The organism is Arthrobacter celericrescens (genome assembly GCF_003614925.1).
Lineage (GTDB): Bacteria > Actinomycetota > Actinomycetes > Actinomycetales > Micrococcaceae > Arthrobacter > Arthrobacter celericrescens.
The window spans coordinates 1-54,825 of the sequence record NZ_QYLP01000034.1 but is presented as its reverse complement, the minus strand read 5'-3'; the positions used below and the strand labels follow the sequence as shown (position 1 = coordinate 54,825).

Here is a 54,825-nt window from a genome sequence, read left to right as displayed (position 1 = left end):
GTTCCCGCCCGTCCCCGAAAAAACCATCGACGCCGGCTACCAGGACTTCGCCGACCGCTGGAACCCCATCCTGGACGTCTTCGACGACAACGGCATCCGCTTCGCCCACGAAGTCCACCCCTCCGAAATCGCCTACGACTACTGGACCACCGTCCGCACCCTCGAAGCCATCGGGCACCGCGAAGCGTTCGGCCTGAACTGGGACCCATCCCACATGATGTGGCAAGGCATCGACCCCGTCTCCTTCATCTGGGACTTCAAAGACCGCATCTACCACGTCGACTGCAAGGACACCAAGGTCCGCCAGACCGGCCGCAACACCGTCCTGGGCTCCCACCTGCCCTGGGGCGACCCCCGCCGCGGCTGGGACTTCGTCTCCGCCGGACGCGGCGACGTGCCCTGGGAAGCATCCTTCCGCGCCCTCACCGCCATCGGCTACACCGGCCCCATCAGCATCGAATGGGAAGACGCCGGCATGGACCGCCTCCACGGCGCCCCCGAAGCCCTCGCCGCACTCAAGAAGTTTGACTTCCCCGCCTCACAAACCAGCTTCGACGCCGCCTTCAGCACCCAGGACTAGGGCGTGACTGACGCACAAACGGCTGACGCACAAACGCCCGACGGCGGCGACGGTTTCGTCCCGCTGTTCGATGGCTCCTCCTTGGCCGGCTGGTACTCCGTGCCCCGTGTTTACGGCACGGAGTACCCCGGTGGCCCGGCCCTCCTGGAACGGTTCGACGCCCTGGGCCTGACCCCGCCCGTGGAACCCGAGAAGCACCCTGCGCACTGGTTCGTGGAGGACGGTGTCCTGGTGGGCGAACAGGACTCCCCCGGCAGCGGCTACGGCGGCTACCTCGTGAGCGAACAGGCTTTCGGCGACTTCGAACTGGTTCTCGAGATGCGCCCGGACTGGCCGGCGGACACCGGCGTGATGCTGCGGCGCCGGCCGGACAGATGGGAGGGCTTCCAGGTCCTGGTGGACCACCGGCCCTCCGGCGGCATCGGCGGCTTCTTCGGCAACGGCCTCGCCAGTTTCTCGGCGGTTCCCTTCGCTGTTGACGTTGCGCTCGACGCCGAGGGCCAGCCCACCGGGCTGGTCGCGGATGACCCGGCCACCTCGGTGGAACCCGTCACGGAAGAAAAGCGTGCCCGCCTGGGCTACGCGGCCGACGTCGACGATTTCCTCAACGTGTGGCGCTGGGACGATTGGAACGAGCTGCGGATCCGCTGCGTCGGGGCACTGCCGGTCATCACCACCTGGGTCAACGGGCTCAAAATCGCCGAACTGGACACCGCCACCCTCGACTCACCCAACTACGATCCCGAACGGGTCCTGGCCGTGCTCGGCGAGCGCGGCCACATCGCGCTGGAAGTCCACGACAACGACTCGATGTTCGGGGAGGCCCGCTGGGGCAAGGGCGCGCAGTGCCGCTGGCGGAACATCCGCATCAAGGACCTCGACGGGGTCGCTCAGTGAACCGTACCCTCCGGACCGGGCAGCGCAGCGAGGTGTGGATCGCGTCGGTGACCGGCGAGTCGACGCTGCTCTACAGCACGGACCGCATCCTGCTTGAGGCACCTAACTGGACCCTGGACGGCTCGGCGCTGGTGCTCAACGGGGACGGGAGGCTCTGGCGTTTGGACGTCTCCACGCGCGAGCTCACGGAAGTCCCGCTCACCGGCATCCCGGACTTGAACAACGACCACGTCCTGGCGCCCGACGGCGAAACCATCTTCCTGTCAGCCAACGACGGCCACATCTACCGGGCCCCGTTCTCTGGCGGGACGGCCGAACGCATCACCAAGGAGGACGGTTCCTTCCACTTCCTCCACGGCGTCAGCCCTGACGGGAAGGAACTGGCGTACGTGGGGATCGACGGCGGGGACTTCACGCGGCCCGGCCGCCTGATGACCATAGCGTCCGACGGCGGTGCTGCCGCCGCCGTCGACGTCGGGCAGGTTGATGTTGGCCCGGGCCACTGCGACGGCCCGGAGTATTCGCCGGACGGCGAGTGGCTGTACCTGAACACCGAATCGTTCAGCACGGACCCGGGGCATGCCCAGCTGGCCCGGATCCGCGTTGACGGGACCGGCTTCGAACGGCTCCTCGAAAGCGGCACGGTGGACTGGTTCCCGCACCTCTCCCCCGACGGCCGCCTGGCCAGCTACATCCGGTTCCCCGGCGGAACCCAGGGCCACCCCGCGGACTTGCCGGTCGCCGTCGTACTCGTCTCCACGGGTGACTGGAAAACCCCGCTGCACACATGGCCGCTGTTCGGCGGCCAAGGTACGCTCAACGTCAACAGCTGGTCGCCGGATTCGGAGCGCTTCGCGTTCGTGGCCTACCCGCCCGCTACCCAAACAGAGGACTGAACACGTGTCACTTTCCGATGGAAGAATCCGCTGGGGAATCCTTGGAACCGGCTTCATCGCGGGCCTGCAAACCCAGGACCTCCTCGAGAACGGCTTCACGGTGCAGGCCGCGGGCTCGCGCTCCTTGGACTCGAGCAAGGCGTTCGCCGGGCAGCACGGCATCCCAACAGCCCACGGCAGCTACGAGGAGCTCGTCGCTGACCCGGACGTTGATGTCATTTACATCGCCACTCCGCACCCCATGCACCACGCGAATGCCCTGCTGGCGTTGAACGCGGGAAAGCACGTGCTGGTGGAGAAGTCGTTCACGATGAACGCCCGCGAGGCGCAGGAGATCTTTGACCTCGCCGCGTCCAAGGGGCTGGTGGCGCTGGAGGCCATGTGGACCCGGTTCCTGCCGCACATGGTCCGGCTCCGCGACATCATTGCTGCCGGGACCATCGGAGAGGTCCGGAAAGTGGTGGCCAGCCACAACCAGAGCCTGCCGAGGGACCCGGCCCACCGGCTGAACGACCCTGCGCTGGGCGGCGGCGCGCTGCTGGACCTGGGCATCTACCCCGTTTCCTTCGCGTTCGACATCCTTGGCGCCCCGTCCCGTATCCACGCGAGCGCTTCGATGACGGCCACCGGCGTGGACCGGCAGACTGCCGCAATTTTTGAGTACGACGGCGGTGCGCAGGCTTTGGTGGACTGCGAACTGGATGCGGCCAGCGCCAACCGGGCACTGGTGATCGGGACGGACGGCTGGATCGACGTCGAGCACACCTGGTACAACCCCGTGCCGTTCACCGTGTTTGCCGCGGACGGCAGCGTGGTGGAACGCTTCGAGCAGCCCGTGACCAGCCGCGGCATGCAGTTCCAGGCGGCCGAGCTGGAGCGGCTGGTTGCGGCCGGCGAAACGGCGGGCACCATCCTGCCGCCGGACGAAACGGTAGCGATCATGGCCGCCATGGATGAGGTCCGCCGCCAGATCGGGCTCAGCTACGAGGCGGACCGGGCATGAGCGACTCGCTGCGACTCGCCGAGCTCCGGGCCCAGGAAGAGGAACTGGTCTTTGCGAGCTTCGACAATTACGACGCGTGGCGGCTCGGCTCGCTCATCGCCGAGCACGCGGTCTCTTCGGGTTTCGGGGTGGCCATCGATATCCGCCGGCACAACCTCGTGTTGTTCCGCTGCGTCCTTCCCGGCGCCACGGCCGACCAGGAGGAATGGATCCGCCGGAAGTCCGCCTCGGTGCTGCGCTTTGAACACAGCACCGCATTCCTGACCGAACAGTTCAGCGGCTACGACCCCCTGGGTGGCGGCTGGCTCGCACCCGAGGACTACACCCTGGCCGGCGGGTCGTTTCCGATCCGCGTCCGCGGTGCAGGCGTGATCGGCGCGATCACCGTGTCCGGGCTCGCCTCCGACGAGGACCACCAGCTGGTGGTTGACAGCATCCGGCGCTACCTCGCCGCGGCCGGCGGGCAGGAGGACATGTGACCGGGACGATCCGCACCGCGACAGCGCTCGACGACGGCGCGCTGGCCGAGCTTGCCGCCGTCACCTTTCCGCTCGCCTGCCCGCCGGGGTCCTCACCAGAGGACGTCGCAGCCCGCCTCCGCGACACCCTCAGTGCCGGAAAGTTCGCCCAGTACCTCGCCGATCCGGACATCACCATCCTTGTGATCGACGGCGGGGACGGCCTGCACGGCTACAGCATGCTGGTGAACCGCACGGCACAGCATCCGGACGTGGCCGCAGCGCTGACCCTCCTACCCTCCGCGGAGCTTAGCAAGGTCTACGTACACCCGGACCATCACGGCCTGGGCGCTGCGGGCAGGCTCATGGCAAGCACGGTTGAGCGGGCGGCCGCCCTGGGCGTGGCAGGCGTGTGGCTGGGGGTTAACGACCAAAACACGAAGGCCATCCGCTTCTATGAGAAGAGCGGATTCCGGAAGGTGGGCACCAAATCATTCCGGCTGGGTACCACTGTTGAGCACGACTTAGTCATGGAGCTTGGACTCCGGTAGTTCAGATCCACTTGTTGCGCTTGAACGTCCAGTAAAGGACCAGGCCCATGCCCACCATCAGGCCCAACGCCATGGGGTAGCCGAACACCCACTCGAGTTCGGGCATGACGCTGAAGTTCATGCCGTAGATGGTGCCCACCAGGGTGGGGGCGAAGAGGATCGCCGCCCAGGACGAGATGCGCTTGACCTGCTCGCTCTGGGCGAAGCTGGATTCGGTGAGGCGGCGCATCTCGTCGTTCTGGCGCTGGGCCACCACGGTGGCGCTGACCATCAGGGCATTCTGCAGCAGCGCCCGGAAGGAGTTGATCCGTTCGGCCAGGCGCAGGGCGTGGTCCAGCACGTCCCGGAGCGGATCCACGAGCTCCGGCGCGAGGGAGTGGTCCGGGGTGCCCGCGGCGAGGGTCTGCAGGATCCCGGTGAGCGGGCCCGTGGCGCGCTGGAACATGATCACCTGGCGCGACAGCTCGTAGATCCGCCGGGACACCTCGGGATCGCCGCCGAACAGGCCGTCCTCGATTTCGTCGATGTCGTTCTCCAGCCCCGCCGCCACGGGTTCGTACTCGTCCACCACCTGGTCCAGGATGGCGTACAGCACGGCATCGGGGCCCAGTGCGAGGAACTCCGGCTGTGACTCCATGCGCTGGCGCACTTTGTGGAGGTCCGGCGATTCCGCGTGGCGCACCGTGATCACGAAGTCCGGGCCGATGCAGATGTGGATTTCGCCGAAATCCACCTTCTCTTCGGCGTCGAGGTAGCGGGCGGGCCGCAGCACCACGAAGAGGATCTCACCGTAGTAGTCCAGTTTCGCCCGCTGATGGCCGGTGAGGGCGTCTTCGACGGCGAGCGCGCTGAGGCCGAATTCGCCGGCCACCGAACGGAGTTCCTCGGCGTCCGGCCGGTACAGGCCGATCCACGCCATGCCTTCGCGCTGGCGCAGCAGGAAGTAGGTCTCGTCGAGTCCTTCCGGATCCGCCGTCCGGCGGCCGTCCACATAGACGGCGTTGTCGACAATCGTCACGGCCGGGCCTCCTTCATTGGGTGGGCGCCTGTTGGCTGTGACGCTATCCCCTCCCGCTCGCGCTGCCAACAGGCCGCGCTGTGCGTGAGGCGGTGCGTGTGGTGCTGTGTGTGAGGCGCTGTGAGCAAGCCGACTCCTTCGGGCGGAATGCCGTGGAGGCCGCGGCGGTTACCGCCTTCATGAAGATTGAGATCTGGTCCGATGTCGCATGCCCGTGGTGCTACATCGGCAAGCGCCGATTTGAGTCCGCCCTCGCCGGGTTCCCGCACCGCGATTCCGTGGAGGTGCAGTGGCGCAGCTACCAGCTGGACCCCGGTATCCCCGAGCATTACGACGGCACCGAACTGGACTACCTCAGCAAGCGCAAAGGCCTGGCCCCGGAACAAGTCAGCCGGATGTTCGAGCACGTGGCCGAGCAGGCCAAGGGCGAGGGCCTGAACTACCGGTTCGACGCCGTCGTGGTGGCCAACAGCTTCGCCGCCCACCGCCTCATCCACCTCGCCGCCGCGCACGGAAAGCAGGACGCTGCCAAGGAACGCCTGCTCAGCGACCACTTCGAGCATGGCAAGGACATCGGCAACAAGGAGTACCTCACCGGCCTGGGCCTGGAGCTGGGCCTGCCCGCGGATGGCATCGCCGAACTCTTCGAAGGCGACAAGTACGCCGAGGACGTCCGCCGCGACATCGCCGAGGCCCGCGCCATCGGCGTCACGGGCGTACCGTTCTTCGTGATCGACCGCAAGTACGGCCTCTCCGGCGCCCAGCCGGCCGAGGTCTTCACCCAGGCACTGGCCCAGGCGTGGCAGGAGGCCAACCCGCTGGTCGCCGTCGGCAGCTCCGACGCCGAGGCCTGCGGCCCGGACGGCTGCGCCATCTAAGCCAACCACCTAGCGCGAACTGGCGCGGAGGCAAAGCGGGGGTTTGCTGACAGATCCCTGTAAAGTGTCTCTATGCCCAGGATCACCGCCGCAAGCAACGCGGCACAGCGCGCCGAGACCCAACGCCGGATCCTGACGGGATTCGGGGAACTCCTCTTCACGCACGGCCTGCCCGGGCTGACCATGACCGACGTCGCCCGGCACGCCGGGGTGGGGCGTACCGCCGTCTACAACTACTACGCGGACATGGAGCAGCTCCTGATCGCGTACGCCCTGGACGAGACCGAGCGCTTCCTCGGGGACCTGCGCTCCTCGCTTGCGGAGCTGGACAATCCGGTGGACCGGCTGGCGCTCTACGTCCGCGCCCAGGTGGAGGACCTCAGCCGCCGGCACCTGCCGCCCGGGCCTGCCATGGCCGCCGTCCTCTCCCCCGGCTCGTTCGCCAAGCTCGCCCACCACGTCAGCGAACTGAACCTGCTGTTGGAGGACATCCTGCGCGACGGCGTCGCGGCCGGCTACCTGCCCGAGGCCGACGTTCCGCAGCTCGCCCGGCTCATCCACGGCACGCTCTCCTCCAGCGCGGCGCGCGGCAACGCCGCGGACAGCGGTTTCGAAGATCACCTCGGGCAGACGGTCCGGTTCATCCAGCTCGGCGCGGGCGCCAGGTTCGACGACGGCGGCACGCCGCTGCGTTTCAAGAAGTACTGCGGCTGAAGCAGCCGGAGTGAGCCCGCCCGGCTGAAGCAGCCCTAGGGTGCCGCGGACTGCGGCACCGGCTGGGGGGCGTCGTCGGCGATCCGGCGGGTCTCCCGCGGGCAGCTGAGCTTGCCCGGCGTCTGGTCAACGAGGCCGGGCTTCACGAGTTCCTTGAACCCGGGAGCGAGCACCAGGTCCACCGAGGCGTCCGTGCGGTCGTCCCGGTAGTAGTCGGTTCCCGCGACGTTGCGCTGGATGTTGAACGCGGCGGCCTGGCCGGCGGACCCCGAGATGACCTGCGCTGAACCGCCGCTGTAGCGGGTATGCGCGTTGTCCACCTTGCCCACCTTGTACCCGCGGGCCTTCAGCTGGTCGGCGATGCTCTTGGCCAGTCCGGTCCGGCCGGTGGCGTTGTAGACGTGGACGGTCACCTTGCTGTTCGGGAGGTAGCGGTAGCTCGTGGTGGGGCAAGTGGCCTGCGGCGTCTTGCTGGCCACCGCGTCGGGGAGCTTCACCACCCCGCTCATCACCGCCCAGGCGCCGACGACGGCGGCAATGATCAGCCCGAGCAGCAGGGTGAGGATGACCCCGTGGAACAGCCGGCGGCGGAAGCGTGCCGGGTGTCCGGGGTCCTGCTCTTCGGAGAACGTGGCGCGCAGTTCCGGACCGGTCACCACGTGGTGGCCGTGCAGGCGGGTGGGGTCCTTCGGTTTCCTAGGCATCTATGACCAGTACCCGGGCGTGGATGGCGGTGCGCTGGTGCAGGGCCGTGCGGACGGCCCGGTGGAGCCCGTCCTCGAGGTACATGACCCCCTGGTACTGCACCACGTGCGGGAACAGGTCGCCGAAGAAGGTCGAGTCTTCGGCCAGCAGGGCCTCAAGATCCAGCGTCCGTTTGGTGGTGACCAGTTCGTCGAGCCGCACCGGCCGCGGCGGCAGCGAGGCCCAGTCCTTGGGCGTCGAAAAACCATGGTCCGGGTACGGGCGTCCCTCGCCCACGGCTTTGAAGATCACGTTGCAAGCCTAAATAACGACGGCGGCCAAAGAAACTTTCGCCTCCCCGCGCCCGCCGCTTTGTGGCCAAACGGTGACCAACGCCGTCGCGGTCCCGTCACACCGCCGCATCCGGGGCGCGGCTGCGACAAAATAGTGCCATGACTGCTCCGAACTCCGGCACCGCCCACCCCGCAACCCCGGCCCTAGCGCTGCTTCTCGACGTCGACGGCCCGGTGGCCAGCCCCGTCACCCGTGAGGTGAAGCCGGACATCATCGCCGACCTGGTGGCACTGGCCGCGGCAGGCATTCCCGTCATCTTCAACACCGGCCGTTCCGATGCCTTCATCCGCGAACAGGTCATGGCGCCGATGATCGCGGCCGGGATGCCCGCCGACACCGTGGTCCACGCGATCTGCGAAAAGGGCGCCGTGTGGTTCAGCTACACGTCCGCAGGCGCCGGCCCTGTGCACGTCGACCACGAGCTCGCCGTGCCGAAGGCCTACGGGGACGATATCCGCCGCATGGTGGCCGAGGACTACTCGGCCCACATGTTCTTCGACGAGACCAAGCGGGCCATGGTGTCCGTGGAGCAGCACGTGGACGTCCCCAGCGAGGACTACCTGGCCGAGCAGAAGCTGTTCGATGCCGACGCCCTGGAACTCCTGGGCCGGCACGGCCTGTCCGCCGCAATCCTGGACCACCACTCGCCGCAGTCCGACGACACCGGCGACTACCGCCTGGACCCCACCATCATCTCCACGGACATCGAATCCGTCCGCCTCGGCAAGGACCTCGGCGCCAGCCGCGCCGTCGAGCTGCTGGCAGCGCAGGGCATCACGCCGCAGGCCTGGCGCACTGTGGGCGATTCCCGCACCGACTACGCCATGGCCGACTGGCTCCACCACAACGACCACGAAGTCCAACACCTGGACGTCCGCCCGGCGGACGGCGTTCCCGCCAAGCCGTACGATGTTCTTACTGCGGCCAATCTGGGGCTTGGCGAGGATGTCATCCACGACGACGCCGGCGGAGCCTTCCTGCGGACCTGGCGGCAGGAGCATGCCGGCTGAGCCCGGAGGCCACTGATTTCCCACCAACCGACGCTCGGAGGACCCCATCACGGAGATCAACCAGCACGTCAGCTATTTCGGCAGTCCCGCCGCGGAGGACGAGGCAGTTGTTCCCGAGCCCACCTCCCCGGCGCTCGTCGCCCGCCTGAAGAACCGGCCCGACGTCGTCCGCCACCGCGGGCGGTACGCCCTGCTGAACCATGACACGACGCCGCAGCAGGCCATGGTGGAAGATCTCTTGTTTGTCCGTGCGGTGCTGGACTCCGCCGGCCTGGATTTCATCCTGGTCCGCGGCAACGACCACCGGCCCGTGATCGCCGTCGACTGGAGGGAACGCAAGAAGCTCCGCGGCGCGCTGGCCGAGGCCTGCCGGAACGAGCCGTTCTACGCCATGACGGTCGATGCCCGCAAGAAGTCCACCCTGCTGGTAGCCGACGGCGAGCTCTCCACGAACCGCAAGGCCCGGATTTTCCGGCTCTTCCGGCCGCGCGTGGTGGCCGAAAGCGGGCTCAGTTACGGACCATCGTTCGGGGTCCAGCTGGAACTTTGGGAGTTCGACGGGGGCCAACTGATCCTCCCCGTGGAGAACTCGCTGACCCGCCGCACCATGCTGCGCCAGGACGCCGTGCGGGGCACCGTGGAGCGTCACGGGCTGAGCTGGCCGACCATCGAGAACATGTTCGCAGACCATGCGTCGGACATCGATTTCGACATCGACATCGTCTTTTCCTGGGTGGACGGCAACGACCCGGAGTACGTGGCGGCGCGCCGCGCCCAGATGAAAGGTGCCGTCCTGGGTGAAGGGGACGCGCACGAGGCCCGTTTCCGGCAGATCAACGAACTCAAGTACGCCCTGCGCTCGGTGTACATGTACGCGCCGTGGATCCGGCGGATTTTCATTGCCACTGATTCCCCGGTCCCCGCGTGGCTCGCGGATCACCCGCGGGTGAGGATCGTGCGCAGCGAGGAGTTCTTCAGCGACCCCTCGGTGCTGCCCACGTACAACTCCCAGGCTGTCGAATGCCAGCTGCACCACATCGAGGGCCTCTCGGAGCATTTCCTGTACTCCAATGACGACATGTTCTTCGGCAGGCCCGTAGGCCCGGACATGTTCTTCACCCCGGGCGGAATCACCAAGTTCATCGAGGCCGAGACCCGGATCGGGCTGGGTGAGAACGATGCCGAACGCAGCGGGTTCGAAAACGCCGCGCGGATGAACCGGAAGCTGCTGTGGGAGCGCTTCGGCAGGGTCACCACCCGCCACCTGGAGCACACCGCGGCACCGCTGCGGCGCAGCGTCGCGGCCCGGATGGAGCAGGAGTTCCCCGCCGAATTCGCCAAGACCGCCGCAAGCACTTTCCGTGCCGCGGACAACATCTCGGTGACCAACTCCTTCTACCACTACTACTCGCTGCTTACCGGGCGCGCGGTGACGCAGACGGCGGCGAAGGTCAAGTACGTGGACACCACCATGTGGTCCGGACTCCACTACCTGCCCACCCTGCTTGCCAAGCGGAACATGGATTTCTTCTGCCTCAATGACGGCAGCTTCCCGGAGGTGGCCGCGGAAAAACGGGCCAAGCTGGTGACGGACTTCCTGGAGGACTACTTCCCCATCAAGGCGCCCTGGGAGAAGTGACGCTGGGAGCGGTTCGCCGCTTCGGTGCCCGGGCGCTCCGGGATCCAGATCCCGGCCGCCGCCAGCCGCCGTCGGGTTTCCTCGGGGCTGACGTACTCGCCCACCGTGCGGAAACTGCCGAGCGGGACCACCGAGTGCACAATCGTGTCCTGGTAGACGTGGACCAGGTTGAAGCCCTGCGCCCCGTCCTGGCCGCGCGTGCCACCCTGGGCAACGTTGAGGTCCTGGGTGTAGCAGGTGGCCGAAGCGACCGAGACCGGGATGCCGGCGAACATCGCGCTGCTTGAATAGTGCAGATGCCCGCCCAGGATGGTGCGGACATCCGTATTGCGGACGACGGCGGCCAGCTCGCTTTGGCCGCGCAGCTCCACCAGGACCGCCAGGTCCAGCACGCTGGGCACCGGAGGGTGGTGCAGGGCGAGGATCGTGCCGTCCGGGGCCGGCGTGGCCAGCTCCCGGGCGAGCCAGTCGAGTTGCCGGGCGCTGAGCTCGCCGTGGTGGAAACCGGGCACCGTGGTGTCCAGGGTGATGATCCGCAGTCCGTTGACGAAGTAGCTGTGATCCACCGGCGCTTCGTTCGCGTCCTGGTCGAAGAGGCCGGCGCGGAAGTTGGCGCGGTCGTCGTGGTTGCCCATGGCCCAGATGACCCGGGCTCCCATCTCCTGGCAGGCGGGCTCCACGATTCCGCGGAGCTTGGCGTAAGCGAGGGGTTCGCCCTGGTCCGCGAGGTCCCCGGTGAAGATCACAGCGTCGGGACGGATTCCCGAGGCCCGGACCTCGGAGAAAGCCTGCCGAAGCCGGGATTCGCTGTCAACCGCTCCGTATAAGGGTCCCGGGCCGCCCAGCAGATGGGGATCGCTCAGGTGCAGAAGGACGTGTCCCGGCCGAGGATGTTCGGCCTCGATGAACTCCATGGCTGCCTTCGGTCCATGAGGAGGCGGCGCCTCCAGTGTCATCCCCCCATATAAAGCAATGAAAGCAGAAATCCGGGGAACAAAGGATGACCTACAGGGGGAATGTTGGAAAATTATCGGGGCTCGGTGGACCTTAGAGGTCCAGCACCAGCCTTTCGCCGCGGCAGCGTGAAACGCAGATCATCATGGTGTCGTTCGCCTCGCGCTCTTCCTCGCTGAGGATGCCGTCCCTGTGCTCCGGGATTCCGTCCAGGACGGGGGTTTCACAGGTGCCGCATGTCCCCTTCCGGCACGAGTTCAGGGCGGGGACGCCGGCCCGGTGCAGGGCATCGAGGATGCTCTCGGCCGCCGAGACTTCCACCTCGGTGCCGTCCGCGGTTTCCACGACGAATGGCGCGTTTTCCGCTTCTCCCCGGGCACCGCCGTCGGGCGTTTCCCCCGGAAGCGGTGAACCGCCGAAGTCCTCGAACACCAGCCCGGCCACGGTGCCCGCGGCATGCGCCGCCCGAAGTTCGTCGAGGAGCCTCGCCGGTCCGCACGCGTACACGGCAGCGCCGGTGGCGTCCGCAAGATAGGCGGGTAGCGCCAGGGCCCCGGACTCATCCTTGGCGTGGATCCGGAGGCGGCTGCCGTCCGGGTCGAGTGCGGCGAGTTCGTCGAGGAACGCCATGGACCGGAGGCTGCGCCCCAGGTACAGGAGCCGCCACGGCCTGCCGGCGGATTCAGTGGCGCGGATCATCGGCAGCAGCGGGGTGATCCCGATCCCGCCGGCGATGTACAGCGCCACCCCCTGGGCCGGCGTGCTGCCCTGGAAATTGTGTTTCGGCCCGCGGACCTCGACCACGTCGCCCGGACGAAGGCTGTCGTGGATGTAGGTGGAGCCGCCGCGGCCGTCGGCTTCGCGGAGCACCGCAAACCGCCAGCCCGTGTTGTCGGCCGGGTCCGAACACAGCGAGTACTGCCGGAGCAACCCGTTCGGCAGTAGCACGTCGATGTGGGCGCCGGGCTCCCAGTCCGGCAGGGCGCCGCCGTCGGGATCCTCCAGCAGGACGGAGACGACGCCGTCCGCTTCCTCGCGCACGCTGCCCACCGTCAGGCGGGTGAAGCCTTTCGCTGCTGCCGCGGCTTCGGCCGCCTGTAGCGTCATTGTCCGGCCCCGATCGCGGTGTTGACTGCCCGGATGACGGCGCCGGAATGGACCAGTTCGGTGGCCTTGCGCAGGCGCGGGTACAGCACCACGTCCTGGGTGATGTGGTCGATGGGACGGCCGTCGTCGGAGGCAGAGGAGCGCAGGAAGGCGAGCGCGGCGAGGCTGGCCGGGCCGGGCTTGGCACCCGCAGTGGCAGGAAGGCCGATCCGCAGTTCCAGGGCCTGGGCCGCCATGAGCAGTTCCACGGCCACCACGGTTTCGATGTTGGCCACGATCTGCCGGGTGTGCCGGCCCGCGTTGTTGGCCATGGAGACGTGGTCCTCCTGGTTGGCGCAGGTGGGGATGGAGTCCACGCTGTCCGGGTGGGCCAGGGTCTTGCAGTCGGATACCAGGGCCGCGGCGAGGTACTGGGGCAGCATGTAGCCGCAGTCCATGCCGATTTGTTCGCTGGCCACCAGCATGTCCGGCAGGCCGCGGTTCAGGGTGCCGTCGTCCAGCCGGAAGAGGCGGCGTTCGGTGATGTTGCCGATCTCGGTGACCACGATCGAGATGAAATCGGCGGCGAAGGCCACGTATTCGGCATGGAAGTTGCCGCCCGAGACGGCCTTCAGGCTGCGGCTGGACGGCAGGGACGGGAAGATCAGCGGGTTGTCCGTGGCGGCGTTGATTTCGTTGCCGATGATGCCTGCGGCAAAGTCCAGGGTGTCCTTGACCGGGCCGAACACCTGCGGGATGCAGCGCAGCGAGTAGGCGTCCTGCGGGGGCTGGCGGATGGGGTCCGTGCCGGCGCCGCCGTCCACCAGTCCGCTGCCGGACAGCAGTTCGCGCAGCCGTGCCGCCACCTCGATCTGTCCGCGCTGGCCGCGGGCCTGGTGCAGTTCGTCGATGAAGGCGTCGCCGAAGCCCATGAGGGCCTCGATGCTCATGGCCGCGGTGACCTGCGCGGTTTCCAGGAGGTTCTGCGCGTCGTACAGGGCAAGGGCAGCCTGGGCGCAGGAGAAGGAGGTGCCGTTGAGCAGGGCCAGGCCGTCCTTGGCGCCGAGCGGAAGCCTTTCGAGGCCCGCGTGCTTCATGGCGGAGAGGCCCGACACCACGGCGCCGTCCACGAAGGCCTCGCCCGAATCCAGCTCCAGATCCTCGCCCTGGTGGGAGCGGGACATCACGATCGCGATGTGCGCCAGCGGGATCAGGTCACCGGAAGCACCGAGGGAACCGAATTCCGGGATGACCGGGTGCACGCCGCGGTTGAGCATCTCCGCCAGGGTCTTCACGATGTCCGCCCGCACCCCGGAGTAGCCCTGGGTCAGGCTGACGATCCGGATGAACATGGTTGCCCGGACCACTTCCTCATCCACGTAGCGGCCCACGCCGGCTGCGTTGGAGATGACCAGGCGGCGGGAGAGCTCGGCGGCGTCCGAGGGTTCGTCGAAGGCCTTGCGTCCGGCGAGGGAGCCGAAGCCGGTGTTGATGCTGTAGATCGGGGCGGTGTCTTCGCCCGCTTCCATGCGTTCCATGACGCCGCCAAGCCATTCCTCGCTCGGCTTCATCCGCGCGAGCGCGGCTTCGTCCACCACCACCGGCCGGCGGTGGCGCGCCACCTGCACCAGTTCCTCCAGGGTGGCCCGGGCGGCGCCCAGGACCACCGGTCCGGTCTCGACTTCAAGCAGAGTGTGCGGCGTCATCGCCTGCCTCCTGTGTTGTGTATCGGCGTGTTGTTCCTTGGCCCGCGAGGGTTCCCAGCGACGCCGCCAGGTTCTCCGCTGCCTCATTCATGGTCTTCAGGGTGTTGTTCAGCCAGGTGCGCGAGCCGCAGCGGCTCTCCGGCCCGGCAACGTTAAGCGCGCAGACGGCCTCGCCGTCGAACATCACCGGAACCGCCACGGACACGGCGCCGGGGTCGAGTTCCCCGCGGGAGACCACCCAGCCGGAGGTGCGGATCTGCGCGAGGCTGGACTGCAGCTGTTCCGCGGTGGGTGTGTTGTCCGTGAAGCGCGGCAGTCCGCCGTCGAGCACCTGGCGCACGACGTCGGCAGGCGCCCAGGCGAGCAGCGCCCGCGGGCCTGCTCCCGCACTGAGCGGCAGGAGTTCGTTGACGGCGAAGGTGTACTTGATGGCCTTGTCCGGTTCGACCCGGCGCAGGCACATGGCGCGGGTGCCCACCCGGATCACCATGACGGCGGTTTCGCCCACGGTGTCCACGATGTCCTTGAGCACAGCCGTGCCCACCTCGGCCAGGTGGCTTTGCGTCAGGTGCCGTCCGGAGAGGGACAGCAGAGCCCGGCCCGGTCGGTACAGCCCGGCGTCCTCTTGGACGAAGCCGAGCTCGCGCAGCTGCCGGAAGTAGCGGTAGGTGCTGCTGACCGGGATGCCCAGTTTGGCGGCGACGGCTTCAACGGTGGTGTCTCCGGCGTCGGCGACGGCGGAGAGGATCCTGAGGCCGCGCTCGAATGATGCCTGTCCTGCCACTGCCCGTCCTTCCGTTCCGCCGTGGGCCGTTACGCAGTAGATCGTGCGGGGCATTCAGGCGCTTGGACAAACTGTATTCCCGCAGAATGAGAATCGCTGTTATCACCGTCCGTCCGCGGCGGATACCGTGAGGCCACACATCCGCTGCCCCGCAGCGACGAAGCGACTGGAATGAGGCACCGATGTCACAGACGACTCCCCCGCAGGCCCTTCCCGTCTTCACGGACGACCCCTACACGGATGGGAACCTGGCCGATCCGTACCCGCTGTTCGACCGGATGCGCGCGGCCGGTCCCGCGGTGTGGCTGGAGAAGTACGGGGTTCCCGCCTTCGCCGGTTTCGCAGAGTGCCGCGAAATCCTTGAGGACTACCGCACCTTCATCTCCGGCGCCGGCGTGGGGCCTAAGAACCTGCACAAGGAGCCCGCGTGGCGCCCGCAAGGCATCCTCGAGTCCGACCCGCCTGTCCACGGCCCGATGCGTGCGGCGATGGCCGGGGTGATCTCGCCGCGCGGCGTGCGCTCCCTGCGGGCCGGGTTCGAGGTCTTCGCCAAGGAGCTGGTGGACCGGCTGATCGAACAAGGGACGTTCGACGGCGTCACGGAGCTTGCGGAGCTGTTCCCCCTCCGGGTGTTCGGCGACGCCGTCGGGATCCCCCGGGAGGGCCGCGAGGAGAACTTGCTGCCGCACGGCGCCATGAACTTCAGCGCCTTCGGGCCCGACGACGAGCGCTCCCGCTCATTTTTCGAGAAGGGCGCCGGCACCCACGAATGGGTCATGGCCAACTGCGCCCGGGAAAGCCTTGCTCCGGACGGCATGGGCGCGCAAATCTGGGCTGCGGCTGACCGCGGCGAAATCACCGCGGACCAGGCCGCGCTGCTGGTGCGCGCCATGCTCTCGGCCGGGCTGGACACCACGGTGTTCTCGATCGGGAACACTGTGCAGGCGCTGGCCGCCCACCCGGAACAGTGGGCGGCGCTGCATGCCAATCCGCGGCTGGCAAAGTTCGCCATCGACGAGGCACTGCGCTTCGAATCGCCCTTCCAATCCTTCTTCCGGACCGTGTCCACCGACACGGTGTTCTGCGGCGTTCCGCTGGCGGCCGGGTCGAAGGTGCTGCTGTTCGTGGGTTCGGCGAACCGCGACGCCCGCCAGTGGGGGGACACCGCGGACGAATTCCGGATCGACCGCAATGCCGGCGGACACCTGGCGTTCGGCATGGGCATCCATCAATGCGTAGGGCAGCCGATCTCCCGCCTCGAAATGGACGTGCTGTTCACCGAGATGGCAGCCCGGATCAGGAGCATCGAACCGGCCGGGGACCCGGTGCCGTACCTGCACAACACCCTGCGCGGCTGGCGCTCGCTCCCGTTGAAGATCACCGCAGCCTAGAAGGGCCTAGAAAAGCCCGTTGCCGTGCGGAACCGACTCCGGGATCTCCGCCACGACGTCCCAGTGTTCCACGATCTTCCCGCCGTCCACCCGGAAAAGGTCGTAGAACGCCGTCGGATTACCGCCCAGCAGCCCTTCCGACTGGGTCAGGACAAACTCGCCTTCGGCCACTGAACGGTGCACCGTGGTGTACTGCACGGTGATGCCCTGCTCGGCCCAGGCCTTGAGGGCGGCGCCGAGTCCGTCCAATCCGTCCGGCACGGACGGATTGTGTTGAAGGTACCGCTCGGAGCTGATGAACTCGCCGATCCGTTCGGCCTGCCCGTCCCTGAGCACTGCCTCGACAAAGCCCAGCACGAGGGCGCGGTTCGCCTCGGTCTGCTCGGGTGCGGTGACCGCCGTCGGGCCGTCCACCTGGCTGCGGCCGCTTGCCGTCTCCTCCACTACTGGCTGCAGCGCATCCCAGTGTTCGGCAAGTTTCCCGTCGGCGATCCGGAAAATATCGAAGGCGACCAGCGGCACCGGACCGAAGCCGTGGTAGGTGCTGTGCACGGCGACGAGATCGCCGTCGGCGAGTATGCGTACAGGCTCGAAACGGAAGTCCCCGGGGACATTCGCCACAAGTTCGCGCAGCGCCCCGGGGCCATCTCCGGCCATGGCGCTGTGCTGGCGGTAATCGGCTGCCCACCAGCGGTCGATTGCGCTGGGGTCCCGGTCAATGAAAAGTTCCTTGCCGGCCTTCTGCACCAGATCCTTGTTGTCCATCGCCTGCATCCTCCTTGGGTTCCGAGCGCGCGGCCGCCCGCGCGGTCATGCCCAGTGTGTTCCCGGGAGGGGCCGATGTCGAGACTGTGCGGCGGGGTGCCCCGAGGTCAGGCGAGGGCTTCTTCGAGCGCGCCGATCAGCTCTGCGGAATCGGGCTCGACGGCGGACGGGAAGCGGGCGAGCAACTCACCGTCGCGGCTGACCAGGAACTTCTCGAAGTTCCATTTCACCTTCTGCCGTTCGGCGCCGTCCGCGGGCCGGGTGAGCTCGGTGTAGAGCGGGTGCTGCTGCTTGCCGAGCACGTTGCTCTTGCTCATCAGCGGGAACGTGACGCCGAAGTTGCGCTGGCAGAACTCGGCGATTTCGGCGTCGCTGCCCTGCTCTTGGCCGCCGAACTGGTTGCACGGCACACCCAGGATCTCGAGGCCCTGCCCACGGTACTTGCCATACAGCTCCTCCAGTCCCGCGTACTGCTTGGTGTAGCCGCAGGCGGAAGCCACGTTGACCACCAGCACGGCCTTGCCGGCGAAGCGCCCGAAGTCCCCTTCAGAGCCGTCGTTGAAGGTGAGCGGGATGGAGTGGAGAGGAGACATGGGTCCGAGTCTAATGCGGGGGAAGGACGCAGCCGAAAACGGCGTCGCTGCGGGAACCTGTCGGGGAGCCGCTCAAGGGGTCGGAGCCGTTGATTCCGGAAGCGTCTCCGACGGAGACGGACTCACCTCGAGCGTGGTCGTACTAGGCAGCGGGCTCGTGGGCACGGGGGTTTCGGTCAGCGTGGGGGTCTCGGTCAGCGTGGGGACGGGGGTTTCGGTCAGCGTGGGGACCGGCGTCTCGGTCACGGTCGGGGCGGGTGCTGTCGGGGCCGGTGCGGGAAGCGTGCTCTGCGTTGGGGTGGCGGTCGGTGTCGGCGTCGCAGTCTCTGTGGGCGTCGGCGTTTCTGTTGGCGTCGGGGTTTCTGTGGGCGTCGGCGTCGGCGTTGCTGTGTGAGTTTGGGTCTGAGTCGGCGTCGGCGTAGCAGTACTGGTTGCCGTCGGACTCGGAGTAGCCGTAGCCGTAGGACTTGCCGTTGGCGTCGCCGTGACGCGGGCCTCCTGCTCACCGCCGATGACTTCCCGCTCAGGGGCCGCCTCCACTGGAACCGCCCAGGCCGGCGCTTCGGCCTCCGTGGTTCCCGACCCCGGGGCGAAGCTGACCATCGGGAGGTTGTCGAGCGGGTCGGACTGCCTGATCGGGATGAGGGTCCAAGCGGCGGGATCAGTGTGCGTGCCGTTGACGATGGTCTCGAAATGCAAGTGGCACCCGGTCGAGGATCCTGTGGTGCCGACCTTGGCGATGACCTGCCCCACCTTGACCGACTGGCCCTTCGTGACCCCGATCGCCTGCAGGTGGTTGTAAGTGGTGATGAGACCGTTGCCGTGGTCGATTTCCACCCGGTTTCCGCCGCCCCACAAGTGCCAGCCGACGGCGCGGACCACACCGGCGTCGGCGGCGTAGACCCGGGCACCGCAGGCGGCCGCGAAGTCCCGGCCCCAGTGGAACTCGCCGGGCTTTCCGCTCAGCGGGTCAATGCGAAGGCCGAAAGGGGACGTGGGAACCAGATCCTCGAGGGGAGCGTAGAGCTTGCCCTTACCCGGCCTGTCCAGGTCCCGTGACGCAACGTTGAGGTGGCGTTTGCCGCTCTTCGCGACGGTATCCACGGTGGTCCGTTCAAAGGAGAGGATCGCGTCGGCACCGGCCGTCGGGGAGGTGGTCGGGCCGCCGTCGTCCAGCAGGTACGGGCCCACCGTGCCGCTCGCGACAGGTTCGGCTTGGGATGACGCCATGGGTAGGGGGCCCTGGGCACCAAATGCCAGCAACATCAGGACTCCGAAGAGGCTCCAGAACAAGGATCGTCCGAAAGCCTTCGACCGCACCAAGACGAACACCTGGCCGGCTTCGTGGTGTTTACCCACTTGCACTCCCCATAACGCAGCGCCCTCCTAGCCCGGACGCACACGCCTATTCTGACGTCACGGGAAGGGAAAAGGAACCCCCCGCGGGGAGCGCTCCGCTCAGCTGAGGTTTTCCTTCAGCAGGGCGCGGTGCTCGACGGCGGCCTGCTCGTGGAGCTTGCGGCCAGCGGCGGTCAGTTCGAGGAACAGGGAGCGGCGATCGTCCGCGCAGGAATGCCGGGCCAGGAGCCCGGCTTTTTCGAGCCGGTCCACCACCTTGGACACGGCGCTTTGCGTCATGGGGGTGCGCTCCCCAAGGGCCTTCATGCGGCATGCGGTCTCGGAACTCTCCGCCACGAGGTCCAGGATTTCGAATTCGTTGAGGCCGATATCGAACTTGGCCTCAAGCGCCCGGTCGATCGCACAGGAGGTGCGGAAGTAGGCGTCCTGGATGCTGCGCCATTGCTCAACCAACTGGCGGTCTGTCGTTGCCATGCCCCGATTCTAGTTCATGGCACATTTAAATGCCACGTCATAAGATTCCGCGTCATATTCCTTGTCATTGAATGACGCGTCATATACCTTGATGCCATGACTTCGACGAACACCCTCGAAAGATCTGCCGAAAAACTCCACGATGCCGTCCGCTGGACCCGCGCCCAGTGGCTCCTGCTGATGGTGGTCTGCACCGTCCTCGCCCTCGACGGCCTGGACGTTTCCATGGTGGGCGTCGCCCTTCCCTCCATTGGCCACGAACTCGGACTTGGCACCGACTCCCTGCAGTGGATCGTGTCCGCCTACGTCCTGGGCTACGGAAGCCTGCTGCTCTTGGGCGGCCGCCTCGCCGACCTTCTGGGCCGGCGCCGGATCTTCCTGATCGCCCTCAGCGTCTTCGCTGCCGCCTCCCTGCTGGGCGGCCTGGTGAACGACCCCACCGTCCTGATCGCCACCCGCTTCGTCAAGGGACTGGCGGCCGCGTTCACGGCGCCCACCGGTTTCTCCATCATCACCACCAACTTCGCGGAAGGCCGCGAGCGCAACAAGGCACTATCCATCTTCACCACTTTCGGGGCGAGCGGTTTCTCGCTCGGCCTGGTGGTCGGCGGCCTCATGACCAGCCTCAGCTGGCGCTGGACGTTCCTCGTCTCGGTGCCGATCGCCGTCGTCGTCGTCCTCCTCGGCCTCCGGTACATCCCGAAGGACAAGCCGACGGCGGAAAACAGCGGGCACGACATCTGGGGCGCGGTAACGCTCGCCCTGGGCATGCTCGGCCTCGTGTACACCTTGGTATCGGCTCCGGAAAAGGGCTGGGGATCTGTGGCAACAATCGCCGGGTTCGCAGTCTCCGCCGCGGTGCTGGCGGCGTTCGCCGTAATCGAGAACAAGGTCAAGCACCCGCTGATCCGCTTCGGCATCCTGCGCGAAGGCTGGGTGGCCAAGGCCAACCTGAGCGCGATCGGCTTGTTCGGTTCCTACCTGAGCTTCCAGTTCATCGTCACCCTGTTCCTGCAGTCCGTGCTGGGCTGGTCTCCGCTGGGCATGGCCCTGGCCCTGCTCCCCGCTGGCCTGATCGTGGCCACGAGCGCCCCGTTCGCGGACCGGCTGATCGACAGGTTCGGAGCCACCACGCTGATCCTCACCGGGCTGGTGTCCCTGGGCCTGGGATACGTGTTGTTCCTGCGAGTGGGCACCACGCCCAACTACGTGCTGGACATCCTGCCCTCGATCATCCTGCTCGGCATCGGCTTCGCCCTGGCCTTCCCGTCCATCAACGTCCAGGCGACCGCCGGGATCCGCGACTCCGAACAGGGCCTGGCCGCCGGCCTGATCCAGACGAGTACGCAGGTGGGCGCGGCCCTGGTGCTCGCTGTCACCACGGCGATCGTCAGCGGGCACGGCCATGCGGCGGGCGCCCCGGACGCGGCCGCGATGCTGGAACAGTACCGTCCGGGACTGATCCTGAGTGCCGCCGTCGCGATCGCCGCGCTGCTGGTGGCAGCCTCCCCGGGACGCCGACGCCGGGTGCTTACTGAGCAGCCGGCAGCCTGACTGCGGGAGTGATTGCGGAAGGTGGCCGCGGCGTGAGTGCCGCGGCCACCTTTTGCGTTCGTGCCTCTTTGCCGGGAGGCCGCCCCGGGCACAAAATGAGTGATGGTCAGCTTCATCCGGAAATGGCGGGGCGAACTGCGGACGACCTTCACCGGCCACCCGCACGGGATCCCTGACTGGGTGCTGGCACTCGCCGAGGGCAACGACCCCGGCTACCACCGTCCCGGCTCGGCCGTGTGGGCGGTGCACGGATCCATGGCCACGATCATCTCCGGCATCCGGGTCCTGCTGACCCAGTCCCTGCATCCCGGCGCCCTCGCGGGGGTCTACGACCACTCCGCGTTCCGGGAGGATCCGCTGGGCCGGCTGGCCGGCACCATCCGCTGGATCTTCACGGTCAGCTACGGCTCCGAGGCCGCCGCACGGGAGGCCACGGCGAAGGTGCGGCAGGTCCACCGCTTCGTGCACGGCACGTACACCGACAACCAGGGCAAGCCGCGCAGCTACTCCGCCCTCGATCCCGAACTGCTCGGCTGGGTGCACGCCACCTACGCCGACTCCTTTGTTTCCGTCCATCGCATCTGGGGCGGCTCCATCCCCGGCGGCGCCGACGCGTACGTGCGGGAGTGGGCGCAGGCCGGGCGGCTGATGGGAGTCATCAACCCTCCGGAGACTGTCGCCGGGGTCGCCGAGGAAATGGACCGCTGGTACGCCTCGGGCGAGCTCCGTTCCGATGCCCGGCTCCGGGAAACCGTGGAGTTCATCCGCAACCCTCCCCTGGCACCCTCCCTGCGGGCCGGGTACCGCATCCTCTTCAATGCCGCCGTCGCAAGCCTGGACCCGAGGTACCGGGAGCTGCTCGGCCTGCGGACGCCGCACCTGGGTCCAATCCCGCTGCCCACCGTGCTGCCCGCCCGGCTGGTGCTCGCCGTCGTGCGCCTCGGCCTGGGACGGCAGAGCTCCAGCGAGAAGGCCGCCCGGGCGCGGCTGTTGCGCCTGGGCGTGGCCTAGATTTCCTCCCGCTAGATCAGCGCATCCGAAAGGTGGTTCGGCGTACCGAAGCGGTGTGCCGTGATGCTGACAGCCTGCTCGTGCAGGAAGGGCAGCATCTCGACGCGGCCTGCCGGGGTGACCTGGCCGTGGTAGACGGCGACGTCGGGCCGGCCGCCGGTGGCGTCGGCCAGGGCGCTGTAGTCCCCGCCGATCAGGCGGATGCGTCCGCCTTCCATCCGGGCCGCCGCTGCCAGCCATTCGGCGTCGTTCTCGATCCGGGCGGTGACGCCCGCTTCGGCGAAGGCGGCCACGACGGCGTCGGGCAGCTCGACGGCGGAGGACACCGTGACGGCCGAACCGGCCACCGCGCCGGCGGCGACAACGCGCAGCAGTTCGGCGAGCGGGGCGCCTTCGGACAGGCGGACGGTCACCGGGAAGGCCCGGTAGCGGAAGACGTTGCGTTCCGCGCTCAGTCCGGAGACGTCCTTGGCGGTGCCGAACTCCCCGGCCCAGGCTGCGGCGTCGCTGTGCAAGGCCTGCTGCAGGGCGCTGGCTTCCTTCGCACTCACAGTGGTCTTGGCGGCGGCGAGGATTGCCGCGGCCGGGCCGGTCAGGGTGGCTCCGGGCTTGGCGGCGGGCTCAGCGGGAACCCAGCTGCCCAGGCCGATCAGGTAGTTCGGGCCGCCGGCCTTGGTACCTGCGCCTACCGCCGACTTCTTCCAGCCGCCGAAGGGCTGGCGCTGCACGATCGCACCGGTGATACCGCGGTTGACGTAGAGGTTTCCGGCCTGGATGGTCTCCAGCCAGGTGCCCATTTCCTCGGAGTCCAGCGAGTGGAGGCCAGCGGTGAGTCCGTATTCGATCTCGTTCTGGATGGCGATGGCGTCCTCGAGGGTGGCTGCGGTCATCACGCCGAGCACGGGCCCGAAGAATTCGGTGAGGTGGAAGTAGGAGCCGCGCTTGACGCCGTAGCGGATGCCCGGGGACCACAGCCGGCCGCTTTCGTCCAGTTTCTCCGGCTTCACTGCCCAGCTTTCGCCCTCGCCCAGGGTGGTCAGGGCGTGCAGCAGCTTTCCCTTGGCCGGCTCGATGATCGGGCCCATCTGGGTGGTGGCCTGGTCCGGGTAGCCCACCTGCAGTGAGCGGGCGGCGTCCAGCAGCTGGTTGCGGAAGCGGGTGGACGTGGCCACGGAGCCCACCAGGATCACCAGCGAGGCGGCGGAGCACTTCTGTCCTGCGTGGCCGAAGGCCGAGTACACGACGTCCTTGGCGGCGAGGTCCAGGTCCGCGTGCGGGGTGACGATGATCGCGTTCTTGCCGGAGGTTTCGGCCAGCAGTGGCAGGTCCTTACGGAAGGAGCGGAACAGTTCCGCGGTTTCGTAGCCGCCGGTAAGGATCACGCGGTCCACGTCCGGGTGCGAGACCAACTGGGTGCCGAGCTCGCGCTCTTCGAGCTGCACGAGTGCCAGCACTTCGCGGGGCACACCGGCCTCCCACAGGGCGTCCACCATGACGGAACCGGAGCGGCGGGCCTGCTTTGCGGGCTTGATGACGACGGCGGAGCCGGCGGCGAGCGCCGCGAGGGTGGACCCGGCGGGGATGGCGACCGGGAAGTTCCACGGCGGGGTCACCACGGTGAGCTTCGCCGGGACGAACGTGGCGCCGTCGACCGTTTCCAGGTCCTTCGCACGCTCGGCGTAGTAGTGCGCGAAGTCGACCGCCTCGCTGACTTCCGGGTCGCCCTGTTCGATGGTCTTGCCCGTTTCGGAGGCCATGACCTCCAGCAGTTCGGCACGGCGGGCGTCCAGGATGTCGCCGGCGCGGTGCAGGATGGCGGCCCGCTCGGCGGCGGGCAGGGCACCCCATTTATCTGCCGCGGAGACGGCCGTGGCGATGATGCGGTCCAGTTCCTCGGCCGAGGCGACCTTGGTGGATTCGACCACGGCGTTGCCGGCGGTGGAGCCCGGGATGCGCTCGAGGATGGCGCGGCCCCAGGCGCGGTTGGCCGGGAGGGCGGGGTCGGTGTCCGGGGTGTTGGCGAAGGCGTCCTGCGGCGCCGGAACCGGGGACTGGCTGCGGTCCTGGGTGCGGTTCGGGGCGGGCACGGAATCGTCCAGCTCGGCGAGGGAGGCGAAGAAGCGCTGCTTCTCGCGTTCGAAGAGGCTCTCGTTCTCGCTGAGTTCGAAGACGGCGGACATGAAGTTGTCCTGGCTGGCGCCCTCTTCGAGGCGGCGGATCAGGTAGGCGATGGCGACGTCGAACTCGCCCGGGTGCACCACCGGGGTGTAGAGGAGGAGGCTGCCGACGTCCTTGCGGACCGCGCTTGCCTGGCCGGTGGCCATGCCGAGGAGCATTTCGAATTCGATGCCTCCGGTGACGCCGCGTTCCTTGGCCAGCAGCCAGGAGAAGGCGATGTCGAAGAGGTTGTGGCCGGCCACGCCGATGCGGACGGCGTCGATGTGCTCGGGGGTGAGGGCGTAGTTCAGGACGCTCTTGTAGCTGGTGTCCGAGTCCTGCTTGGTGCTCCAGGTGGCCAGCGGCCAGCCTTGGATGGAGGCCTGGACCTGTTCCATGGGCAGGTTGGCGCCCTTGACCACACGGACCTTGATGGGAGCACCACCGTTGGCGCGGCGTGCGGCGGCCCATGCCTGGAGGTCCTGCATGGCGGCCAGTGCGTCCGGCAGGTAGGCCTGAAGCACGATGCCGGCTTCGAGGTCCTTGAACTCGGGCTTGTCCAGGATCTTCTTGAACACGGCCATGGTGAGGCTGAGGTCCTTGTATTCCTCCATGTCCAGGTTGATGAACTTGGGCTTGGGGAAGGAGGCGGCCAGGCGGTACAGCGGAGTCAGCTTCTCCACCACGTGGTCCACGGCTTCGTCGAAGGCCCAGAGCGGGTGGGGGGCCACGGTGGAGGATTCCTTGATGGAGACGTAGTCGACGTCGTCACGCGCCAGGAGCTTGAGGGTTCCCTCGAGGCGGCGGTCGGCTTCGTGCTCGCCCAGCACTGCCTCGCCAAGCAGGTTGATGTTGAGGTGGACGCCGTCCTGCTTGATCTTGGCGATGGCAGGGCCGAGCTTGGCGTCGGTGGCGTCGACGATCAGGTGGCCGACCATTTCGCGCAGGACCTTGCGGGCGATCGGGATGACCACCTGCGGCAGGACCGGAGCCATGATGCCGCCGGCGCGCACGGCCGCACGCATGTACCAGGGGAGGAAGGCCGGAACCTTCGGGGCGAGCATGGCCAGGTTGCGGGCGGCGACGGAGAGGTCCTCAGGGCGGATGACGCCGTCGACGAATCCCACAGTGAAGTCAAGGCCGTTGGGGTCCTTCAGGACACCGGCCAGGCGCTGGGCCGAGATGTCGACGGGAATCTTCGAGGCTTCGGTGAGCCAGTGGCGGACCAAGGCGGTGGCTTCGTTGCCGAGTTCCTGGAAGTGTCCGGCGTCCGGAAGGCCGTGGTTTCCGGCGGCGCGGGATTCCCGGGTTGGTGTGCTCATGCGCGTATTTCCTTAGGGGATGGTGCTTCGTTTCCACCAGTATGGATCTACAATCAGATTAGGAAAAGCGAACTTTTCCGAACGATATTCATTAGATTTTCTGAGCAATTTTGGAGGGTCCATGTTGGACGTCCGGCGGCTTCGATTGCTGCATGAACTGAAGATCCGCGGGACCCTGGCCGAGGTGGCGGACGCCATGAAGTACAGCCCGTCCTCGGTGTCCCAGCAGCTGACGTTGCTCGAGAAGGAAGCCGGCGTGGAGCTGCTGCGCAAGTCCGGGCGTCGTGTGCAGCTCACGCCGCAGGCGGAGATCCTCGTGGAGCACGCAGCGACCCTGCTGGCCACCCTGGAGGCGGCCGAGACGGACCTTGCCGCGTCGCTTTCGACCGTGACCGGAACGGTCCGGCTGGCGGTGTTCCAAACCGCCGCCCTGGCCCTGATGCCGGACTTCCTCACCATCATGAAGCGCGAATATCCCGAGGTGCGGGTGGAAATGACCCAGCGCGAGCCGGAGACTGCCCTATACGAGACGTGGGCTCGGGACTTCGACATCGTGGTGGCCGAGCAGTACCCGGGCCATGCTGCGCCGCACCATCCCGGCCTTGACCGCGCCACCCTGGCCAGCGACCCGGTCCGGCTGGCCACTCCCCCGGTGGGGCTGGGCGGCGAGAACATCGCGTCGCTGGCGGACACTGCGTCGCTTCCATGGGTCATGGAACCGCACGGCGCCGCATCCCGTCACTGGGCCGAGCAGGCGTGCCGTTCCGCTGGCTTCGAACCGGACGTGCGCTACGAAACCGCGGACCTCCAGGCCCAGGTCCGGCTGATCGAGTCGGGCAACGCCGTCGCGCTCATGCCGGACCTCGTCTGGACGGGGCGCGAGAAGTCCGTGCAGCTGCTGGAGCTTCCCGAGCTGCCGCACCGCACCATCTTCACGTCCACGCGCAAGGCCGGCCGGATCCATCCGGCCATCCTCGCCTGCCGCGAAGTGCTGGAGCGGGTGGCGGCGGCGCGGAGCTGAATGTTAAGCGACGGCGCGGAGCTGAGTAGCGACGGCGCGGTCGGCGACACTGATCGCTCGGCGACACTGATCGCTCGGCGACGCTCGTCGTTTGGCGACGCAAAAGGCCCCGGTCCTTCAAACGAAGGACCGGGGCCTCACCGCGGAGAATGGGGGATTTGAACCCCCGAGGGCGTTAACCCAACACGCGTTCCAGGCGTGCGCCATAGGCCGCTAGGCGAATTCTCCAGCGCTTTTGAATCAAAAGCAGGTCTTACTGTACCCGAGTTTTCCGGCATCTCCCAATCGGGCCATCCGGGCGGCCCCTGCGGCGTCGCATCGGGGTTCGCCGGGCCACCTCACGCCTTAACGAAAAAATGGACGCCCCCAATGCGCCCATTCCTGCGGTACTCCGTTGAGACGCCGGGTCCGGCCTCCCCAACAGGCCCTACGCCTCACAACCTTGAGATTGCCCCAATCGGTGTACATACCAATGTTCCGATGAGACCGTCCGGTTTGGCAATGGAAATGAGAAACGTTCCTTTGACCTGTTTTCCGCATGATTCCGGGGCCGCTGGCAGGATGGTGGCATGAATCAACTCCACGCCCTGGTGGTCTATGTTCCGCTGCCGCACAGCGAGGCGCTATTGGCTGCCATCGGAGGCGCCGGTGCCGGCCGGATCGGCGACTACAGCCACTGCGCGTTTACCACCCCAGGCACCGGCCGCTTCACTCCCCTGGCCGGGGCCCAACCCTTCATTGGCGCCGTCAACGAACCCGAGCAGGTGCCCGAGCTCCGGATCGAGTGCGTGGTGGAGGAAGAACTGCTCGACGGCGTGGTGCGGGCCCTGCGCGCTGCGCACCCTTACGAGGAGCCGGCGTTCATGACCTGGCCGGTGGACGGGTGGCGGTAGATGGCGGCTTCGATTGCGCTCAACTCAGAATGGCGGCGGGTCGCTTGCATCGCCAGGCTTGGGGGCATCACCTTGCGCCGCTCGTAGTCTTTGGGCGGCGGCTGGAATGTGGGTTGCGGGGACCGGCGGATGGTCAGTGTAGGTTCGGCCTGTCGCGCTGGTCCATTCGAGGACTCCGGCCCCTGTTTGCCGGACGTTCCATCGTGAGTGGTGTTTGAGCATGTGGTGGCGCCGGCACAGTCCGGCGAGATTGCCGGCTTCCGTTGCCCCGCCGAGGGCGGCGTCGTGGGTGTGGTCCAAGTCCAGCTCGCGTGCGGGGATGCCGCAGCAGGGGAAGCGGCATCTGGTGTCGCGGGCCGCAAGCAAGCGTTTGAGGTCTTCGCCGGGCCGGTATCTGTCCACGGCCAGCACCGCACCGGTGTACGGGTCGGTAAGGACCCTGTTCCAGACGGTGGCCTGGCCTGCGAGGATCCTGGCGGTGGCGGGGTCGATGGGATGGCGCCCGTCGAGCTCGGCGGGGACCTGTGAGGCCACGGTGTCGGGGGCTCCGGCTCTGGCGGTGTTGCCTGATGCGTCGGTCCGGAAAGCCCTGCCAGCTGAGCCATTGGACGTCGCGGCGCCTTCTTGGCCGATCAGGGTCAGGACGGGGACGGTGACATCCACCCGGCCGGTGATCGCTGCCAGGAGTCCGTCCGGGGTGTCGTGCCCGGCCGGCGCGCTGCGCAACAACAGATCCGACAAGAGATCGGCGCGGAGTTGATCGGTGGTTCGGTCGGCTACAGGGTTCCGGTCCCCTACGGCGGGGCCGGCCTGGTGCGTGGGCCACGCCGGACCGAAGGCCCCGGGTTGGCTGTGTTGAGCCATATCGGCATCGGCATGGCTCTTTGCCATGTCTGCGTGTGCACGGGCCATGTTCGTAAGCCGGTCGTGGATGCCGTATGCGACCGCCGCGGGCAGGATTGCGGCGAGTTCGGCCATGCCGTCGGGCAGGGGCGTGACCCAGACCCGCCGTTCCTCACAGGCCCGTTCATGCCGAGTGATCAGCGGTTCGGGCTGGGCTTTCTCGGCCTCCCGGACGGCCAGGCGCCGCACCCGCCCAGGCGCCTGCCGTTCCGCGCATTCCACCACCACGGCTTCGTACCGCGCCAAAGCCGCAGGATCATCCAGCCCGGACCCGGCGTCCTGGATCACCCGGGCATGGGCCAGGCTAATCCGTCCCTGCGCCAGGGCCCCGAACGCGCCGGGGAAGCGGTCCAAAAGCTCCACGGCTTGGCCCATCTGCCGCTGGATCGTGCGGTCGTTCGCCCGGGTCGCGGTGGCGATCTCCGCCGCCACGGCGCGGTGGGCGAGCTCTGCCGCGTCCCATCGCGCACCCTTGAACCCGGCCGGCGCGCCGCCGCCATTCTTGCCGCCGTCGTCCATGTCCTCCGCAGCCATCACCTCCGCCACCTTGGACGCTATTGCCAGCGCGTACTCACGCAACGCCTGCAAACCGGCAATCGCCGACTCCACCGACTCCAAGGTGGAGACCAGCCCGTCCAGCACGTCCAACGGGTCGAACGCCGCGGCAGGCTGCGGCGTCCTCCCGTCCAGGCTGGTGGTGGTCTCCATGAACTTATTGAAGCAAGGGGGTCTGACTTTTTAGCGACCCAGCGAAGGCAGGCAAGCAGCCGCCCCGTGGACACTCCTTCCGCGCGGGCCAAGAAAGCTGGCAAGCTGCCGGGATGGATTTTCCCGGCAATGACGCCACCACTGACCTGCCCTTGCGCCTGGGCGGCCGCGTGCTGCTTTTCGACCAGCAGAACAGGCTCCTCCTGATGGAAGATTCGGACCCCGCGGACCCCGGCAAAGGCAGTTGGTGGATCACCCCGGGCGGCGGTCTGGAACCTGGCGAGGATCCCGCGCAGGCTGCGCGGCGCGAACTCCTTGAGGAGACCGGCCTGAGCATCGAATCGGTCCACGGACCAGTGGGAACCTCGGAATTCGTCCTCACATTCCAAGGCGTCCGCACGCTGCAGCGCGACAGCTTCTTCCATGCCACCCTCCCGGCCGGCACCCAAGCGGTGAAGGACGTCCAGTTCACGACGGCGGAACGGGCTTCGCTGAAAGGCAGCCGCTGGTGGTCCCTGCCGGAGATTGAGTCGGCGGAGGTGCCAGTCCTTCCGGCGATTCTTGCGGACTTGGTCCGCCTGGCCCACGGCGCCACAACAGCCCCATAGTCTGCGCTGATACCCCGCATAGCTGTTTGGTGTCTTCTGTCGGACCAGGCCGCCGGGCAGAGTTTGAGGCACACAGCCACCGGCGCCCAGCAGCCCGGGCAGGCCCAAGCAAAAGCCCCCAGCAACAGAGGAGTTCCTCCATGCCCCACACATCGTTCTCAGTCAACGGCCGGCAGTACGTGCACCAAGGAACACCGGTGGTGGTCATCTGCATCGACGGCAGCGAACCGGCCTACCATGAGCTCGCCATCGCTGCGGGCCGGATGCCGTGGCTTAAGGAAATCGTCGCTTCCAAAGGCACGTCCTGGGAAGCGCACTGCGCCATCCCCACCCTGACCAATCCGAACAACATGTCCATCGCCACGGGCCGCCCGCCGGCCGTCCACGGCATCTGCGGCAACTACATCCTGGACCCCGCCACCGGCGAGGAGGTCCTCATGAACGACCCCAAGTTCCTCCGGGTCCCCACCGTCTTCGCGGCGGCCGCCGCGGCGGGGCTGAGTGTCGCCGTCGTGACCGCCAAGGACAAGCTGCGCAGGCTGCTGGCCACCGGCATCACCCAACCAGGGCTGGACCCGGCTGGCTCCGGGGAGCTGGTCGAACCGTCCAACAAGGGCATCTGCTTCTCGGCCGAAAAAGCGGATACCGCCACGGTGGCGGAGAACGGCGTCGGGAATGTCCTGGAACTGGTCGGCATGGAACTGCCGGGCGTCTACTCGGCGGAACTGAGCGAATTCGTGCTGGCCGCCGGCGTGAAGCTGTTGCGGGAGCAGGCGCCCGACATCATGTACTTGACCCTCACCGACTACATCCAGCACAAGAACGCCCCCGGCACCGAGGTGGCCAACGACTTCTACGCCATGATCGACAGCTACGCCTCGCAGTTGGACGCCTTGGGCGCCGTCGTGGTCATCACGGCGGACCACGGCATGAGCCCCAAGCACCACGAGGACGGCACCCCGCGGGTCATCTACCTCGAGGAAGAGGTGAACCGGGTGCTCGGCGTCAGTGGTGAAACGCCCGACGGCGGCAGCCGGGTGATCCTGCCGATCACCGATCCGTACACGGTCCACCACGGGGCGCTTGGGTCGTTCGCGAACGTTTACCTGCCGCAGGGGGCAGACCGCGACGCCGTGCTGCGGGCCCTGCGCGGACGCGACGGCATCTCGTACGCGGACACCTCCGAGAACGCCGCCGAATTGTTCGCCATGCCGCTGGACCGGATGGGGGACATCACGGTGCTGTCGGACAAGGACACCGCCTTGGGTCGGTACGCCGCCTGGCACGACCTCGGCAACCTGGAAGTGCCGCTGCGCTCCCACGGCGGCCTGGGCGAACTTGCGATCCCGTTCTTCGTCAACCGGGTGCTGGGGGCCCCGGAGGACACCGCGAGCAGCGGCCCCAATGGGGAGCAGGCCGTGCTGCACAACTACGACGCCTACTGGGTGGCCACCAGCCACGTGGCGGCGAACGTGGCGGCGTCGGTCTAGGACTGCGGACCAACAGCAAAAGGAGAGCACCAGCACGTCATCCGGTTCCCTCCCCCCAACGCAGCACTTGGGAGGGAACCGGCGCCGGCCCGGCCGGCCCACCACTCCCCCAAGGTTTGCATGACGAAAGGACGCTGACATGTCCGAATTTGGCTCAACAGAAACCCCGACACTCCAGCAGGAAAGCCCGCCGGCAAAGCAGACAAAGACGTCGACCAAGCGGCAGGAACTGTTCAAGTGGCAGATCCGCATCTTCGCCCTCTCCTAGCTGGCCTACGCCGCCTTCTACTTCCCCCGCTCCGCCTTCTCCGCCGCCAAGGTGGGCATCCTCGACGAAGGCTTCCTCTCCCGCCAGACCCTCGGCGTACTGGACTCGATCTATTTGGCCGCGTACGCCGTCGGGCAGTTCATCTGGGGCGCGGTGGCCGAGCGCTTCGGCACCCGGATCGTCGTGGCCGGCGGCATGGTGATGGCTGGCGTCGCCGCCCTGTTCATGGGCATCGCTCCGGCCGTCTGGCTGTTCGTTCCGCTGATGATCGTGCAGGGCCTGGCCCAGTCCACGGGCTGGTCGGGCCTGTGCAAGAACATCGCCTCCTTCTTCACGGTCAGGAAGCGCGGCCGGGCCATGGGCCTGTTCTCCACGAGCTACGCCTTCGGCGGCCTGGTGGCCACCCCGTTCACCGGCTGGATCGCCTACTCCATCTTCGACAGCTGGCGCTGGGCGTTCTTCGCCGGCACCGCCACGATCGCCCTTGCCCTGGTGCTGTTCGCCGTCTTCCAGCGGAACAACCCGCAGGAGGTGGGGCTGCCGGGCATCGATGAGGATGACTCAGCGCTCGACGGCGACTACGTCCGTTCGCACACCCGCGCACCTGTGCCGGTGGTCAAGGTCAAGGGGGACCGCTTTTCGCCCAGGGACCTGCTGGCGGCCGCGAAGCACGATGCGATGGTGCTGAAACTGGGCATCGTCTACTTCCTGCTCAAGCCCGCCCGCTACGCCATCCTGCTGTGGGGCCCGGTGCTGGTGCTCGATGCCCTGCCGCACCTGGACTCGATCACTGCGGTGATGGTTCCGGTGGCCTTCGGCATCACCGGCCTCATCGCCCCGATCGTAGTCGGCTGGACCTCGGACACCCTCTTCAACGCCCGCCGCGTGCCGCCCAGCGTGCTGTGCCTGGGCCTGCTGGTGATTGCCCTGGCCCTCTGGCAGCCCGTCACGGCCACCGGATCGCTGCCGCTCTTCATCGGCCTGCTCTCCTTCGTGGGCCTCACTGTCTACGGCGCGGACGCCATGATCTCCGGCGTGGCCGCCGTCGACTTCGGTACCTCCAGGTACGCCGCCGGTGCCACCGGCTTCATCAACGGCTGCGGCTCCCTCGGGGCAATCCTTGGCGGGCTGCTCCCGGGCTTCTTCCCCGGCGTCGTGATCTTCTACGTCTTTGCCGCCGCCGCGCTGGCCGCCGCCCTGATCCTGATCCCCTCCTGGAACAAGCGGCCAAGCGCCGCCTGAGCCGCCCCGCACCCCAGTACCCTTCAACATGGCAGCAGCGCCGCTGCCGGAACAGAGGAACGAATGAGCTCCACCGAACTGCACCAGAACTACATCGACGGCCAATGGCGTCCGTCCTCGGCCGGGAAGACCTTCGCCAACGCCAACCCGGCCAACACGAGGGACATCGTGGGCCATTTCCCGGACTCCACCGCGCAGGATGCCCTCGACGCGGTCGGCGCCGCAGCGAAGGCAGGCAAGGAATGGGAAGCACTGGGCTCGATCAAGCGCGGCGACATCCTGTTCGCCGCCGCAGAGATCCTGTCCCGCCGCAAGGAGGAACTGGCCGCCGTCGTCACCCGGGAACAGGGCAAGTGCCTGCGCGAATCCCGCGGCGAGGCGCAGCGCGCCATCGACATCCTGCGCTACATCGCAGGCGAGGGCCGCCGCCTCTCCGGCTCCACCCTCCCGGCCGACGAGCCGCGCACCCTGGCGATGACCTGGCGCAAGCCGATCGGCGTCGTCGCGCTCATCACGCCGTGGAATTTCCCGCTGGCGATCCCGGTCTGGAAGATGGCACCCGCACTGCTGTCCGGGTGCACGGCGGTCCTCAAGCCCTCGCCGCTGGCGCCGCTGACCTCGGCGCTGCTGGTGGACATCTTCAATGAGGCCGGCGTGCCGGCGGGCGTGCTGAACCTGGTCCAGGGCGACCGGGAGCCCGGCGAAACCCTGTGCGGGCACCCGGACGTCCGCGGCATTTCCTTCACCGGTTCGCTGCCGGTTGGCCTGACCATCCAGAAGGCGGCCGCGCCGCGGCTGGCGCGTACCCAGCTGGAGCTGGGCGGCAAGAACGCGGTGATCGTGCTGGCCGACGCCGACCTCGACCTCGCCGCCGACGCCATCCTTCTCGGGGCCTTCGGGCAGGCCGGGCAACGCTGCAGCGCCACGAGCCGCGTGGTGGTGGACCGCCGCGTCCGCGAAGAGCTGGTGGGCAAGGTGCTTGGCCGGATGGAGGAACTGCGGATCGGAGACCCCACGGACGAATCCACCAAGCTCGGCCCGGTGGTGAACCAGGAACGGCTGGACGCCTGCCTCGCGGCCATCGGCACGGCAAGGGCCAACGGCGCCACCATCCGGACGGGCGGTTCCCGCGCCAGCGCCGGGGTACTTGCGGACGGCTACTTTATGGAGCCCACCCTGATTACCGACGTCGCACCGGATTCGGAGCTGGCCACCGAGGAGGTGTTCGGCCCAGTGCTCTCCGTGATCGACGCCGAGAACTTCGGCCACGCCATGGCGATCTCCAACTCGGTGAAGTACGGCATGTCCGGGACCATTTTCACGAACAACCGGGCGCACGCCTATGACGCCCTGCAGGGCTTCGAAGCCGGCATGCTGCACGTCAACCGTCCCGGCGTCGGCGCATGGCCGCACCTGCCGCACATGGGCGCGAAGCTCTCGCAGTACGGTGCACCCGAGTGCTCCCCGGAAACGTGGGAGTTCTACATGGAATGGCGCTCGGCCTGCATCAGCTTCCCGGCCTGAGCCCCGTTGCCCGTCACCGATCCCGACGCCGGACCGTCAGTTAGCTTGTTCCCATGCATTTGAGCATCCAGAGCCTGCGAATCTTCGTCACCGTTGCAGAGGCGGGCAGCATTTCCGCTGCTGCCCGCCTCCTGTACATGAGCCAACCATCGGTGTCGGCCCATGTCCGGAGCCTGGAGACCTCGCTTGCGGCCCACCTGCTGGACCGCGGACCGGCCGGGACCACGCTGACGGCGGCCGGCCTGGTCCTGGCCGACCATGCCCGCCGGATCCTCGGCATCCTGGAGGAGGTGGACGGCGAGGTTGCCGCGGCGCAGGGGCAAGCGGACCGGAAGCTTTCGGTGGCAGGCACGAGCACCCTGGGGTCCTACCTGCTCCCCCGCGTGCTCAGCCGTTTCCTCGCCGAGAACGAGACGATCCGAACGGAACTGCGCGTGGGCAACGCGGAGAAGGTGGCCGAATGGATCATCAACCGCGAGGTCAGCCTGGCCATCTGCGCGGGCCAGGTGGACCATGAGCAGCTCGAATGCACGGAGATCTTCGACGAGGCCCTCATCGTCGCCGCAAGCCGGGCACACCCCCTCGCCGGACGGACCCTCACCCCGGAAGACTTGGCCGGGCAGCGGTTCCTGCTCCGCGAAATCGGCTCCTCCACCCGGCTGGACCAGGACCAGGCACTGGCCGACTGGGGCCTAAAGGACTCGCCCAGCTGGACCATCTGGAGCGCCGAGGCGGCCCGCGAATCCGTGCGGGCGGGCCTCGGACTGGCCCTCATTTCCGAACACGTGGTGGCCCAGGACCTGCGCTCCGGGGAACTGGTCCGCCTCAAGATCAACCCGGCGCCCCGCCGTCGTCCGGTCACCCTGGTCCGCATGGCGGACCAGCCGCTGACCCCGGTGGAGCAGCGCTTCGTCGAGCTGATCAGCACCATCAAGGCCTGGCCGCTGGGCTAACCGCCCCCGGCCCCACGAAAGGACGCACCATGAACACATCCAAGGGCAACACGGACCTGATCATCGTCGGCGCCGGAATCGTCGGCCTGGCGCATGCCTTCGAGGCGCACCGCAAGGGCTACACGGTTCGCATCATCGAACGCGATGCCCGGCCCAACGGCGCCTCGATCCGGAACTTCGGCCACTGCTGCATCACGGCCCAGGACGGCGTGCTGTTGGACACCGCCTACCGCTCCCGCGAGGGCTGGCTGGCCGCGGCCAAGGCCGTGGGTTTCTGGGCCCCGGAAGCCGGTGCCTATGTGGTGGCCCGCAGCGCGGCGGAGCAGCAGGTGCTGGAGGAGCTGAACAGCAAACGCGGCAGCGACTCCGTGCGACTGTTGACCGCCGGTGAACTGCGCTCCGTGCTCGGCGGGGATCCGGACCCTGCGATCGTGGGCGGTGCGCACCTGCCCGCGGACCTGCGCGTCGATCCCCGCACCACCGCGGGAGAGATCGCCGGCTGGCTCCAGAACCAGGCCGGCGTCGGGATCGAATGGAACACCTCGGTGCGGGACATCCGGGACGGCACCGTCTCCACCAGCCGCGGCGACTTCCACGCGCAGAAGGTCCTGGTCTGCGTGGGGCACGACATGGATTACCTCTTCCCCGAGCTGGCCACCCGCTACCAGGTGCAGCGCTGCGCCCTGCAGATGGCCCTCGCACCGGCACCGGCCGGCTACACCCTCGATTCTGCGGTCCTCACCGGCACCTCGATGACCCGCTACGACGGCTTCACGGCGATGCCCGGCGCGGAGGCGGTCCGCCGGGAAATCCACGGCCACAGCCCGGAACTGATCGACATGGTGGCCAACGTGATGTTCACTCGGCGGCCCGACGGCAGCCTCATCCTGGGCGACAGCCACGTGTACGGCCAGACGATCGGGCCCTTCCAGGACGAGTGGTGGACCACCCGACTGGTGGACGAAATCGCGAAAATCCTGGGCACCACGCTGCAGGTCACGCAGCGCTGGCAGGGCGTGTACGCCAGCAGCCCGCTGACCCCGCTGCTGGTGGAGGACGTGGACGCGCGGACCACGGTGGTCACCGTGACGTCCGGGATCGGCATGACCATGTCCTTCGGAATCGCGGCCGCGACGGTCGCCGCGCTGTAGTTTCGGCTGCCCGGGTTCCAGTGCCCGACGGCGGATTCGGGTGCCGCTGAAAGTTCGGGTAAGCTTGTCGTCGGCCCCTCATGTGGCGTCATCCTGTTGAACTCCCCCAGGACCGGAAGGTAGCAAGGGTAGATGGGCTCTGGCGGGTGCATGAGGGGTCTCACATTTAAATGTCAGTCCCCAAAGCTAGGCTTCTCCTGTGACTGTTACTACTGCCCTTTACCGTAGATACCGCCCGGATTCGTTCGCGGACGTTATCGGGCAGGAACATGTCACCGAGCCGCTCATGACGGCGCTGCGCAAGAACCGCGTCAACCACGCCTACCTCTTCTCGGGCCCGCGCGGCTGCGGCAAGACCACCTCCGCCCGCATCCTGGCCCGCTGCCTCAACTGCGCCGAAGGCCCCACGGACACGCCCTGCGGCAAGTGCAACAGCTGCATCGAGCTCGCCCGCGGCGGCTCCGGCTCCCTTGACGTCATCGAGATCGACGCCGCCAGCCACGGCGGTGTGGACGACGCCCGCGACCTCCGCGAACGCGCCACCTTCGCCCCGGTGCGGGACCGCTACAAGATCTTCATCATCGACGAAGCCCACATGGTCACCTCGGCTGGCTTCAACGCGCTCCTGAAAATCGTCGAGGAGCCGCCGGAACACATCAAGTTCATCTTCGCCACCACGGAGCCGGACAAGGTCATCGGCACCATCCGCTCCCGCACGCACCACTACCCCTTCCGGCTGGTGCCCCCGGAACCGCTCATGGCGTACCTCGAGCAGCTCTGCGCCGCCGAGAACGTCCCTGTGGCGCCCGGCGTGCTGTCGCTCGTGATCCGTGCCGGCGGGGGCTCCGTCCGTGATTCGCTCTCCGTGCTGGACCAACTCATGGCCGGCGCCGGGAGCAACGGGCTGGACTACGAGCTCGCCGTCGCGCTCCTCGGGTACACGCATGCTTCGCTGCTGGACGACGTCGTCGAGGCCGTTGCCGCCGGCGACTCCGCCACGGTCTTCCGCGCGGTGGACCGGGTCATCCAGACCGGGCACGATCCCCGCCGTTTCGTCGAGGACCTCCTGGAGCGCTTCCGGGACCTCATCATCGTCCAGGCCATGCCGGAGAGCGCCAAGGCCATCCTGCGCGGCATGCCGGACGACCAGATCGCCCGTATGCAGGGCCAGGCCAAGGCCCTCGGTGCCGCCGAACTTTCCCGTGCCGCGGATGTCACGAACACCGCGCTCACCGAGATGACCGGTGCTACCTCGCCGCGCCTGCACCTCGAGCTGCTGTGCGCGCGGATCCTGCTGCCCGGCGCCGAGCAGACCGAGCGGGGAATCGCTGCCCGGATCGACCGCGTCGAGCGGCGCCTCAGCTATGGCAGCGCGGTTCCGGCTGGTGCGGAGTCCGGGGCTGCAGCAGCGCCTGCAGTTCCTGTTCCGGCAGTTTCCGTTCCGAGCCCGACGCCGGAGCCCGTGCAGGTGCCAGCCGCCGCTCCGGTTCCGGTTGCCTCAGCGCCTGAGGCCGCTCCAGCGGCCCAGGCACCGGTCTCCGAAACAACCGCTGCCGAGGCGAACGTCCCGGCAGGCCGGATCTCCGCGCCGCGGGTCAGTACGAGCGACTGGCCCATCGAGGATAGCCAGCGGCCTCCGGCCGCACGCGGACCGCAGGAAACTGCGGCGGCGCCTGTTGCTCCTGCCCCAGTCGCCCAGGCCCCGGCTCCGTCGCCCGCGCCCGCCCAGCCTGTTGCTTCGGCACCCGCGCCCGCCCAGCCGGCTGCTCCCGCCCAGCCTGCGCCGCCGGCTGGAGGTGCACCCGGTGGAGGCGCCGACGTCGAGGTGGTCCGCCGTGCCTGGCAGGACATCCTGCAGACGCTGAGCAAGATCAAGCGGAGCAGTTGGGCCTTGGTCGGCGCCAACGCACAGGTGGCACGTTTCGACGGCCAGACCCTGGTGCTTGCGTTCACCACGGACGGCCTCGCCACCGCATTCAGCCGGGCCGACCACGCCGAAAACCTGCGCCAGGCGATCCACAAAACCATCGGCATCGACTGCCAGATCACGGCCACGGCAGGCGCGACAAGTTCAGGGAGCTCTGCGCCAAACCCAAAAGCCCCGGCTAGCCCGGAAGCCCCGGCACAGGTGCCGGCGGCCACGCCCGCCATGCCGGCTGCTGCTTCCACGCCACCCGTGGCTTCCGAGGTCGACACCGCCTGGGGCCTCGCGCCCGCGGCCGGTCCTGCGGCTGCCGAACCGGCTGATGCTCCCGCTGAACGCACTGCACCGGCTGAGCGGCCCGCACCGGCTGAGCGGCCCGCACCAGCTGAACGGCCAGCAGAAGCCGAGCGCCCGGCGCCCGCGAGCGCTGCCGTTCCCGCCAGCCCAGCGCCTGCCACCGCCGCCGCGCCCGCCGAAGCCCCGTCCGCCGAGGCCCCGTCAACTGAACAGCCGCCGTCCGAGGACTACTCGTATTCCGACGACGACTGGGGTCCCCCGCGCGACGAAGACGCCCCGCCGCTGGACGAGGAACCGCCCATGGACTGGGTTCCGCCGTCGGACTCCGGCTGGCAGTCCGCACCCACCGCACCCACCGCGCCGCCGGCACCCGCCGCACCCACCGCACCGCCGGCGCCTGCCGACGTCGTTCCTTCCGCCGTTGCCACCCAGGAAGCCGCCCCCTCGCCCGACACCTCGCGTGACCCGTGGTCGCGCGCAGTTGAGCAGTCGCCGGGCTCGTGGGTGGTGGGCACGAGCAGCAATATCGGGACCCATGTCGCCGCCGAGTCTGCATCTGCAGATCCGGCGCCGGACCACGCAGAATCCGGCCAGGCCGGTGGCAACTCCACCGCACCGGCGTACGAGCCCGCCGCGGCGCTGGCACCAGCCCAGCAGGTGCCGGTCCAGCAAACCGCCCAGAAGCCTCCTGCACTAGCGTCCGCGCAGCAGGCCCCGGCACCAGCCGCGGCTCCGGCGAGCAGCTGGGCGACCGTTCCCGCACCCACGGCTGAGGCAGGGGGCAACGCGCCCGGTAGGCAGAGCCTCTACCAGCGGCTTTCGAACAGCCCGGAAGCGCTGGCCGGACGCATCCAAGTGCCTGCGAGGTCCGCAAGCGCAACGGCCACGATGGTCGAGGACATCCCGAGCGCCGACGACGAAACCATCGAGGAATCGGGTGTGTTTGGCCGGGCTGCGGTCGAGCGTATTCTGGGCGGGAGACTCCTGGAAGAGCGTTCCCTGGACGGCACTCCCCTGATGCGCCGCTGACCGCGCGCCGGGCAAATAGCCGCACGACAACCAACGCCAACAACTCCACTGAAAAAACGAGGACATTGTGTACGAGGGTGCAGTTCAAGAGCTGATCGACGAGCTCGGCCGGCTCCCCGGCGTCGGGCCGAAGTCGGCCCAGCGCCTCGCCTTCCATATCCTTGAGGCCGACCCCGAGGACATGAAACGCCTGGTCGCCGCGATCACCACGGTCAAGGAACGGGTGAAGTTCTGCACCGTCTGCGGAAACGTCACCGAGCAGGAAACCTGCAACATCTGCCGTGACCCGCGCCGTGATCCCACCGTCATCTGCGTCGTCGAGGAATCCAAGGACGTGCTCGCCGTCGAACGGACCCGGTCCTTCCGCGGCAGGTACCACGTGCTGGGCGGCGCCATCAACCCGATCGCCGGCATCGGCCCCGAACAGCTGCGGATCCGCGAACTCCTGACCCGCCTCAACGACGGCGAAATCCAGGAAATCATCATCGCCACCGACCCGAACCTCGAAGGCGAAGCGACGGCCACCTACCTGGCCCGCATGCTGAAGACGATCGGCATCACGGTTACCCGGCTCGCCTCCGGGCTGCCAGTGGGCGGCGACCTCGAATACGCCGACGAAGTCACGCTGGGCCGTGCCTTCGAAGGACGCCGCAACGCCCTGTCCTGATACAGCTGTCCGGCCGCTAAGAGCCGGAACGTGCCCGACGGCGGCCGGCCAGGACACCGGCGCCCGTCACCGCGGCGGCGGCCGCCAGCTGTCCGGCGATTCCGATGGTGGACAAGGGGAACCCGGACTGGGCCGCGTCGCTGGGCACCCCGTTGATGCAGGCGACATCGTAGGCCGGCCCCACCGTGGATTGTTGCAAGGACACCAGGAACCAGCCCAGTTCACCCTCCGTCGGCACCTGCTCCGAGGCGAGCGTCCAGTAGAGCAAGGCCGGATTCCCGGCCGTCAGCCACATGACGCGTTCGCTGTGCAGCACAGGCGCACTGCGCACCAGATCCCCGACGCAGTCGTAGGAGAGGTAGCGGCCGACACGGTCCCGCTCCACGTTGACCGGGATGGAAGTCCGCTCGGTGACCAGCGTTCCCGGCAGCAGGAAGAACGCCGCGGCGAAGTTCCCGACAGCGAACAGGCCCGTCGACACCACGGTCAGTGCGGCCCCAGGCAGCCGGGCCGTGAACCACGCCCGGAACCCCATGCCGAGCAGCGCGAAAACACCCACCTCGAAAAGCACCGTCAGCAGTGCCAGGAGCTCCAGGCCGGGCGGCGCCGGAATGCCCCCCGCCGGGGTCTCCGGCAATCCCGAGGCGGGATCGACGGAAAACTCGACGGGACCCGGAGCACCCAGGAGAAGGCGGAGCACCAGCAGCAGGGCGACGCCAAGAATGGCGAGCGCAAGTCCCCGCATCAAGCACGCCAGCAGGCGGACCGGCATGGTCTGAGCCCCAGACCCCGGCGCCTTGGACCCAGACCCCTCGGACCCCGGCGCCCCGGTCCGGCCCCGCGCGAATCCCCACACCGAGCCAAGGACCGCGGCGGCCAGGGAGAGCCCGCCACCGGCCAGGAGAAACAGCGCCACGGGCCCGGCCGCCTCCCAACCGACAACACCGAACCACACCAGGAGCAGGTACGCGGAGAGACCCGCCCCCGCCACCGCGGCGACAAGGACGATCCAGAAGGACACGGTCCGGAACGACGCCATCGTGTCCGCCCAGGCACCACGCACCGCGCCGGCCGCAACCGTCCGGAACGGCACGCTGGGCGGACTGCCGCCGCCGTCGTCCTCCAATGCAGAACCGCCGCCAGCCCCGGCCCGCCCGCCGTCGTCGTACACGTCCCGGCCGATCGGCTCGTAGCGGGGTTCGTCCTCAGGCGGCTGGCCGGCGGCCATGGCGGTTCAGGCGATCCGGGTGCCCGCGGCCAGGCGCCGGGCAGGTGTGTGGAGGGCACGCCAGCCGAGCCAGAGCAGCAGCCCGGCCAGGCCCAGCTGCAGCGCAAGGCCAAGCGGCCACAACGGAGTGGTCTGCTGCAGGTACTGCGGCTGCACCTTCCCGTTGGCGCAGGCGTAGGTGCCCTCGGGACCGGCGAGCGCCGCCCGGGCACCCTGGCTGATGTTCTCGATCATGCCGCCGGAGTAGTAGTAGGACGGGGTCTTGCGTTCCGGGTACGGGATGGCGTCGGCCACCACCACGTAGGGATTCAGGGCCAGCAGCCAGGCGACCCGTTCGGTGCGCAGCGCGTCCTGCTCTACGAGCGGGCCCGAACAGGTGTACTCGGGAGAACCCGGATAGGCGCCGGGTCCGAACTCCGCCGAGTTGTACTGCGCCTGGTTGGCTTTGATGGTTCCCTGGGTCAGCTGCACGCCCAGGCCGAAGGCGATCAGGGAGCCGACCACCAGCGCCGCCACCGTGAGGTAGGTGACCACGATCGAGAACAGCGGTCTCCCGGCGAGCGCCGAAATGCCCACGCCGATCCCGCAGATCACGGCCACCTCGACCGCCAGCATCACCAGGGACACCAGCACGTGCCCGGGAGTCAGCCCGCCTAGGAGCACCGCGAAGATCAGGAACGGCGCGCTGGCGGCCAAGAAGGCGATCGCTGCCAGCCAGGCGGCACAGAACTTGCCCCAGAGGATCTGCCCGGGCGTGAGCAGGGTGACCTGCAGGATCGCCAGGGTGCCGCCGGCCCGGTCGCCGTTGACGGCGTTGGCGGACAGCGCCGGTGCGACCAGCAGGGCGAAGAGCAGCACGAACGCCAGCACCACTTCGAAGATCGCTGACCCCGGCCCGTCCGGCTGGGGCATGCCGTCCGGCACGGGCGTCGAGTAGCGGACCTCCATGGAGGCGTTCCAGCCGGCCCAGGTCAGTGCCGTCACCAGGGCGATCACCACGAACCAGATGCCCAGCATGATGTACCAGCCCCGCGAACGCAGCCGCTGCTTCATCTCCAGCACCACGACGTCGCGGATCCCGCCGAGATAACCGGCGACGGCGCCCCGCACCTCAGCGGGGTCCGGAGCCGAAGCGGGCCCCGGGAGAGTTTTTTCCGCGCTCATTTCCGCTCCGTTTCCAGGCTCATGTACGTCTCTTCCAGGGCGCCGCTCGCCGGCCCGAAGGACACGACGGCGATCCCCGCGGTGACGAGGTCGCGCAGCAGGGCGGCAGCGCCGTCGTCGTGGCTCAACAGGAGGGACACGGACGGACGGCGGCCGCTTCCGGCCTTGAACTCAAGCCCCAGTTCGGTGAGCTTGGCGGCGAGCGCGGCCGGGTCCAGGGCGGTGATCGCGTAGCGGCGGCCCTGCTGCGCGGCTTCTTCAATGGTCTGCTGCTTGACGGTGCGGCCCTGGTTGACGAACACGGCGCCGTCGGCGATTTCATCGAGTTCGCTGAGCACGTGCGAGGACACCACGATGGACTTCCCGGCCGCGGCCAGGTTCCTCAAAAGCGTCCGCAGTTCCACCCGGGAGCCGGGATCGAGGCCGGCCGCGGGTTCGTCCAGGAGGAGGACGGAGGGGTCGTGGACCAGGGCGCGCGCCAGGCTGAGCCGCTGCTGCTGGCCCTTCGAGAGCACCCGGGCGGGCTGGTCGGCGAGTTCCTCCAGCCGAACCAGCGCCAGTAGTTCGGCCACGCGGGCATCGATCCCGGCTTTGGGCAGGCGGTAGAAGCGCGCCATCTGAACCAGGATCTCCCGGGCGGTCAGGGACTCCCAGACGCCCAAGGTGTCCGGCATCCAGCCGAGCCGGCGCCGCACGGCCGCGCTGTCCTTGGCCGGGTCCAGTCCATCCACTGTGATGGTGCCGCTGTCCGGCTGCAGCAGCGAAGCCAGCATCAGCAGCAGCGTGGTCTTGCCAGCCCCGTTGGGGCCGATGAGCGCGGTGACCCGCCCGGCCGGGGCCTCGAAGTCCATCTGCTCGACGGCGTGGACGGAACCGAAGCGGCGGGAGACACCCACCGCGGAAACCCCGGACGCAAGAGGCGCCCGGGTTGTCTCAGGAATTTCTGAAACGGACATACTCCACCTCTGTTTCCCCCTACAGAGCTTGAACCTGCGCGGCGGACATGCCGGCAGGCCGCATCGTGCCTCGATCGTACGCCGTGGCGAAAGTCACGCACATCCACCCAGGGGCCGAGATTTGGTCACAATTCCCGGGCCCGGGACACACGGCGATAAACTGGCCGAATAAGCCACGCTGGCATGCCGTAAATGGCCGTGCGGTGTTTTCGATTCCCAAGTGATGCAGTGAGGGTGCGCGCATGAGTATGCCCACTACCGAAGTGAAAAGCGATGAACTGGCCGCGCAGCCTGCCAAGACCAAACAGCTGATCGTCCAGAAGTTCGGCGGCTCCTCCGTGGCTGACGCCGAAGGCATCCAGCGCGTTGCCCGCCGCGTGGTCGACGCGCAGAAGGCAGGCAACGAGGTCGTCGTCGTCGTTTCCGCCATGGGCGACACCACCGACGAACTGCTGGACCTCGCAGGCCAGGTCACCGACTCCGCCCCCGCCCGCGAGATGGACATGCTCCTCTCCGCCGGCGAGCGCATTTCCATGGCCCTGCTCGCCATGGCCATCAACAAGTTCGGCGCGTCCGCCCAGTCCTTCACCGGCTCCCAGGCCGGCATGATCACCGACGGCATCCACGGCAAGGCGCGCATCATCGACGTCGACCCGCACCGCATCCGCACCGCCCTGGACAAAGAGCACATCGCCATCGTGGCCGGCTTCCAGGGCATGAGCCGCAGCACCAACGAAATCACTACGCTGGGCCGCGGCGGTTCGGACACCACCGCCGTCGCCCTGGCCGCTGCGCTGGATGCCGACGTCTGTGAGATCTACACCGACGTGGACGGCGTGTTCACCGCTGACCCGCGCGTGGTGGCGTCCGCGCAGAAGATCGACACCATCTCCAGCGAGGAAATGCTGGAGCTGGCCGCCTCCGGCGCGAAGATCCTGCACCTGCGCTGCGTGGAGTACGCCCGCCGTTTCGGCGTGCCGCTGCACGTGCGCTCCTCATTCAGCCAGAACGAAGGCACCTGGGTCCTGCCCGGTGCCGATGACAAGATCACCACTCAAGAGGGAGTTGCCTTGGAGCAGCCAATCATCTCCGGCGTGGCCCACGACCGGTCCGAAGCCAAGGTCACCGTTGTCGGCGTCCCTGACATCCCCGGCAAGGCCGCGGCGATCTTCCAGGTCATCGCCGATGCGCACTCGAACATCGACATGATTGTCCAGAACGTGTCCACCCACGGCACCGGCCACACGGACATTTCCTTCACCCTGCCCATCGTTGAAGGCGCCGACGCCCTCGCCGCCCTCCGCGCTGCCCAGGGCGAAATCGGCTTCGAGAGCATCGAGTACGACGAGAACGTCGGCAAGCTCTCCCTGATCGGTGCCGGCATGCGTTCGCACCCGGGTGTTTCGGCCACCTTCTTCAAGGCCCTGTCCGACGCCGGCATCAACATCAACATGATCTCCACTTCGGAGATCCGCATCTCGGTGGTCACCAGCGCCGACAAGCTGGACGACGCCGTACGCGCCATCCACGCGGCGTTCGAGCTCGACGGCGAATCCGAGGCCACCGTCTACGGCGGCACCGGCCGCTAAGGCGGGCTCAGCCCGCTAACGGCAAATAGATGTTCGGCCGCGAGGGCCTGGGTTCGGTATTCCACCGGGCCCAGGCCCCTTGGCTTTGTTGAGGAAATCCCTGTTCCCCTCACGACCCCCTCGACGCCTTCAGCCGAGCACTTCCACCCCGAAGCCCGTGACGACCGCCCGCACTTCTGCGAGATAGCGCCGCGCCTGTTCCGTCAGCGGAACCGCGGCGTGATCAATCCAGCCGATCTCGATGCGCTCGTCGACTTCGAGTGGGATGGCGACGATCGAAGGATCGAGCTCGCCGCTGATGATGCCCGTCGAAATCGTGTACCCGCCCAGGCCGATCATGAGGTTGAAGATGGTCGCACGGTCGGAGACCCGGATGTCGCGCTTGCTGGAAAGTGTGGAGAGGATCTCCTCGGCGAAATAGAACGAGTTGTTCGCCCCCTGATCGAAGGTGAGCCGCGGCAGATCTTCGAGATCCTCGAGAGTTGCCCGCCGCCGGGACGCGAGCGGGTTGCTGCGCGAGATGAAGATGTGCGGATCGGCGAGGAACAAGGGGTGGAACACGAGCCGGGATTCGCGAAGCAGCTTGTCGAGGACTTTTCGGTTGAAGTCGTTTCGGTAGAGGATGCCGATCTCGCTGCGGAGCGTGCGGACGTCCTCGATGATCTCCTCGGTGCGCGTCTCGCGCAGGGAGAACTCGTACTCATCGGCCCCGCTCGCCTGGACCATCCTGACGAACGCATCCACGGCGAACGAATAATGCTGCGTCGATACCCCGAGCAGACGACGGGACGGCGGCCGGCCGAGGTAGCGCTGCTCGAGCAGCTCCACCTGCTCGACGACTTGCCTGGCGTAGCCAAGGAACTCCGCACCGTCAGCGGTGAGCGCGACTCCCCTCGCCGAGCGGACGAGGAGCGTGCGCCCCACACGGGCTTCGAGCTCTTTCATCGCCGCGGACATGGTCGGCTGTGCGACGTAGAGCAGATCGGCGGCCGCGGAGATCGACCCCTCGTCCGCGACCGTGATGAAATACCGCAGCTGCTGCAGCGTCAGGCCGTTCACACTCTGAACCATAGATTCAGTCTATACAATTCCATAGTCACGCCTAGTTACCTGATATCAGCGAAATCGCTGCATGATGGACACATCGACTCCGACGGCCAGCCCAGGCCCTTCACCATCAGATTGGCCACCATGGCAGACGCATTCACCTTCAGCATCACCACCACCCCTTTCGACGAGGACTACACGCCCTCCGAGAGCTCGCGCATCACCACGAACTTCGCCAATCTGGCCCGTGGTGAGAATCGTCAGGAAAACCTGCGCAACGCCCTGACGATGATCAATCGCCGCTTCAACGCCCTCGCGCACTGGGACAACCCGAACGGTGACCGCTATGCCCTCGAGCTCGAGATCGTCTCGGCCAACGTTCATTTCGCCTCAGACGGCGAGGAGCAGCAGTTCCCTCTGCTCGAGGTTCTCGACACGTGCGTCGTCGACCGGCAGACCGGCACCCGCAGCCACGGCATCGTGGGCAACAACTTCTCGTCGTACGTGCGTGACTACGACTTCAGCGTGGTGCTGCCCGCCGCGAGCGACGGCTCGGGCAAGCCTGCCCTCCCACAGGATTTCGGAGACCTGCACGGCAAGCTCTTCCAGCACTTCCTCGACTCCGATGCCTACCGGCAGCGCTTCCCGCACCTGCCCGTGATCTGCATCAGCGTCTCCACCTCCAAGACTTATCACCGCACAGGCAAAAGCCACCCGATTCTCGGCCTCGAGTACCAGCAGGACGACGGCTCCCTCACGGACGCGTACTTCGGCAAGATGGGGCTGCGCGTGCGCTACTTCATGCCGCATGGCAGCGTCGCGCCGCTGGCGTTCTACTTCCGCGGCGACCTGTTGAACGACTACACCGACTTGCAGCTGATCAGCACGATCAGCACGATGGAGACGTTCCAGAAGATCTACCGCCCCGAGATCTACAACGCGAACTCCGCCGCACCGGCTGTCTATCGACCAAGCCTGGGCGCACAGGATTTCTCACGGACACTGATCTCCTACGACCGCGACGAGCGCGCCCGACTCGGCGTAACGCAGGGCAGGTACACCGAGGAACACTTCATCACCCCGAACCGCGAGTTGCTCGATCAGTGGGCCTCCGCTTACCCCACTCCCGTCGCATGAGAACCGAAGGACCCGCCATGACCCCCACGCTTCTTCCGACCTCGATCGTCGGCAGCCTTCCGAAGCCCTCCTGGCTTGCCCAGCCGGAGACTCTCTGGTCGCCCTGGAAGCTCGAGGGCGCCGAGCTGCGCGAAGGCAAACAGGACGCCATGCGCGCGGCCGTGCAGGAGCAGACGCAACGCGGCATCGACATCATCAGTGACGGCGAGCAGACCCGTCAGCACTTCGTCACGACCTTCATCGAGCACCTCAGCGGTGTCGATTTCGAAAAGCGCGAGACCGTGCGCATCCGGGACCGCTACGACGCGAGCGTGCCGACCGTCGTCAGCGCCGTAGAGCGTGAGAAGCCCGTGTTCGTCGAGGACGCGACGTTCCTCCGCTCGATCACCGACCGCCCGATCAAATGGACCCTTCCCGGCCCGATGACGATGGTCGACACCCTGTATGACGCGCACTACCGCAGCCGTGAGAAGCTGGCGTGGGAGTTCGCGACCATCCTCAACCAGGAGGCGAAGGAACTCGAGGCGGCCGGGGTCGACATCATCCAATTCGATGAGCCGGCGTTCAACGTGTTCTTCGACGAGGTCTCGGATTGGGGCGTCGCCGCACTGGAGCGCGCCTGCGAGGGGCTGCGCGTCGAGACCGTGGTGCACATCTGCTTCGGCTACGGGATCAAGGCGAACAACGATTGGAAGGCGACTCTCGGTGCCCAGTGGCGCCACTACGAGAAGTCGTTCCCGCTGCTGCAGCGCTCCTCCATCGACACCATCTCGCTGGAGTCCCACCACTCCAACGTCCCGCTGGACGTCGTCGAGCTGGTGCGCGGCAAGAAGGTCATGCTCGGCGCCATCGACGTGGCGAATGAAACCGTCGAGACGCCGGAAGAGGTCGCAGAGACGCTGCGCAAGGCACTCGAGTTCGTCGACGCCGACAAGCTCGTGCCCAGCACGAACTGCGGCATGGCACCGTTCCCCCGTCACGTCGCGTTGGACAAGCTGAGTGCACTCAGCGCGGGAGCGGCCATCCTCCGCGAGGAGCTCGTCAGTGCACGCGCCTGAAATTACCGCCGCCGACGCACTCATCGACTCGATCCAGCACGCCTCGGCGCCGTCCCTGCCGGCGGAGGATTTCAAGGCCATCTTCCGCGGGCACCCCGCCGGCGTCACCGTCATCTCGGCGGATGCGGGTGACGGGCCCGTTGCCCTCACGGCGTCATCCGTCGCATCGGTGAGCGCCGACCCTCCGCTGCTCGTCTTCTCGATCTCGGCGCTGTCCTCGGCCTCCGATGTCCTTTCACGCGCTGCGACGGTCATCGTGCATTTCCTCGACGTGCACGACGTCGAGGTGGCGAAGCTGGGTGCAACCGGCGGCATCGATCGCTTCGCGCAGGCACAGTCCTGGACACGGCTGAGCACTGGCGAACCGGTGTTCGACAATGTCCGCGCTTGGGTGCGTTGCGCCACCGTTGATCGGATGCAGGCCGGAACATCGACGATCGTCGTCGCTCGCGCGCTGACATCGCACATCGAACGCGACGCTCTGCCGGGCGAGCCTGGTGACGCGCTGGTCCACCACAACCGTACGTGGCACCGTCTGGGCGAACACTCCCGTCTCGAAGGCTGACAACGCTCCCGTCCGAGGCCGGCGCTGCTCTTCAACACGAAACTGCTCCCCGTAAGTCGGAACTGGTCTCTCAGCCCAACTTACGGGGAGCAGCTCATTGCTCCGGTCCTTTTGTTTTGCTTAGCCGTAGTCGGTAGTGGTCGGCCCGGGGTCATCACGCACTGCGTAGTGGTGACCCTCGGCGTCTGTTTCGACCACGAAATGCGTCAGGTCCTCTTCCGAGGCCTGCTCGAAGTCGTCGTGCTTGTGAATCACGGGCGCATCGGTATCGCCTTGGGTAGCGGGTCCGAACACAGCCTGCAGACGCGCCGTCACATGCATGAAACTGTCCAGCACACGTCCCACAACATCCCACCTCCTTCCCCGCAACGGGGTCCGACGGTCACGCCGTTCCCGAGTGGTTCAAGTGAGTCAATGATACGCCCGGCATCCCGGAATGAGGCGGGCGGTGCCGGGCCGCGAGGGCACTGGAACCTTTAACGCAGGGACTTGTCCCCCGGGTTCTTCGGCACCACGTAGCTGCTGCCGTCCGCCCGGTGCTTGGTTTCCCACTGCAGGGTCTCGGCCTGGCGCTGGCGCAGCAGGATCCTGTTGGCCTCGGTCATTTCATGGTCCAGCGAACTGCTGTGTGCCGGGCCGAACACAACGCGCAGCCGCCCGGTTGCGCGCATGAACCGCTGGGCGAATGATTCCTTGGCCAACTCCTGCTCCCTCCGTGGGGTCCCTGGTAGCTCAAGAGTACACTAATTGTTAGTGTACTAATAATTAGTGCGACGAGATAAGCTGGTGCGGTAAGCCCGGCCGAACCAAGGAGGAACATGTCCACGCCTGCCGAGGACGATCTCCTCCTCGAACGCCAACTCTGCTTCGCCCTCACTGTCGCCTCCCGCAGCGTCGTGGGCATCTACAAACCAGTCCTGGAACGCATGGGCCTGACCCACCCGCAGTACCTGGTGATGCTTGCCCTCTGGGAGCGCAGCCCGCGGAGCCTCAAGGACATCAGCGACGCCCTGCTGCACGAACCCGCCACCCTTTCGCCCATCCTGCGGCGCCTGGAGGAAGCCGGTCTGCTGACCCGCGAACGGGTCCCCGGCAACGAACGCGCCCTCGCGGTGACGCTCACCGACGCCGGGGCGGCGCTCCGGGAACAGGCGACGGCGGTGCCCGGCACCATCATGGAGCGGCTGGGCCTGAGCCGGGAAGAAGTCGCCGACCTCCACGCGGCCATGACCGGCCTGATCGCCGCCACCCAGCGGCCCGCGCCGGTCCACGCCGCCCAGCCCGGATAGAACACCCGGGTTAAAATGGCAGAAAGCAAGGAGCCCCACATGCGACCGCGAATCTTCCGCACCGCCCTGGCCCTCGCCGCCGTCGGGGGAGCCGTCGTCGGGCTGGCCGCCTGCTCGCCGGGAACCGGCGGCAACGCCCCCACCACCCCGGCCCCGGCAAGCACCACAGCCTCAAGCACTCCGCCGGACGGGAGCCCCGGCACGGGAAGCCCCGGCGGGCTGCTCCCCGACGAGACCGAGTCCCCCGGCACCAAACCGGTCCCCGCACCGTCCTCCGGCACGCCCGCCAGCCCGGGCAAGGGCGACGCCGAACTCTCCATCCTCATCACGCCCTCCCCCGGCGCCGACCCCACCAGCTACACGCTGGTCTGCCAGGGCGGCGTGCCTGCCGCCGAGAGCAAGCACCCGGACGCCGCCGCGGCCTGCGCCGCCCTTAGGGCTAACCCTTCACTGATCACCCGGGCCCCGAGGCCCAAGGACCAGAACTGCACCGATCAATTCGGCGGGCCGAAGACCGCGCTGGTCACGGGGGCCGTGGACGGCATCGGCGTCGAGTCCTCCTACAAGCTCACGGACGGCTGCGAAATCGCGGCCTGGGACGGCGCCAAGGCGGTGCTCGGCTCCAGTGGCGTTGGCGAGTAAGCTGCGGCTGCTTCCGGAGGAGCATTGGCTGCCCCTGGAAGCGGCCCACCACGAACGCGTCCGGCGCTACGCGGACCCCTACCTGGAGCGCCGTTCCGCCGGCAAGAAGCACCCGGTGGAGGACTTCCTCTTCACCTACTACACGCAGAAACCCGGCCAGTTGCTGCGCTGGCATTCGGGCGAGGGCACGGTGCTGTGCGGGCGGCGGGCCGCCGAACGCGCGGACTGGAAGTACTACACGTTGCTCGACGACGCCGGGCTGGCGGCAGCTGGCCTGCCGGCGGGAAGCACGGCGGTGGCCTTCGACCGCGGCAGCTTTGTGGCCGACCGCGCCGAGGCCCTCCGCTTCGCCGCCATCATCCTGTCCGGGACCTCGGCCCGGCCCGCCCAGTTCGCCTGCTTCGGGCTCCACGAATGGGCCATGGTCTACCGGCAGGACAAGTTCAGCCTCCGCCACGAGTACCTCACCCTGCGGCTGGGCTCGGAGGGAACGGACACGGTGGTGGAAGAGAACCGGATCCGGTGTTCCCATTTCGACGCCTTCCGGTTCTACACCCCGGATGCCGTGCCGCTGAACGAGATCACGCCCACCCGTGAAAACCAGCGCTTCATGGAGCAGCCCGGCTGCCTGCACGCCAACATGGACCTCTACAAATGGGCGTACAAGCTGGTGCCCGCGTTGCCCAGCGAACTGGTGATGGACTGCTTCGAGCTGTCCTGGCGGATCCGGGCCATGGACATGCAGGCCTCTCCCTACGAGCTCAGCGAATGGGGCTACCCTGCCATCCGGATCGAGACCCCGGAGGGCAAGAACGAGTACGTCGGGCAGCAACGGGCCTTCGCCGCGGAGGCCCAGGAGCTGCGGGGCCGGCTGCTGGCCGAACTGCAGCCGGTGCTGGAACTACTCAATGCCGCAGGACACCCGGGGGAAGGGAAACCATGAGCCGGTACGACGTCGAACTGACCGTAACGCTGCGGGAGGCGCCGGGTGCCACGGAACAGGAGTTCGTGCTGCTGGCCGCCGACGGCGAACCGGCCGCCGGATCCACGGTGCCGGACCCGCGGGCGGCGCTTGCCGCCGTCGAGCAGTACGGCGAGGAAATCTTCTTCCCGGTGCCGCGGCCGGACCGCCGCTGCACCCAGGTCTACGGCGGGCCGCAGACGGCCACCGTGACCGGCACCTTCCGTGGCAACCGGGTGGACTGCCGCTTCAGCCGCACGGACGGCTGCGAGATTGCGAAGTGGCGCAGCATGGCGCCGCTGCTGGGCGGGGTCGCGGGTTCCACCGGCGCCATCTAGGTGTACCCGGCGCGGCTAGGGCACGGGGTCGTGGCGCAGGTAGCTGCGCCGGAAGGTGCCGCCTCCTGCAGTCAACGCCCGGAGCTCGAGGGCGTAGCGGAGCAGTTCCTGGTCCGGGACTTCAGCGGTGATTTCGGTGTTGCCGTCCCCGGACGAGGTTCCCGTCATACGGCCGCGGCGCGCTGACAGGTCGCTCATCACGGAGCCGACGTAGTCGTCGGGGACCAGGATGACCACGGACGAGACCGGTTCGAGGAGCTGGATGCGCCCGGCCGCGGCGGCTTCCCGCAAGGCGAGGGCCCCTGCGGCCTGGAACGCGGCGTCGGAGGAGTCCACGCTGTGGGTCTTGCCGCCGTGCAGGGTGACCCGGATGTCCACCACGGGGAACCCTTCGGCCACGCCCTTCTGCATCTGGGCCCGCACGCCCTTCTCCACGGAGGTGATGAACGGGCCCGGGATCACGCCGCCCACCACCTTGTCCACGAATTCGAAGCCGCCGCCGCGTTCGAGGGGTTCGACGTCGATGTCGCAGATGGCGAACTGGCCGTGCCCGCCGGACTGCTTCACGTACCGGCCGTGGCCACTCGCGGGGACGGCGAAGGTTTCCCGCAGCGGGGTGACGACGTCCACGGTCTGCAATTTGACGCCCTGCTCGCGGAGCCGGTCCAGGACGACGTCGGCATGCGCCTGCCCGGTGCACCACAGCACCAGCTGGTGTGTCTCGGAGTTGCGCTCCACACGCAGCGCGGGGTCCCCGGCGGCCACCTTCGCCAGTCCTTTGGCGAGCGCGTCCTCGTCGCTGCGGGCGGCGGCTTCGACGGCCAGCGGCAGCAGCGGTTCGGGCATGTCCCAGACCTTGATCAGCAGCGGATCGTCCTTGGCGGACACGGTGTCCCCGGTTTCGGCGGTGGCCACCTTGCTGAGCGCACAGATGTCCCCGGCCACGCTGAAAGGCACAGCCCGCAGCGCCGGACCCCACGGCGAATACAGGTGGCTGGCGCGTTCGTCGGCGTCGTGGTCGGGGTGGCCGCGCTCGGACAATCCCCTGCCGCCCACGTGCACGGCGGTGTCCTCGCGCAGGGTCCCGGAGAAGACCCGCACCAAGCATACTTTGCCCAGGAAGGAATCCACGCTGGTCCGCACCACCTCGGCGAGCAGCGGGCCGTCCGGGTCGCAGCCGAGCCGTTTGCGCGGGGCGCCGTCCAGTCCCGTGGTCTCGGGGACCTCGCGTTCCAGGGGCGAGGGAAACGCCCGGTGCAGCAGATCCAGCAGTTCCGGCAGCCCGAGACCGGTGCCGGCGGACACGGCGAGCACCGGGAAGAAGGAGCCCCGGGCGACCGCGGTTTCCAGGTCCGCCAGCAGGGTTTCGAGGGCGATCTCCTCACCGCCGAGGTAGCGGTCCATGAGGGTCTCGTCCTCGCTTTCAGCGATGACGCCTTCGATCAGTTCCGCCCGGGAACCCTCGACGGCGGCGAGTTCCGCCGGGTCCGCAGCCCGCCGGACCGGCTGCCCGCCGTCGTCGGTGGTTCCGGTGACCGTTCCGCTCAGCAGGTCCAGCAGCCCGGTGATCTCCCCGCCCTCCCGGAGCGGCACCTGCAACGGCAGCACCGACTCGCCGAATGCCTCCCGGCAGGCGGCGACGGCGGCGTCGTAGTCCGCGCGCGGGTGGTCCAGGCGGCTGATCGCCACCGCGCGCGGCGTCCCGGTCCGCTCGCATTCCTGCCAGAGCGCCACGGTGGACGCGTCCACGCCGTCGACCGCGGATACGACGAACAGGGCCGAATCCGCTGCCCGCAGGCCCGCCCGCAGGTCTCCCGTGAAATCGGCGTAGCCGGGGGTGTCGATGAGGTTCACCTTCACCCCGTCCAGGAGGACCGGTACCACGGACAGGCCGACGGAGCGCTGCTGGTGGACGGCGGCAGGGTCCGAATCGCCAACCGTGGTTCCGTCCACGATCGATCCCATGCGCGAGATCACGCCGGTGGCGGCGAGCAGCGCCTCGACGAGCATGGTCTTGCCCGCACCGGAGTGCCCTACGAGGGCGATGTTGCGGATCATGCCGGGCTGTTCCACGGCGAGCCCGGCCGAGGCGTCGCCGCGCTCCTTGCCCTGGACGTTTCCCTTGCTCTGTCCGCTTCCACTCTTTACCGACATCGGTGCCTCCTGGAGCTGCCGCCGGGCGTTTACACGATTCGACACCCGGCGGGCACCCCGCGGCAAGAGCATGTGGCCAGCGATGCGCATGAGATTCGGGTTACGGGGCACGCGCCGGTTCCGCCCTGAACGCGGAAAAGCTGCGGCCGGCGGGTTCTCCGCCGGCCGCAGCTTCTCTTGT

Annotated in this window: 52 protein-coding genes, 1 tRNA gene and 1 other RNA gene; 33 read left to right on the top strand and 21 right to left on the bottom strand. The window is 67.9% G+C overall.

Annotation, left to right across the window (positions count from 1 at the left end; translation table 11 throughout):
* The 6 genes from D3654_RS08930 to D3654_RS08905 all read left to right on the top strand — a co-directional run.
* A partial coding sequence (locus tag D3654_RS08930) for a sugar phosphate isomerase/epimerase family protein (RefSeq protein WP_162943685.1) occupies positions 1 to 580 on the top strand: 580 nt, incomplete at its 5' end.
* A gap of 3 nt (positions 581 to 583) precedes the next feature.
* Positions 584 to 1,477 carry a 3-keto-disaccharide hydrolase gene (locus D3654_RS08925; protein ID WP_120521150.1) on the top strand — a complete coding sequence of 298 codons (894 nt, stop codon included), beginning with the start codon at positions 584 to 586 and terminating at the stop codon, positions 1,475 to 1,477.
* Positions 1,474 to 2,373: a TolB family protein gene (locus tag D3654_RS08920; RefSeq protein WP_120521149.1), complete on the top strand. Its 900-nt coding sequence runs from the start codon at positions 1,474 to 1,476 to the stop codon at positions 2,371 to 2,373. Before D3654_RS08925 ends, D3654_RS08920 begins: the two co-directional genes overlap by 4 nt.
* A 4-nt stretch (positions 2,374 to 2,377) precedes the next feature.
* The gene (locus D3654_RS08915) at positions 2,378 to 3,376 is read left to right on the top strand and encodes a Gfo/Idh/MocA family protein (RefSeq protein WP_120521148.1); all 999 of its coding nucleotides are present in this window, start codon (positions 2,378 to 2,380) and stop codon (positions 3,374 to 3,376) included.
* Entirely contained in the window at positions 3,373 to 3,855 is a 483-nt protein-coding gene (locus D3654_RS08910; RefSeq protein WP_120521147.1) for a heme-degrading domain-containing protein, read from the top strand. The genes D3654_RS08915 and D3654_RS08910 overlap by 4 nt, the downstream gene beginning before the upstream one ends.
* Positions 3,852 to 4,385: a GNAT family N-acetyltransferase gene (locus D3654_RS08905; protein WP_120521146.1), complete on the top strand. Its 534-nt coding sequence runs from the start codon at positions 3,852 to 3,854 to the stop codon at positions 4,383 to 4,385. Before D3654_RS08910 ends, D3654_RS08905 begins: the two co-directional genes overlap by 4 nt.
* Before the next feature lies 1 nt (position 4,386).
* Here D3654_RS08905 and D3654_RS08900 read toward each other — a convergent pair whose 3' ends face one another.
* Positions 4,387 to 5,403 (bottom strand): magnesium and cobalt transport protein CorA, encoded by a 1,017-nt coding sequence (locus D3654_RS08900; RefSeq protein ID WP_120521145.1) that lies wholly within the window; start codon positions 5,401 to 5,403, stop codon positions 4,387 to 4,389.
* A 179-nt stretch (positions 5,404 to 5,582) separates the two neighbouring features.
* Between D3654_RS08900 and D3654_RS08895 the strand changes: the two genes are divergently transcribed.
* Together D3654_RS08895 and D3654_RS08890 are read left to right on the top strand one after the other, a co-directional pair.
* Positions 5,583 to 6,281, top strand: a complete 699-nt coding sequence (locus D3654_RS08895) for a DsbA family oxidoreductase (protein ID WP_120521153.1) — start codon at positions 5,583 to 5,585, stop codon at positions 6,279 to 6,281.
* Between the two features lie 72 nt (positions 6,282 to 6,353).
* On the top strand, positions 6,354 to 6,995 hold the full coding sequence (locus D3654_RS08890) for a TetR/AcrR family transcriptional regulator (protein ID WP_120521144.1): 642 nt from the start codon (positions 6,354 to 6,356) through the stop codon (positions 6,993 to 6,995).
* 35 nt (positions 6,996 to 7,030) lie between these two features.
* On the opposite strand, the gene D3654_RS08885 is transcribed toward D3654_RS08890, so the two are convergent.
* The gene (locus D3654_RS08885) at positions 7,031 to 7,699 is read right to left on the bottom strand and encodes a LytR C-terminal domain-containing protein (RefSeq protein WP_120521143.1); all 669 of its coding nucleotides are present in this window, start codon (positions 7,697 to 7,699) and stop codon (positions 7,031 to 7,033) included.
* On the bottom strand, positions 7,692 to 7,991 hold the full coding sequence (locus D3654_RS08880; RefSeq protein ID WP_120521142.1) for a type II toxin-antitoxin system VapB family antitoxin: 300 nt from the start codon (positions 7,989 to 7,991) through the stop codon (positions 7,692 to 7,694). Before D3654_RS08880 ends, D3654_RS08885 begins: the two co-directional genes overlap by 8 nt.
* A gap of 140 nt (positions 7,992 to 8,131) precedes the next feature.
* Here D3654_RS08880 and D3654_RS08875 point away from each other — a divergent pair, with 140 nt between their 5' ends.
* On the top strand, positions 8,132 to 9,043 hold the full coding sequence (locus tag D3654_RS08875) for a Cof-type HAD-IIB family hydrolase (protein ID WP_120521141.1): 912 nt from the start codon (positions 8,132 to 8,134) through the stop codon (positions 9,041 to 9,043).
* Between the two features lie 223 nt (positions 9,044 to 9,266).
* Positions 9,267 to 10,682 (top strand): stealth family protein, encoded by a 1,416-nt coding sequence (locus D3654_RS08870; RefSeq protein ID WP_120521140.1) that lies wholly within the window; start codon positions 9,267 to 9,269, stop codon positions 10,680 to 10,682.
* On the opposite strand, the gene D3654_RS08865 is transcribed toward D3654_RS08870, so the two are convergent.
* The 4 genes from D3654_RS08865 to D3654_RS08850 all read right to left on the bottom strand — a co-directional run bounded on the left by D3654_RS08865 (position 10,649) and on the right by D3654_RS08850 (position 15,212).
* Positions 10,649 to 11,596 (bottom strand): phosphodiesterase, encoded by a 948-nt coding sequence (locus tag D3654_RS08865; RefSeq protein ID WP_120521139.1) that lies wholly within the window; start codon positions 11,594 to 11,596, stop codon positions 10,649 to 10,651. The two genes, D3654_RS08870 and D3654_RS08865, sit on opposite strands and share 34 nt — an antisense overlap.
* A gap of 133 nt (positions 11,597 to 11,729) precedes the next feature.
* Positions 11,730 to 12,743 (bottom strand): PDR/VanB family oxidoreductase, encoded by a 1,014-nt coding sequence (locus tag D3654_RS08860; RefSeq protein ID WP_120521138.1) that lies wholly within the window; start codon positions 12,741 to 12,743, stop codon positions 11,730 to 11,732.
* Positions 12,740 to 14,428: an HAL/PAL/TAL family ammonia-lyase gene (locus D3654_RS08855; RefSeq protein ID WP_120521137.1), complete on the bottom strand. Its 1,689-nt coding sequence runs from the start codon at positions 14,426 to 14,428 to the stop codon at positions 12,740 to 12,742. Before D3654_RS08855 ends, D3654_RS08860 begins: the two co-directional genes overlap by 4 nt.
* Positions 14,406 to 15,212: an IclR family transcriptional regulator gene (locus D3654_RS08850; protein ID WP_245413153.1), complete on the bottom strand. Its 807-nt coding sequence runs from the start codon at positions 15,210 to 15,212 to the stop codon at positions 14,406 to 14,408. Before D3654_RS08850 ends, D3654_RS08855 begins: the two co-directional genes overlap by 23 nt.
* A 182-nt stretch (positions 15,213 to 15,394) precedes the next feature.
* Between D3654_RS08850 and D3654_RS08845 the strand changes: the two genes are divergently transcribed.
* A complete protein-coding gene (locus D3654_RS08845) occupies positions 15,395 to 16,603 on the top strand; it encodes a cytochrome P450 (protein WP_120521135.1) in 1,209 nt (402 codons plus the stop codon).
* A gap of 6 nt (positions 16,604 to 16,609) precedes the next feature.
* Here D3654_RS08845 and D3654_RS08840 read toward each other — a convergent pair whose 3' ends face one another.
* The 4 genes from D3654_RS08840 to D3654_RS08820 all read right to left on the bottom strand — a co-directional run bounded on the left by D3654_RS08840 (position 16,610) and on the right by D3654_RS08820 (position 19,794).
* Positions 16,610 to 17,368 carry a nuclear transport factor 2 family protein gene (locus tag D3654_RS08840; RefSeq protein WP_120521134.1) on the bottom strand — a complete coding sequence of 253 codons (759 nt, stop codon included), beginning with the start codon at positions 17,366 to 17,368 and terminating at the stop codon, positions 16,610 to 16,612.
* A 107-nt stretch (positions 17,369 to 17,475) separates the two neighbouring features.
* The gene (locus tag D3654_RS08835; protein ID WP_120521133.1) at positions 17,476 to 17,961 is read right to left on the bottom strand and encodes a glutathione peroxidase; all 486 of its coding nucleotides are present in this window, start codon (positions 17,959 to 17,961) and stop codon (positions 17,476 to 17,478) included.
* A gap of 72 nt (positions 17,962 to 18,033) precedes the next feature.
* The gene (locus D3654_RS20445; RefSeq protein ID WP_162943684.1) at positions 18,034 to 19,191 is read right to left on the bottom strand and encodes a M23 family metallopeptidase; all 1,158 of its coding nucleotides are present in this window, start codon (positions 19,189 to 19,191) and stop codon (positions 18,034 to 18,036) included.
* 228 nt (positions 19,192 to 19,419) lie between these two features.
* Positions 19,420 to 19,794, bottom strand: a complete 375-nt coding sequence (locus D3654_RS08820; RefSeq protein WP_120521132.1) for a MarR family winged helix-turn-helix transcriptional regulator — start codon at positions 19,792 to 19,794, stop codon at positions 19,420 to 19,422.
* Between the two features lie 96 nt (positions 19,795 to 19,890).
* Here D3654_RS08820 and D3654_RS08815 point away from each other — a divergent pair, with 96 nt between their 5' ends.
* Positions 19,891 to 21,348 (top strand): MFS transporter, encoded by a 1,458-nt coding sequence (locus D3654_RS08815; RefSeq protein WP_120521131.1) that lies wholly within the window; start codon positions 19,891 to 19,893, stop codon positions 21,346 to 21,348.
* A gap of 102 nt (positions 21,349 to 21,450) precedes the next feature.
* Positions 21,451 to 22,359: an oxygenase MpaB family protein gene (locus D3654_RS08810; RefSeq protein WP_120521130.1), complete on the top strand. Its 909-nt coding sequence runs from the start codon at positions 21,451 to 21,453 to the stop codon at positions 22,357 to 22,359.
* Positions 22,360 to 22,370: 11 nt separating this feature from the next.
* Here the strand turns inward: D3654_RS08810 and D3654_RS08805 are convergent, their stop codons facing one another.
* Positions 22,371 to 25,838 (bottom strand): proline dehydrogenase family protein, encoded by a 3,468-nt coding sequence (locus D3654_RS08805; RefSeq protein WP_120521129.1) that lies wholly within the window; start codon positions 25,836 to 25,838, stop codon positions 22,371 to 22,373.
* Positions 25,839 to 25,959: 121 nt separating this feature from the next.
* On the opposite strand from D3654_RS08805, the gene D3654_RS08800 reads away from it, so the two are divergent.
* A complete protein-coding gene (locus D3654_RS08800; RefSeq protein WP_120521128.1) occupies positions 25,960 to 26,859 on the top strand; it encodes a LysR substrate-binding domain-containing protein in 900 nt (299 codons plus the stop codon).
* 143 nt (positions 26,860 to 27,002) lie between these two features.
* Here the strand turns inward: D3654_RS08800 and D3654_RS08795 are convergent.
* Positions 27,003 to 27,087 (bottom strand) — tRNA-Ser (locus tag D3654_RS08795).
* Between the two features lie 341 nt (positions 27,088 to 27,428).
* Here D3654_RS08795 and D3654_RS08790 point away from each other — a divergent pair.
* Positions 27,429 to 27,752 carry a YqfO family protein gene (locus D3654_RS08790; RefSeq protein WP_120521127.1) on the top strand — a complete coding sequence of 108 codons (324 nt, stop codon included), beginning with the start codon at positions 27,429 to 27,431 and terminating at the stop codon, positions 27,750 to 27,752.
* 24 nt (positions 27,753 to 27,776) lie between these two features.
* Here the strand turns inward: D3654_RS08790 and D3654_RS08785 are convergent, their stop codons facing one another.
* On the bottom strand, positions 27,777 to 29,363 hold the full coding sequence (locus D3654_RS08785) for an HNH endonuclease signature motif containing protein (protein WP_120521126.1): 1,587 nt from the start codon (positions 29,361 to 29,363) through the stop codon (positions 27,777 to 27,779).
* A gap of 113 nt (positions 29,364 to 29,476) precedes the next feature.
* Between D3654_RS08785 and D3654_RS08780 the strand changes: the two genes are divergently transcribed.
* The 10 genes from D3654_RS08780 (at position 29,477) to recR (ending at position 40,516) form a co-directional block, all read left to right on the top strand.
* Complete coding sequence (locus D3654_RS08780) at positions 29,477 to 29,971, top strand: NUDIX hydrolase (protein WP_120521125.1); 495 nt, start codon at positions 29,477 to 29,479, stop codon at positions 29,969 to 29,971.
* A 140-nt stretch (positions 29,972 to 30,111) separates the two neighbouring features.
* A complete protein-coding gene (phnA, locus tag D3654_RS08775) occupies positions 30,112 to 31,461 on the top strand; it encodes a phosphonoacetate hydrolase (protein ID WP_120521124.1) in 1,350 nt (449 codons plus the stop codon).
* 139 nt (positions 31,462 to 31,600) lie between these two features.
* On the top strand, positions 31,601 to 31,729 hold the full coding sequence (locus D3654_RS20930) for a hypothetical protein (protein WP_280960097.1): 129 nt from the start codon (positions 31,601 to 31,603) through the stop codon (positions 31,727 to 31,729).
* Positions 31,730 to 32,971 (top strand): MFS transporter, encoded by a 1,242-nt coding sequence (locus tag D3654_RS08770; protein ID WP_205571765.1) that lies wholly within the window; start codon positions 31,730 to 31,732, stop codon positions 32,969 to 32,971.
* A 63-nt stretch (positions 32,972 to 33,034) separates the two neighbouring features.
* Positions 33,035 to 34,495 carry an aldehyde dehydrogenase family protein gene (locus tag D3654_RS08765; protein ID WP_120521123.1) on the top strand — a complete coding sequence of 487 codons (1,461 nt, stop codon included), beginning with the start codon at positions 33,035 to 33,037 and terminating at the stop codon, positions 34,493 to 34,495.
* Between the two features lie 53 nt (positions 34,496 to 34,548).
* Positions 34,549 to 35,448 carry a LysR family transcriptional regulator gene (locus tag D3654_RS08760; RefSeq protein ID WP_120521122.1) on the top strand — a complete coding sequence of 300 codons (900 nt, stop codon included), beginning with the start codon at positions 34,549 to 34,551 and terminating at the stop codon, positions 35,446 to 35,448.
* 29 nt (positions 35,449 to 35,477) lie between these two features.
* On the top strand, positions 35,478 to 36,599 hold the full coding sequence (locus tag D3654_RS08755; protein ID WP_120521121.1) for a TIGR03364 family FAD-dependent oxidoreductase: 1,122 nt from the start codon (positions 35,478 to 35,480) through the stop codon (positions 36,597 to 36,599).
* A 69-nt stretch (positions 36,600 to 36,668) separates the two neighbouring features.
* Positions 36,669 to 36,765: signal recognition particle sRNA small type (gene ffs / locus D3654_RS08750), an RNA gene on the top strand.
* A 33-nt stretch (positions 36,766 to 36,798) separates the two neighbouring features.
* Positions 36,799 to 39,849 carry a DNA polymerase III subunit gamma and tau gene (locus D3654_RS08745; protein WP_120521120.1) on the top strand — a complete coding sequence of 1,017 codons (3,051 nt, stop codon included), beginning with the start codon at positions 36,799 to 36,801 and terminating at the stop codon, positions 39,847 to 39,849.
* Positions 39,850 to 39,916: 67 nt separating this feature from the next.
* Entirely contained in the window at positions 39,917 to 40,516 is a 600-nt protein-coding gene (recR, locus tag D3654_RS08740; RefSeq protein WP_120521119.1) for a recombination mediator RecR, read from the top strand.
* 16 nt (positions 40,517 to 40,532) lie between these two features.
* Here the strand turns inward: recR and D3654_RS08735 are convergent, their stop codons facing one another.
* Genes D3654_RS08735 through D3654_RS08725 form a run of 3 tightly spaced genes read right to left on the bottom strand, consistent with a single transcriptional unit; the run spans position 40,533 to position 43,864 of the window.
* Positions 40,533 to 41,744, bottom strand: a complete 1,212-nt coding sequence (locus D3654_RS08735) for a hypothetical protein (protein WP_120521118.1) — start codon at positions 41,742 to 41,744, stop codon at positions 40,533 to 40,535.
* 6 nt (positions 41,745 to 41,750) lie between these two features.
* The gene (locus D3654_RS08730; RefSeq protein WP_120521117.1) at positions 41,751 to 42,908 is read right to left on the bottom strand and encodes an ABC transporter permease; all 1,158 of its coding nucleotides are present in this window, start codon (positions 42,906 to 42,908) and stop codon (positions 41,751 to 41,753) included.
* Complete coding sequence (locus D3654_RS08725; RefSeq protein ID WP_120521116.1) at positions 42,905 to 43,864, bottom strand: ABC transporter ATP-binding protein; 960 nt, start codon at positions 43,862 to 43,864, stop codon at positions 42,905 to 42,907. The genes D3654_RS08730 and D3654_RS08725 overlap by 4 nt, the downstream gene beginning before the upstream one ends.
* Positions 43,865 to 44,106: 242 nt before the next feature.
* Here D3654_RS08725 and D3654_RS08720 point away from each other — a divergent pair, with 242 nt between their 5' ends.
* The gene (locus D3654_RS08720; RefSeq protein ID WP_120521115.1) at positions 44,107 to 45,453 is read left to right on the top strand and encodes an aspartate kinase; all 1,347 of its coding nucleotides are present in this window, start codon (positions 44,107 to 44,109) and stop codon (positions 45,451 to 45,453) included.
* Between the two features lie 129 nt (positions 45,454 to 45,582).
* Here D3654_RS08720 and D3654_RS08715 read toward each other — a convergent pair whose 3' ends face one another.
* Positions 45,583 to 46,524 (bottom strand): LysR family transcriptional regulator, encoded by a 942-nt coding sequence (locus D3654_RS08715; RefSeq protein ID WP_120521114.1) that lies wholly within the window; start codon positions 46,522 to 46,524, stop codon positions 45,583 to 45,585.
* Positions 46,525 to 46,644: 120 nt separating this feature from the next.
* Between D3654_RS08715 and D3654_RS08710 the strand changes: the two genes are divergently transcribed.
* Genes D3654_RS08710 through D3654_RS08700 form a run of 3 tightly spaced genes read left to right on the top strand, consistent with a single transcriptional unit; the run spans position 46,645 to position 49,260 of the window.
* The gene (locus tag D3654_RS08710; protein WP_120521152.1) at positions 46,645 to 47,637 is read left to right on the top strand and encodes a DUF1852 domain-containing protein; all 993 of its coding nucleotides are present in this window, start codon (positions 46,645 to 46,647) and stop codon (positions 47,635 to 47,637) included.
* 17 nt (positions 47,638 to 47,654) lie between these two features.
* Entirely contained in the window at positions 47,655 to 48,695 is a 1,041-nt protein-coding gene (locus tag D3654_RS08705) for a methionine synthase (RefSeq protein WP_120521113.1), read from the top strand.
* Between the two features lies 1 nt (position 48,696).
* On the top strand, positions 48,697 to 49,260 hold the full coding sequence (locus tag D3654_RS08700) for a flavin reductase family protein (RefSeq protein ID WP_120521151.1): 564 nt from the start codon (positions 48,697 to 48,699) through the stop codon (positions 49,258 to 49,260).
* 120 nt (positions 49,261 to 49,380) lie between these two features.
* Here D3654_RS08700 and D3654_RS08695 read toward each other — a convergent pair whose 3' ends face one another.
* Both D3654_RS08695 and D3654_RS08690 read right to left on the bottom strand, forming a co-directional pair.
* A complete protein-coding gene (locus tag D3654_RS08695) occupies positions 49,381 to 49,581 on the bottom strand; it encodes a hypothetical protein (protein ID WP_425359400.1) in 201 nt (66 codons plus the stop codon).
* Positions 49,582 to 49,736: 155 nt separating this feature from the next.
* Entirely contained in the window at positions 49,737 to 49,961 is a 225-nt protein-coding gene (locus D3654_RS08690) for a hypothetical protein (RefSeq protein WP_120521111.1), read from the bottom strand.
* Between the two features lie 117 nt (positions 49,962 to 50,078).
* Here D3654_RS08690 and D3654_RS08685 point away from each other — a divergent pair, with 117 nt between their 5' ends.
* From D3654_RS08685 to D3654_RS08670, 4 genes are read left to right on the top strand one after another with little or no spacing between them, the layout of a single operon-like run.
* Positions 50,079 to 50,549 carry a MarR family winged helix-turn-helix transcriptional regulator gene (locus D3654_RS08685; RefSeq protein WP_120521110.1) on the top strand — a complete coding sequence of 157 codons (471 nt, stop codon included), beginning with the start codon at positions 50,079 to 50,081 and terminating at the stop codon, positions 50,547 to 50,549.
* Between the two features lie 39 nt (positions 50,550 to 50,588).
* On the top strand, positions 50,589 to 51,191 hold the full coding sequence (locus D3654_RS08680; RefSeq protein ID WP_120521109.1) for a serine protease inhibitor: 603 nt from the start codon (positions 50,589 to 50,591) through the stop codon (positions 51,189 to 51,191).
* Positions 51,175 to 52,134, top strand: coding sequence for a 3-methyladenine DNA glycosylase (locus D3654_RS08675; protein ID WP_120521108.1), 960 nt, complete (start codon positions 51,175 to 51,177; stop codon positions 52,132 to 52,134). The genes D3654_RS08680 and D3654_RS08675 overlap by 17 nt, the downstream gene beginning before the upstream one ends.
* Positions 52,131 to 52,490: a serine protease inhibitor gene (locus tag D3654_RS08670; protein ID WP_120521107.1), complete on the top strand. Its 360-nt coding sequence runs from the start codon at positions 52,131 to 52,133 to the stop codon at positions 52,488 to 52,490. Before D3654_RS08675 ends, D3654_RS08670 begins: the two co-directional genes overlap by 4 nt.
* A gap of 15 nt (positions 52,491 to 52,505) precedes the next feature.
* Here the strand turns inward: D3654_RS08670 and D3654_RS08665 are convergent, their stop codons facing one another.
* A complete protein-coding gene (locus D3654_RS08665) occupies positions 52,506 to 54,644 on the bottom strand; it encodes an elongation factor G-like protein EF-G2 (RefSeq protein ID WP_120521106.1) in 2,139 nt (712 codons plus the stop codon).
* Positions 54,645 to 54,825: the final 181 nt, after the last annotated feature.

Coding starts and splice junctions, on each gene's coding strand:
- D3654_RS08910 (WP_120521147.1), top strand. CDS start 3,373: ATGAGCGACTCGCTGCGACTCGCCGAGCTCCGGGCCCAGGAAGAGGAA.
- D3654_RS08895 (WP_120521153.1), top strand. CDS start 5,583: ATGAAGATTGAGATCTGGTCCGATGTCGCATGCCCGTGGTGCTACATC.
- D3654_RS08890 (WP_120521144.1), top strand. CDS start 6,354: ATGCCCAGGATCACCGCCGCAAGCAACGCGGCACAGCGCGCCGAGACC.
- D3654_RS08885 (WP_120521143.1), bottom strand. CDS start 7,699: ATGCCTAGGAAACCGAAGGACCCCACCCGCCTGCACGGCCACCACGTG.
- D3654_RS08875 (WP_120521141.1), top strand. CDS start 8,132: ATGACTGCTCCGAACTCCGGCACCGCCCACCCCGCAACCCCGGCCCTA.
- D3654_RS08870 (WP_120521140.1), top strand. CDS start 9,267: ATGGTGGAAGATCTCTTGTTTGTCCGTGCGGTGCTGGACTCCGCCGGC.
- D3654_RS08865 (WP_120521139.1), bottom strand. CDS start 11,596: ATGGAGTTCATCGAGGCCGAACATCCTCGGCCGGGACACGTCCTTCTG.
- D3654_RS08860 (WP_120521138.1), bottom strand. CDS start 12,743: ATGACGCTACAGGCGGCCGAAGCCGCGGCAGCAGCGAAAGGCTTCACC.
- D3654_RS08855 (WP_120521137.1), bottom strand. CDS start 14,428: ATGACGCCGCACACTCTGCTTGAAGTCGAGACCGGACCGGTGGTCCTG.
- D3654_RS08845 (WP_120521135.1), top strand. CDS start 15,395: ATGTCACAGACGACTCCCCCGCAGGCCCTTCCCGTCTTCACGGACGAC.
- D3654_RS08840 (WP_120521134.1), bottom strand. CDS start 17,368: ATGGACAACAAGGATCTGGTGCAGAAGGCCGGCAAGGAACTTTTCATT.
- D3654_RS08835 (WP_120521133.1), bottom strand. CDS start 17,961: ATGTCTCCTCTCCACTCCATCCCGCTCACCTTCAACGACGGCTCTGAA.
- D3654_RS20445 (WP_162943684.1), bottom strand. CDS start 19,191: ATGGCGTCATCCCAAGCCGAACCTGTCGCGAGCGGCACGGTGGGCCCG.
- D3654_RS08820 (WP_120521132.1), bottom strand. CDS start 19,794: ATGGCAACGACAGACCGCCAGTTGGTTGAGCAATGGCGCAGCATCCAG.
- D3654_RS08815 (WP_120521131.1), top strand. CDS start 19,891: ATGACTTCGACGAACACCCTCGAAAGATCTGCCGAAAAACTCCACGAT.
- D3654_RS08810 (WP_120521130.1), top strand. CDS start 21,451: ATGGTCAGCTTCATCCGGAAATGGCGGGGCGAACTGCGGACGACCTTC.
- D3654_RS08805 (WP_120521129.1), bottom strand. CDS start 25,838: ATGAGCACACCAACCCGGGAATCCCGCGCCGCCGGAAACCACGGCCTT.
- D3654_RS08800 (WP_120521128.1), top strand. CDS start 25,960: ATGTTGGACGTCCGGCGGCTTCGATTGCTGCATGAACTGAAGATCCGC.
- D3654_RS08790 (WP_120521127.1), top strand. CDS start 27,429: ATGAATCAACTCCACGCCCTGGTGGTCTATGTTCCGCTGCCGCACAGC.
- D3654_RS08785 (WP_120521126.1), bottom strand. CDS start 29,363: ATGGAGACCACCACCAGCCTGGACGGGAGGACGCCGCAGCCTGCCGCG.
- D3654_RS08780 (WP_120521125.1), top strand. CDS start 29,477: ATGGATTTTCCCGGCAATGACGCCACCACTGACCTGCCCTTGCGCCTG.
- phnA (WP_120521124.1), top strand. CDS start 30,112: ATGCCCCACACATCGTTCTCAGTCAACGGCCGGCAGTACGTGCACCAA.
- D3654_RS20930 (WP_280960097.1), top strand. CDS start 31,601: ATGTCCGAATTTGGCTCAACAGAAACCCCGACACTCCAGCAGGAAAGC.
- D3654_RS08765 (WP_120521123.1), top strand. CDS start 33,035: ATGAGCTCCACCGAACTGCACCAGAACTACATCGACGGCCAATGGCGT.
- D3654_RS08760 (WP_120521122.1), top strand. CDS start 34,549: ATGCATTTGAGCATCCAGAGCCTGCGAATCTTCGTCACCGTTGCAGAG.
- D3654_RS08755 (WP_120521121.1), top strand. CDS start 35,478: ATGAACACATCCAAGGGCAACACGGACCTGATCATCGTCGGCGCCGGA.
- D3654_RS08735 (WP_120521118.1), bottom strand. CDS start 41,744: ATGGCCGCCGGCCAGCCGCCTGAGGACGAACCCCGCTACGAGCCGATC.
- D3654_RS08730 (WP_120521117.1), bottom strand. CDS start 42,908: ATGAGCGCGGAAAAAACTCTCCCGGGGCCCGCTTCGGCTCCGGACCCC.
- D3654_RS08725 (WP_120521116.1), bottom strand. CDS start 43,864: ATGTCCGTTTCAGAAATTCCTGAGACAACCCGGGCGCCTCTTGCGTCC.
- D3654_RS08720 (WP_120521115.1), top strand. CDS start 44,107: ATGAGTATGCCCACTACCGAAGTGAAAAGCGATGAACTGGCCGCGCAG.
- D3654_RS08715 (WP_120521114.1), bottom strand. CDS start 46,524: ATGGTTCAGAGTGTGAACGGCCTGACGCTGCAGCAGCTGCGGTATTTC.
- D3654_RS08710 (WP_120521152.1), top strand. CDS start 46,645: ATGGCAGACGCATTCACCTTCAGCATCACCACCACCCCTTTCGACGAG.
- D3654_RS08705 (WP_120521113.1), top strand. CDS start 47,655: ATGACCCCCACGCTTCTTCCGACCTCGATCGTCGGCAGCCTTCCGAAG.
- D3654_RS08695 (WP_425359400.1), bottom strand. CDS start 49,581: ATGCATGTGACGGCGCGTCTGCAGGCTGTGTTCGGACCCGCTACCCAA.
- D3654_RS08685 (WP_120521110.1), top strand. CDS start 50,079: ATGTCCACGCCTGCCGAGGACGATCTCCTCCTCGAACGCCAACTCTGC.
- D3654_RS08680 (WP_120521109.1), top strand. CDS start 50,589: ATGCGACCGCGAATCTTCCGCACCGCCCTGGCCCTCGCCGCCGTCGGG.
- D3654_RS08670 (WP_120521107.1), top strand. CDS start 52,131: ATGAGCCGGTACGACGTCGAACTGACCGTAACGCTGCGGGAGGCGCCG.
- D3654_RS08665 (WP_120521106.1), bottom strand. CDS start 54,644: ATGTCGGTAAAGAGTGGAAGCGGACAGAGCAAGGGAAACGTCCAGGGC.